43 protein-coding genes and 1 pseudogene are annotated in these 44,206 nt (G+C 68.7%); 13 read left to right on the top strand and 31 right to left on the bottom strand.

What is annotated here, in order from left to right:
• Positions 1–330 precede the first annotated feature (330 nt).
• The 9 genes from QM597_RS08995 to QM597_RS09035 all read right to left on the bottom strand — a co-directional run bounded on the left by QM597_RS08995 (position 331) and on the right by QM597_RS09035 (position 7,330).
• A complete protein-coding gene (locus tag QM597_RS08995) occupies positions 331–795 on the bottom strand; it encodes a type II toxin-antitoxin system VapC family toxin (RefSeq protein WP_415004542.1) in 465 nt (154 codons plus the stop codon).
• A 132-nt stretch (positions 796–927) separates the two neighbouring features.
• The gene (locus QM597_RS09000; protein ID WP_415004543.1) at positions 928–1,287 is read right to left on the bottom strand and encodes a metal-sulfur cluster assembly factor; all 360 of its coding nucleotides are present in this window, start codon (positions 1,285–1,287) and stop codon (positions 928–930) included.
• A complete protein-coding gene (gene sufU / locus QM597_RS09005; RefSeq protein WP_415004544.1) occupies positions 1,284–1,730 on the bottom strand; it encodes a Fe-S cluster assembly sulfur transfer protein SufU in 447 nt (148 codons plus the stop codon). The genes QM597_RS09000 and sufU overlap by 4 nt, the downstream gene beginning before the upstream one ends.
• Positions 1,731–1,733: 3 nt before the next feature.
• A complete protein-coding gene (locus QM597_RS09010) occupies positions 1,734–2,969 on the bottom strand; it encodes a cysteine desulfurase (protein ID WP_415004545.1) in 1,236 nt (411 codons plus the stop codon).
• A complete protein-coding gene (gene sufC, locus QM597_RS09015; RefSeq protein WP_415004546.1) occupies positions 2,969–3,736 on the bottom strand; it encodes a Fe-S cluster assembly ATPase SufC in 768 nt (255 codons plus the stop codon). The genes QM597_RS09010 and sufC overlap by 1 nt, the downstream gene beginning before the upstream one ends.
• A 1-nt stretch (position 3,737) precedes the next feature.
• Positions 3,738–4,058 (bottom strand): non-heme iron oxygenase ferredoxin subunit, encoded by a 321-nt coding sequence (locus QM597_RS09020; protein ID WP_415004547.1) that lies wholly within the window; start codon positions 4,056–4,058, stop codon positions 3,738–3,740.
• The gene (gene sufD / locus QM597_RS09025; RefSeq protein ID WP_415004548.1) at positions 4,051–4,845 is read right to left on the bottom strand and encodes a Fe-S cluster assembly protein SufD; all 795 of its coding nucleotides are present in this window, start codon (positions 4,843–4,845) and stop codon (positions 4,051–4,053) included. The genes QM597_RS09020 and sufD overlap by 8 nt, the downstream gene beginning before the upstream one ends.
• 332 nt (positions 4,846–5,177) lie before the next feature.
• Positions 5,178–6,629 (bottom strand): Fe-S cluster assembly protein SufB, encoded by a 1,452-nt coding sequence (gene sufB / locus QM597_RS09030; protein WP_415004549.1) that lies wholly within the window; start codon positions 6,627–6,629, stop codon positions 5,178–5,180.
• Positions 6,626–7,330, bottom strand: a complete 705-nt coding sequence (locus tag QM597_RS09035; protein ID WP_415004582.1) for a helix-turn-helix transcriptional regulator — start codon at positions 7,328–7,330, stop codon at positions 6,626–6,628. The genes sufB and QM597_RS09035 overlap by 4 nt, the downstream gene beginning before the upstream one ends.
• Positions 7,331–7,458: 128 nt before the next feature.
• On the opposite strand from QM597_RS09035, the gene QM597_RS09040 reads away from it, so the two are divergent.
• Genes QM597_RS09040 through QM597_RS09050 form a run of 3 tightly spaced genes read left to right on the top strand, consistent with a single transcriptional unit; the run spans position 7,459 to position 10,530 of the window.
• The gene (locus QM597_RS09040; RefSeq protein ID WP_415004550.1) at positions 7,459–8,499 is read left to right on the top strand and encodes a DNA polymerase domain-containing protein; all 1,041 of its coding nucleotides are present in this window, start codon (positions 7,459–7,461) and stop codon (positions 8,497–8,499) included.
• A 39-nt stretch (positions 8,500–8,538) separates the two neighbouring features.
• A complete protein-coding gene (locus QM597_RS09045) occupies positions 8,539–9,711 on the top strand; it encodes a serine hydrolase domain-containing protein (protein ID WP_415004551.1) in 1,173 nt (390 codons plus the stop codon).
• A gap of 24 nt (positions 9,712–9,735) precedes the next feature.
• On the top strand, positions 9,736–10,530 hold the full coding sequence (locus QM597_RS09050; RefSeq protein ID WP_415004552.1) for a GTP pyrophosphokinase: 795 nt from the start codon (positions 9,736–9,738) through the stop codon (positions 10,528–10,530).
• A 162-nt stretch (positions 10,531–10,692) separates the two neighbouring features.
• Here the strand turns inward: QM597_RS09050 and QM597_RS09055 are convergent, their stop codons facing one another.
• Entirely contained in the window at positions 10,693–11,478 is a 786-nt protein-coding gene (locus QM597_RS09055; protein WP_415004553.1) for a phosphotransferase, read from the bottom strand.
• 9 nt (positions 11,479–11,487) lie between these two features.
• On the opposite strand from QM597_RS09055, the gene QM597_RS09060 reads away from it, so the two are divergent.
• Together QM597_RS09060 and QM597_RS09065 are read left to right on the top strand one after the other, a co-directional pair.
• Positions 11,488–12,723: a YibE/F family protein gene (locus QM597_RS09060; protein WP_415004554.1), complete on the top strand. Its 1,236-nt coding sequence runs from the start codon at positions 11,488–11,490 to the stop codon at positions 12,721–12,723.
• A gap of 9 nt (positions 12,724–12,732) precedes the next feature.
• On the top strand, positions 12,733–13,044 hold the full coding sequence (locus QM597_RS09065) for a hypothetical protein (protein ID WP_415004555.1): 312 nt from the start codon (positions 12,733–12,735) through the stop codon (positions 13,042–13,044).
• Positions 13,045–13,234: 190 nt separating this feature from the next.
• Here QM597_RS09065 and QM597_RS09070 read toward each other — a convergent pair whose 3' ends face one another.
• Both QM597_RS09070 and QM597_RS09075 read right to left on the bottom strand, forming a co-directional pair.
• A complete protein-coding gene (locus tag QM597_RS09070) occupies positions 13,235–13,771 on the bottom strand; it encodes a hypothetical protein (RefSeq protein WP_415004556.1) in 537 nt (178 codons plus the stop codon).
• 25 nt (positions 13,772–13,796) lie between these two features.
• Positions 13,797–14,144, bottom strand: coding sequence for a zinc ribbon domain-containing protein YjdM (locus QM597_RS09075; RefSeq protein ID WP_415004557.1), 348 nt, complete (start codon positions 14,142–14,144; stop codon positions 13,797–13,799).
• 38 nt (positions 14,145–14,182) lie between these two features.
• Between QM597_RS09075 and QM597_RS09080 the strand changes: the two genes are divergently transcribed.
• Positions 14,183–15,358, top strand: a complete 1,176-nt coding sequence (locus QM597_RS09080) for a hypothetical protein (protein ID WP_415004558.1) — start codon at positions 14,183–14,185, stop codon at positions 15,356–15,358.
• Between the two features lie 316 nt (positions 15,359–15,674).
• On the opposite strand, the gene rlmN is transcribed toward QM597_RS09080, so the two are convergent.
• From rlmN to rpsB, 11 genes are all read right to left on the bottom strand, one after another.
• The gene (gene rlmN, locus QM597_RS09085; protein WP_415004559.1) at positions 15,675–16,799 is read right to left on the bottom strand and encodes a 23S rRNA (adenine(2503)-C(2))-methyltransferase RlmN; all 1,125 of its coding nucleotides are present in this window, start codon (positions 16,797–16,799) and stop codon (positions 15,675–15,677) included.
• A 60-nt stretch (positions 16,800–16,859) separates the two neighbouring features.
• A complete protein-coding gene (locus tag QM597_RS09090; RefSeq protein WP_415004560.1) occupies positions 16,860–17,840 on the bottom strand; it encodes a putative zinc-binding metallopeptidase in 981 nt (326 codons plus the stop codon).
• 25 nt (positions 17,841–17,865) lie between these two features.
• Positions 17,866–18,420, bottom strand: coding sequence for a nuclear transport factor 2 family protein (locus QM597_RS09095; protein ID WP_415004561.1), 555 nt, complete (start codon positions 18,418–18,420; stop codon positions 17,866–17,868).
• Positions 18,421–18,448: 28 nt separating this feature from the next.
• A complete protein-coding gene (locus tag QM597_RS09100) occupies positions 18,449–19,330 on the bottom strand; it encodes a transglutaminase family protein (RefSeq protein ID WP_415004562.1) in 882 nt (293 codons plus the stop codon).
• The gene (locus QM597_RS09105) at positions 19,327–21,756 is read right to left on the bottom strand and encodes a circularly permuted type 2 ATP-grasp protein (RefSeq protein ID WP_415004563.1); all 2,430 of its coding nucleotides are present in this window, start codon (positions 21,754–21,756) and stop codon (positions 19,327–19,329) included. The genes QM597_RS09100 and QM597_RS09105 overlap by 4 nt, the downstream gene beginning before the upstream one ends.
• A gap of 26 nt (positions 21,757–21,782) precedes the next feature.
• Positions 21,783–25,133 (bottom strand): DUF2126 domain-containing protein, encoded by a 3,351-nt coding sequence (locus QM597_RS09110; RefSeq protein ID WP_415004564.1) that lies wholly within the window; start codon positions 25,131–25,133, stop codon positions 21,783–21,785.
• Between the two features lie 189 nt (positions 25,134–25,322).
• Positions 25,323–26,177, bottom strand: coding sequence for a phosphatidate cytidylyltransferase (locus QM597_RS09115; RefSeq protein WP_415004565.1), 855 nt, complete (start codon positions 26,175–26,177; stop codon positions 25,323–25,325).
• 7 nt (positions 26,178–26,184) lie between these two features.
• On the bottom strand, positions 26,185–26,706 hold the full coding sequence (gene frr, locus QM597_RS09120; RefSeq protein WP_415004583.1) for a ribosome recycling factor: 522 nt from the start codon (positions 26,704–26,706) through the stop codon (positions 26,185–26,187).
• Positions 26,707–26,738: 32 nt separating this feature from the next.
• Complete coding sequence (gene pyrH, locus QM597_RS09125; RefSeq protein WP_415004566.1) at positions 26,739–27,476, bottom strand: UMP kinase; 738 nt, start codon at positions 27,474–27,476, stop codon at positions 26,739–26,741.
• Between the two features lie 107 nt (positions 27,477–27,583).
• Positions 27,584–28,399 carry a translation elongation factor Ts gene (gene tsf, locus QM597_RS09130; RefSeq protein ID WP_415004567.1) on the bottom strand — a complete coding sequence of 272 codons (816 nt, stop codon included), beginning with the start codon at positions 28,397–28,399 and terminating at the stop codon, positions 27,584–27,586.
• Between the two features lie 58 nt (positions 28,400–28,457).
• Positions 28,458–29,321, bottom strand: coding sequence for a 30S ribosomal protein S2 (gene rpsB / locus QM597_RS09135; protein WP_415004568.1), 864 nt, complete (start codon positions 29,319–29,321; stop codon positions 28,458–28,460).
• 321 nt (positions 29,322–29,642) lie between these two features.
• Here rpsB and QM597_RS09140 point away from each other — a divergent pair, with 321 nt between their 5' ends.
• Positions 29,643–30,545, top strand: a complete 903-nt coding sequence (locus QM597_RS09140; RefSeq protein WP_415004569.1) for a peptidoglycan DD-metalloendopeptidase family protein — start codon at positions 29,643–29,645, stop codon at positions 30,543–30,545.
• A gap of 181 nt (positions 30,546–30,726) precedes the next feature.
• Here QM597_RS09140 and arc read toward each other — a convergent pair whose 3' ends face one another.
• From arc to QM597_RS09160, 4 genes are all read right to left on the bottom strand, one after another.
• Positions 30,727–32,475 carry a proteasome ATPase gene (gene arc, locus QM597_RS09145; protein WP_415004570.1) on the bottom strand — a complete coding sequence of 583 codons (1,749 nt, stop codon included), beginning with the start codon at positions 32,473–32,475 and terminating at the stop codon, positions 30,727–30,729.
• Between the two features lie 201 nt (positions 32,476–32,676).
• Entirely contained in the window at positions 32,677–32,940 is a 264-nt protein-coding gene (locus QM597_RS09150; RefSeq protein ID WP_415004571.1) for a type II toxin-antitoxin system RelE family toxin, read from the bottom strand.
• Positions 32,941–33,165, bottom strand: a complete 225-nt coding sequence (gene relB, locus QM597_RS09155; RefSeq protein ID WP_415004572.1) for a type II toxin-antitoxin system RelB family antitoxin — start codon at positions 33,163–33,165, stop codon at positions 32,941–32,943. It abuts the gene before it with no gap.
• A gap of 68 nt (positions 33,166–33,233) precedes the next feature.
• Positions 33,234–34,253, bottom strand: a complete 1,020-nt coding sequence (locus QM597_RS09160) for an LLM class flavin-dependent oxidoreductase (protein WP_415004573.1) — start codon at positions 34,251–34,253, stop codon at positions 33,234–33,236.
• 168 nt (positions 34,254–34,421) lie between these two features.
• Between QM597_RS09160 and QM597_RS09165 the strand changes: the two genes are divergently transcribed.
• The 5 genes from QM597_RS09165 to QM597_RS09185 all read left to right on the top strand — a co-directional run bounded on the left by QM597_RS09165 (position 34,422) and on the right by QM597_RS09185 (position 39,416).
• Positions 34,422–35,372, top strand: a complete 951-nt coding sequence (locus tag QM597_RS09165) for a DMT family transporter (protein WP_415004574.1) — start codon at positions 34,422–34,424, stop codon at positions 35,370–35,372.
• Between the two features lie 29 nt (positions 35,373–35,401).
• Positions 35,402–36,895, top strand: a complete 1,494-nt coding sequence (locus QM597_RS09170; RefSeq protein ID WP_415004584.1) for a helix-turn-helix domain-containing protein — start codon at positions 35,402–35,404, stop codon at positions 36,893–36,895.
• 26 nt (positions 36,896–36,921) lie between these two features.
• Positions 36,922–37,659 (top strand): glycerophosphodiester phosphodiesterase family protein, encoded by a 738-nt coding sequence (locus tag QM597_RS09175; protein WP_415004575.1) that lies wholly within the window; start codon positions 36,922–36,924, stop codon positions 37,657–37,659.
• Positions 37,656–38,936: an MFS transporter gene (locus QM597_RS09180; RefSeq protein ID WP_415004576.1), complete on the top strand. Its 1,281-nt coding sequence runs from the start codon at positions 37,656–37,658 to the stop codon at positions 38,934–38,936. Before QM597_RS09175 ends, QM597_RS09180 begins: the two co-directional genes overlap by 4 nt.
• A 90-nt stretch (positions 38,937–39,026) precedes the next feature.
• On the top strand, positions 39,027–39,416 hold the full coding sequence (locus tag QM597_RS09185; protein ID WP_415004577.1) for an RNA polymerase-binding protein RbpA: 390 nt from the start codon (positions 39,027–39,029) through the stop codon (positions 39,414–39,416).
• On the opposite strand, the gene QM597_RS09190 is transcribed toward QM597_RS09185, so the two are convergent.
• From QM597_RS09190 to QM597_RS09200, 3 genes are read right to left on the bottom strand one after another with little or no spacing between them, the layout of a single operon-like run.
• Entirely contained in the window at positions 39,405–40,160 is a 756-nt protein-coding gene (locus tag QM597_RS09190) for a polyprenol monophosphomannose synthase (protein WP_415004578.1), read from the bottom strand. The two genes, QM597_RS09185 and QM597_RS09190, sit on opposite strands and share 12 nt — an antisense overlap.
• Positions 40,129–41,655, bottom strand: a complete 1,527-nt coding sequence (gene lnt / locus QM597_RS09195) for an apolipoprotein N-acyltransferase (RefSeq protein ID WP_415004579.1) — start codon at positions 41,653–41,655, stop codon at positions 40,129–40,131. The genes QM597_RS09190 and lnt overlap by 32 nt, the downstream gene beginning before the upstream one ends.
• Positions 41,656–41,660: 5 nt before the next feature.
• Positions 41,661–42,743, bottom strand: coding sequence for a M24 family metallopeptidase (locus tag QM597_RS09200; protein ID WP_415004580.1), 1,083 nt, complete (start codon positions 42,741–42,743; stop codon positions 41,661–41,663).
• Between the two features lie 40 nt (positions 42,744–42,783).
• Between QM597_RS09200 and QM597_RS09205 the strand changes: the two genes are divergently transcribed.
• The gene (locus QM597_RS09205; protein ID WP_415004581.1) at positions 42,784–43,680 is read left to right on the top strand and encodes a 5'-3' exonuclease; all 897 of its coding nucleotides are present in this window, start codon (positions 42,784–42,786) and stop codon (positions 43,678–43,680) included.
• Between the two features lie 91 nt (positions 43,681–43,771).
• Here QM597_RS09205 and QM597_RS09210 read toward each other — a convergent pair.
• Positions 43,772–44,206, bottom strand: a pseudogene (locus QM597_RS09210) (hypothetical protein); the annotation flags it as partial.

Below are 44,206 nucleotides of genomic sequence, written 5' to 3' on the forward strand. Positions count from 1 at the left end.
ACCCGTACGACTTCCTCACCACACCGCCACCCGATTCCCCACCACAAGAGACCGAAAACCCCGAAATACCAGCGATTCCGCCACCACCCCAGCCCCCACCACGTGACACAACTCACGCCCCCAAACCACACCGGGCTTCGAGGCTCCGGCCGCAAGCCGCCTACGCACCTCAGCCAGCGGGCCGATCCGGTCCCTGAGGCGCGAGCGCAGCACACCTCGAAGGGACCCAACCCACAACGGGCTTCGCCCTTCGAGGCTCGGCCGCAAGCGGCCTCGCACCTCAGGGACCGAGTCCCCCCACTGGCCCAACCTCTCAAGACACGCGCGAACTCACACCCACGGGCAGATCGTGGGCACGCCGGATCGCTGGAAATCCGCGACGTTTCTGGTCACGACCGTCATGCCCTGCGCGAGAGCGGTACCGGCGATCAGGGCATCATGCTGAGAAGCACGGTCGGGAACATGGAGCACCGCCACCTGCCGGGCGGCCACCAGATCGACCGGCAGGATGCGTCCAGCGAAGCCGGTCAGCACGGCCCTCTCGAACCACCATCGCAGCACCGCCGCCCGATCCCGGTCGCGGCGCTCCACCCGCAGGATGCCGGTCTCGATTTCGATGATCGTCACGATGCTGATCGCCAGGTCATGCACCGACTGGCCGGACGTCCACTCGGCAACACCCCGGTTGCATGAGGGCTTGCGGAGTTCGCCGATGACGTTGGTGTCAAGCAGGTAAGCCGTCACCTGAGGTCGGCTGGGTCGCCGATTGAACTCGGCTGCCGTCACGGTCGTCACGACGACCGCCTCCAAAGTAGTATGCACAACTACTTTGCTGGAAGGGTTCCTCGTTGGCGGCCATCGCCGTTAGCGTCGCCCTTCTCGGTCATCGGGAAAGTCGCGCCGTAGGCCATCGCGCAAGTTCGGCGTTCAGCCGATGTTGAAGCCGAGGGCGCGCAGCATCTCGCGGCCGTCGTCGGTGATCTTGTCCGGACCCCACGGCGGCATCCACACCCAGTCGATGCGGAACTCGTTGACGATGCCGTCGAGCGCCGAGCGGGTCTGGTCCTCGATGACGTCGGTCAGCGGGCAGGCCGCCGACGTCAGCGTCATCTGAAGCACGAGATTGCTGTGCTCGTCGACGTGAGCACCGTAGACCAGGCCGAGGTCGACGACGTTGATGCCGAGTTCGGGATCGACGACATCCTTCATCGCCTCGATCACATCCTCGGTGGTGGCCGCAGCACTCGGCGTCACCGGCACCTCGGGCAGATCGGAGTGGTCGGTCATTGCGCGTCCTTTCCCGCAGCCTGGGCCACGGCATCCTTGAAAGCCATCCACGACAGCAGAGCGCACTTCACGCGCGCCGGGAACTGCGCCACTCCGGCGAAGGCGATGCCGTCCTCCAGCACCTCCTCGTCGGGTTCGACCTGACCCTTGCCCTGCATCAGTTCCTGAAAGGCCTCCAGGGTGCTCATCGCGTCGGCGACGCTGTGCCCCACGACGAGGTCGTTGAGCACCGAGGCCGACGCCTGGCTGATCGAACAGCCCTCGGCGGCATAGGAAACATCGCGGACCGTCGTGCCGTCCAGGTGGACCCGCAGCGTGATCTCGTCGCCGCAGGTCGGGTTGACGTGGTGCACCTCGGCATCGCCGCCGTCGCGCAGGCCCGCGCCGTGCGGGTTCTTGTAGTGGTCGAGGATGATCTCCTGATACAGCGCATCAACGTCCACGAGTCAGGCTCCGAAGTACTTCTTGGTGTGCCAGATCGCCTCGACGAGCGCATCGATCTCGGCGGTGGTCGTGTACAGGTAGAACGACGCCCGCGTGGTCGACTGCACGCCGAAATGGGCGTGCGCCGGCTTGGCGCAGTGGTGCCCGGCCCGCACGGCGACGCCCCTGCTGTCGAGCAGTTGGGCGACATCGTGGGGGTGGATGCCGTCGAGGGTGAAGCTGATCGCCCCGCCGCGATCCACGGCCTCGGCCGGGCCGACGACCCGCAGGCCGTCGATCTCGGCGAGCCGTTCCAGGGCGTAGCCGGTGATCGCCTGCTCATGCGCGGCCACGTTCTCCATGCCGAGCGAGGTCAGATAGTCGACCGCCGCACCCAGCCCGACAGACTGGGCGATCGGCGGCGTGCCGGCCTCGAAACGGGCGGGCGGCGGCGCGAACGTGGACCCCTCCATCGCCACGGTCTCGATCATCTCGCCGCCGCCGAGGAAAGGCGGGAGCGAGGCGAGCAGGTCGTAGCGGCCCCACAGCACACCGATACCGGTCGGCCCGACCATCTTGTGTCCGGTGAAGGCGACGAAGTCCGCCCCCAGCGCGGCCAGGTCGACGGGAATCTGCGGCACCGCCTGTGAGCCGTCGATCAGCGTCAGCGCGCCGACCGCCTTCGCCCGCGCGATGACCTCGGCGACCGGGTTGATCGTGCCGAGCATGTTGGAGACCCAGGTGACCGCGACGACCTTCGTGCGCTCGGTGATCGGGTCGTTGTCCAGGTCGAGGCGTCCCTCGGGCGTGATGCCGTACCAGCGCATTGTCGCGCCGGTGCGCTCGGCGAGCAACTGCCACGGCACGATGTTGGAGTGGTGCTCCATCTGGCTGATGACGATCTCATCGCCAGGGCCGATCCGTCCCGCATCGCCCAGCACGCGCGCCACCAGGTTGATCGCCTCGGAGGCGTTCTTGGTGAAGACGACCTCCTCGCGCTGCGGTGCGCCGATGAAGGCCGCGACCTTCGTCCGTCCCAGCTCGAAAGCCTCACTGGCCTCCGCGCCGAGCTGATGCATCGCGCGGGCGACGTTGGCGTTGTGCGCCAGGTAGTGCGCGTCGATGGCGTCGACGACCTGCCGGGGCTTGTGCGACGTGTTAGCGCTGTCGAGATAGACCAGCGGCAGGTCCCCGGCGAGGTGCCGCTGCAGGATCGGGAAGTCCTCCCGAACCCGCGCGACGTCGTAGGAGCCGGACATCAGGCGCTCGCAGCCGCAGCCTTGACGTACTTGTCGTACCCATCGACCTCGAGCTGTTCGGCCAGTTCCTTGCCACCGGTCTCGGCCAGGCGGCCCGCGACGAACACGTGGACGTAGTCCGGCTCGATGTACTTCAGGATGCGCGTGTAGTGCGTGATGAGCAGGACGCCGCGGTCGCCCTGGGCACTGTAGCGGTTGACCCCCTCGGAGACCACGCGCAGCGCGTCGATGTCCAGACCGGAGTCGGTCTCGTCGAGCACCGCGAACTTCGGGTTCAGCAACTCGAGCTGGGCGATCTCGTGGCGCTTCTTCTCGCCGCCGGAGAAGCCCTCGTTGACGCTGCGCTGCGCGAAGGACGGATCGAGCGTGACCCGCTCCAGCGCGGCGTTGACGTCCTTGACCCAGGTGCGCAGTTTCGGTGCCTCGCCGTCGATGGCGGTCTTGGCGGTCCGCAGGAAGTTCGCGACCGACACGCCGGGCACCTCGACCGGGTACTGCATCGCCAGGAACAGCCCGGCGCGAGCGCGCTCGTCGACGCTCAACTCCAGCACGTTCTGCCCGTCGAGCAGCACCTCGCCGTCGGTGACGGTGTACTTCGGATGCCCGGCAATGGAGTACGCGAGCGTGGACTTGCCCGAGCCGTTGGGACCCATGATCGCGTGGATCTCCCCGGACTTGATCGTCAGGTCGACGCCGCGCAGGATCTCCTTCTCGCCGTCTTCGGTGTCGACCGAGACGTGCAGGTTCGTGATCTCCAGGGTGGTCATGTCAGTTCTCCTTGGCGAGGGCGACGTAGACGCGGTCGTCCTCGATGGTGGTGGGGTAGGTGGGGACCGGCTCGGTGGCCGGGAAGTTCAGCGGTTCGCCCGTGGTGACGTCGAAGCGCGAGCCGTGCAGCCAGCACTCGATGGTGCGGCCCTCCACGTCGCCCTCCGACAGCGGGATGGCCGCATGAGAGCACTCGTCGCGCAGCGCGAACACCTCGTCGCCGTCGCGCACGAGCACGATCTCGTGACCGTCCACCGTCACAGCGAGCGATCCGGCGTCGGGAACGAGGTCCAGCGGGGCGGCGAAGTGCTTGTCAGACATCGGCCAATTCCTCCTCGACTGCGGCCTCCAGCCGCTCCACGAGATCGGGCACGCCGACGCGGCGGATAATGTCGTTGAAGAAGCCGTGTACGACGAGGCGGCGGGCCTCATCCTCGGGGATGCCTCGGCTCTGCAGGTAGAACAGGTGCAGGTCGTCGAAGCGGCCCGTGGTGCTCGCGTGGCCGGCCCCGGCGATCTCGCCGGTCTCGATCTCCAGGTTCGGCACCGAGTCGGCCTTCGCACCGTCGGTCAGAACGAGGTTGTCGTTCTGCTCGAAGGTCTCAATGCCCTCGGCGACCTTGCGGATCAGGACGTTGCCGATCCAGACCGTGTGCGCGTCCTGGCCCTGCAGCGCGCCCTTGTACTCGACGTTGCTACGGGTTTTCGGCGCGGTGTGGTCGACGAACTGGCGGTGTTCGAGGTGCTGGCCCGCGTCGGCGAAGTAGACGCCGAGCAGGTCTGCGCTGCCACCGGGGCCGGCGTAGTCGACGTTGGTCGACGACCGCACGAGGTCGCCGCCGAGGGTGAACTCGAAGAAGCGCACCGTGGCGTCGCGCCCGACGGTGATGCTGTTCTGCGTGGCGTGGACCGCGTCGTCGTCCCAGTCGGCGAGGCTGACGACCTCGACCTGGGCACCGTCGCCGATCAGGTAGGTGACGGCGGCGGCGTACGTGGCCGAGCCGCCGTGGTCGAACAGGACCGTCGCCTTCGAGAAGGGCGCGACCTTGACGACGACGTGGCCCCAGACCGTGCGGTCCGCGCCCTCGCCGGTCAGCGTGATGCGCACCGGTTCGGCCAACTCGCCGTCGATGCTCAGTAGCGTCGCTCCCCCGGAGTTCTCGACGGCGAGGGCCGCCAGGCGGTCCAACGGCGCGATGCCGCCGAGCGCCGTGGCGTCGTCGGTCGTGATCGTGGTGAGCGTGGCACCGGCGGGCAGTTCGTCCTTCCACGTCAGGTGCGCGTCGGACGGGGCACCGTCGAGCAGGCCACGCAGCCGCTTGAGCGGCGTGAAGCGCCAGATCTCCTCCAGGCCGGTCGGCACCGGGTGGTCCGCGACGTCATAGGACGGCTCGGGATGCAGGTGGCTCTCGACGTGTTCGAGCGCGTTCTCGATGACGGTCATCCGACAGCACCCTCCATTTGCAACTCGATGAGGCGGTTCAGTTCGAGGGCGTACTCCATCGGCAGCTCGCGCGCAATCGGCTCCACGAAGCCGCGCACGATCATCGCCATCGCCTCGTCCTCCTCCATGCCGCGGCTCATGAAGTAGAACAACTGGTCGTCGCTGACCTTGGAGACCGTGGCCTCGTGGCCGAGGGTCACGTCGTCCTCGCGCACGTCGACGTACGGGTACGTGTCGGAGCGGCTGATCTGGTCGACGAGCAGCGCGTCACACTTGACCGTGCTGGCCGAACCCTCGGCACCCTCGTTGACCTGCAGCAGGCCGCGGTAGGACGTACGCCCGCCGCCACGGGCAACCGACTTGGACAGGATCGAACTCGACGTGCGCGGGGCCGCGTGGACCATCTTCGCGCCGGCGTCCTGATGCTGGCCCTCGCCGGCGAAGGCAATCGACAGCGTCTCGCCGCGCGCGCCCTCGCCCATGAGGTAGACGGCCGGGTACTTCATCGTGACCTTCGATCCGATGTTGCCGTCGACCCACTCCATCGTCGCCCCGGCCTCGCAGACCGCCCGCTTGGTGACGAGGTTGTAGACATTGTTCGACCAGTTCTGGATCGTCGTGTACCGGACGCGGGCACCCTTCTTGACGATGATCTCCACGACCGCCGAGTGCAGCGAATCGCTGCTGTAGATCGGCGCGGTGCAGCCCTCGACGTAGTGGACGTAGGAGTCCTCGTCGGCGATGATGAGCGTCCGCTCGAACTGGCCCATGTTCTCGGTGTTGATGCGGAAATAGGCCTGCAGCGGGATGTCGACGTGGACGCCCTTGGGCACGTAGATGAACGAGCCGCCCGACCACACTGCGGTGTTGAGCGCGGCGAACTTGTTGTCGCCGACCGGGATGACCGTGCCGAAGTACTGCTGGAAAATCTCCGGGTGCTCCTTGAGTGCGGTGTCGGTGTCCAAGAAGAGGACGCCCTGCGCCTCCAGGTCCTCGCGGATCGAGTGGTAGACGACCTCGGACTCGTACTGCGCGGCGACGCCGGCGACGAGGCGCTGCTTCTCCGCCTCGGGGATGCCGAGCTTGTCGTAGGTGTTCTTGATGTCCTCGGGCAGGTCGTCCCAGCTCGCGGCCTGCTTCTCCGAGGAGCGCACGAAGTACTTGATGTTGTCGAAGTCGATGCCGTCCAGCGACGCACCCCAGGTGGGCATGGGCTTGCGGCCGAAGAGCTTGAGGCCCTTCAGGCGCAGGTCGAGCATCCACTGCGGCTCGCTCTTCTTGGCCGAGATGTCGCGGACGACGGCCTCGGTCAGGCCGCGCTGGGCGCTCGCGCCGGCGATATCGGGGTCGGCCCAGCCGAACTCGTACCGACCGACGTCCTTGAGGCCGGGGTTGAGGTCCTCGATGGAGGCCCCGGTACCGGTCTCCTCCGGAGACGTGGTGGTCATGGCGTCACCTTCTCTGCTGCGTGGGGCCGTGTGGCCTGGGGATGGGGCAGGTGGGTCGTGCAGACACCGTCGCCGTGGGCGATGGTGGCGAGGCGCTGCACGTGGGTACCGAGGAGTTCGGCGAACATCGCCGCCTCGGCTTCGCACAACTGGGGGAACTGCTCGGCGACGTGGGCCACCGGGCAGTGGTGCTGGCACATCTGGGTGCCGGTGCCGGTCCGGCTGGTCGAGGCCGCGAAGCCCTCGGCGCTGAGCGCTTCGGCGAGTGCTGCGGGACGTTCCAGCGGGCCGACCTCGGACAGGCGCTGCGCCACGCGCTCGCGCAGGTCGGCAAGACGGTGGTCGGCGAAATCGCGCACAGCGTCGTCGCCGACCGTCTCGCGCAGGAAGGCGAGGGCGTCCACGGCGATCCGGTCGTAGGCGTGGGCGAACTGGCCTCGGCCGGCGTCGGTGAGGGCGAAGACCTTCGCCGGGCGGCCCCGCCCTCGGCGTTCCTGAACCCGCTGCTCGCGGGCCTCCAGCGTGCCCTCGGCGACCAGATGGTCCAGGTGGCGGCGGATGGCGGCGGGTGTGAGGTCCAACTCCGCAGCAAGCTGCACGGCGGTGGACGGCCCGGCGCGCAGGATCGCCTCGGCGACGCGCGCCCGCGTCGGGGAGTCGTCGACGGACGCCCCTCCTGGGGTGTTCTCGCTGGTCGCCATGTTTTTCACAACGCCAGTGTGCCGTTATTCATTTCCTCGCTTCAACGAAGGCCCGCCTCAGTGAGGCACACCTCACCTCTGGGACGAGAAGCGCACTGGTCAGGGCCGGCATGCCGTAGCGTCGGGTCATGGCGACGAGAGCGGTCGAGGTCGACGCGGGCGGCATCGCGGTGCGGGTGTCGAGTCCGGACAGGATCGTCTTCGAGGCGACCGAGCACACGCCCGCCTTCACCAAACTCGAGGTCGTCGAATACGTCATCGCCGTCGAGGACGGACTCATGCGCGCCCTGCGCGACCGCCCGACCGCCCTGGAACGCTGGCCGAAGGGCGTGCGCGAGGGCATGCGACTCACCACCGCCAAGGAGTACGGCGAAGCGTTCTACTCCAAGCGCGTACCCAAGGGCGCACCCGCGCACGTGCCGTCCGTCCGCATCCGCTTCCCCTCCGGCCGGCGGGCCGACGAGATCTGCCCGGCGCACATCGCCGACGTCGCCTGGGCCGCCCACATGGGCACCATCACCTTTCATCCGTGGGCCATGCGGCGCGGCGATGTGGACCGTCCCGACGAGTTGCGCATCGATCTCGACCCGCAGGAGGGCACGGATTTCCGCGATGCGGTCGAGGCGGCGCTCGCGGTGCGCGATCTGCTCGCCGAGCTCGGCATCCGGGCCTTCGCCAAGACCAGCGGCAGCCGGGGCGTCCACGTGTTCGCCCGGATCGCACCACGGTGGACGGTGACCGACGTCCGCCATGCCGCCATCGCCGTCGGCCGCGCGGTGGAACAGCGCCACCGCAGGGTCACGACGGCCTGGTGGAAGGAGGAACGCGGTGCCAGGGTCTTCGTCGATTTCAACCAGAATGCGCGGGATCGCACCATCGCCAGCGCGTACTCGCCGCGTCCGAGGCCGGGCGCTCCGGTGTCCTTCCCGCTGGCCTGGGACGATCTGGCCGACCTCGACAGCCCCCGGCACTTCCACCTCGGATCGGTTCCCGCGCTGCTGCGCGATCAGGGCGACGCCTGGGCCGAGATCGACGACGTCGCCCATGACCTCACGCCCCTGTTGGAGCTGTGGGAAGAGAACCCGGTCGAGATGCCCTATCCCCCGGACTACCCGAAGATGCCCGGCGAACCCAAACGTGTACAGCCGAGCAAAGCAAAGAAGGGATAGGACTCCCACGACGTCATCGGCGATGACATGCTGGCCGACATGGCTCGTCAGACCCTGACCCGACCGCTGATCGCCGTCGCCGCCGCCCTGGCCGTGCTCGTCGGCCTGGCCTATGGCGCTGCGGCGGTCATGCACATCCCGGCACCGCACGACCTCGTGCGCCTCCAGCTCACCGGCCCGTCGGCCCAGGGAACCCGATTCGCCGCCCGACCGGTCACCAACTCCGGGCCGGTGATCGAGCTGCCGCACCGGGGCGATGTCGAACTTCCGGCCACCGTCCCGTGGAAGGGCGAGGACATCGGCGTGCAGGACATGCTGGACACCACTCACACGCGGGCCTTCGTCGTGCTCCACGACGGGCAGGTCGTCCACGAGTGGTATTCCGGCGGCGTCGATGCCGACACCCGGCTCTCCTCGTGGTCGGTCGCCAAATCCATCGTCTCGCTGCTCGTCGGCCAGGCCATCGACCGCGGCGCACTATCCGAAGACGACCGCCTCGTCGACCTATTGCCCGACCTGAAGACCGGCGGCACCGCCTACGACGACATCACTGTCGGACAGTTGCTCGACATGACCTCCGGCATCGACGTGTCGGAGAACTACAAGGCCTACTGGCCCTTCACCGGCACCGCACGCCTCTTCCTCAGCACCGACCTGCCCGGCTACATCGCCGACCACCGGAAGGTGGCCTTCACGCCCGGCAGCAAGGGCGAGTACCGGAGCATCGACACGCAGATGCTGAGCATGATCCTGACCGAGATCGAGGACAAGCCACTGGCCGAACTCGCCTCCGAACGCCTGTGGACGCCGCTCGGCGCCGGAGCCGATGCGACCTGGAACCTCGACCACGACGGCGGGATCGAGAAGGGCTACTGCTGCTTCAACGCCACCGCACTGGACTTCGCCCGCATCGGGCAGCTCGTCCTCGACCGCGGCCGGGTCGACGGCACCCGGCTCGTCTCCGAGGCATGGATCGACCGCATCTCCACGCCCGCCGAACACAAGGTCTCCGACTGGGGCTACTCCGCGCAGTGGTGGCATGCGCCCTCCAGCGACGGCGATTTCAGCGCCATCGGCGTCTACGGGCAGTACATCTACGTCGACCCCGACGCCCGCACGGTCATCGTCAAACTCAGCGACCACGGCACCGAGCAGGACGAAATCGACACCATCGACGCGATGCGCGCCATCGCCGAGGCCCTGGGCGGCTGACACACCACCGCCTACCCTGGTGCCGTGCAGACACCCAAGCCGACCGTCACTCGCACCAGCGACGAGGAGGTCGTGCGCATCGACGATATGCGCGGCCTGCGGCAGGACTTCATGCGGTTCATGTTGCCGCACCGGTTCGCCATGGAGGAGATCGTCACCAAACTGACGATCCTGCGCGACGAGTTCGCGCTCATGCATGACAACAACCCCATCGAGAACATCGCCTCGCGGCTCAAGAGTCCCGACAGCATCGCCGAGAAGATGCAGCGCAAGGGTTCCGAACCAACCTTCGCGTCGATCCGCGCGACCATCACCGACATCGCCGGCGTCCGGGTGACCTGCAGCTTCGTCTCCGACGTGTACCGGGTCTTCGACCTGCTGACCTCGCAGAGCGACATCACGGTGGTCGAGGTGCGCGACTACATCGCCTCGCCCAAGCCGCACGGGTATCGCAGCCTGCACGCCCTCGTGTCGGTGCCGGTACACCTGAGCGACGGGCCGCTCCCGGTGACGGTGGAGGTGCAACTGCGCACCATCGCGATGGACTTCTGGGCCAGCCTGGAGCACAAGATCCACTACAAGTACCGGGGCGCGGTGCCGTCGGATCTCGCCGACCGGCTACGCGACGCGGCCGAAGCGGCCCATGCGCTCGACACGCTGATGGAGGACCTGCACGAGGAGGTCAAGTCGCTCGACGCCGACGGGGTGGCGACCCTTCCAGAGGAGATCCGCCGCAGCCTCAGCGCCGATGACATCGAGCCGTCCGACGCCCTCCTCGCCCAACTGCGCCACCTCGCCGAAGGCGACCCGACGCCCTAACACACACCCCGCACGTTCTACTTCCGGTCCCTGAGGCGCGAGCTTGCGAGCCTCGAAGGGCGAGGCCCGCCTTGGTAGGTCCCTTCGAGGCTTCGGCCGCAGGCGGCCTACGCACCTCAGGGACCAGTAGGCGACGCACAACCCGAATAAATCAGCACTCCCTCAGGCGAGGGCGGCTTCGATGGCGGGCCGACGGGTGCGGAAGTCGGCGAGCCGGTCGCGGGTGCGCTGCGGCTCGCCGCGTGAGGCCAGATGGATCATGCCCGGATCGCCTCGTTCGATACCGGCGGCGATCCGCTCGGTCGCGGTCGTCATGCGCCGCTCGACGGCGTCGAGCAGGGTGATCGGCCCGCATTCGGCATAGGTGTCGACCACCAGGTCGAGGCGTCGCGCGGCCTCGGCGGCACCGATGTCGCGGTACAGCGGGATCGCCGTCCAGCACAAGAAGGCGAGGTCGTCCAGCGGCTCGCCCGGCCCGGCCAGATCCCAGTCGATCATCGCCACGAAGTGACCGCTCTGGATGATCCAGTTGTAGGCACCCGGGTCGTTGTGGCAGATGATCTGGCCCGGCTCCAGCGCGACCGGCCCGCCGCTCTGACGCCACAGGCGCGGTCCGTCCGGCCGGTAGGACTCCGCCAGGTCGTGATATTCGCGCAGCCAGGCGACCGCCTCGACCAGCACCGAGTCGAGCACCACCTCGTCGTCGACGGGCACGCCACGGCCCTCGATATAGGACACGATCTCGCGCCCTTTGGCGTCGATGCCGCTGACATGCGGGATGCCGCCCAGGCCCTGCTCCGCGAGCCAGCCGAGCAGTTCATGCACCGCCGGAGTCCACGGACCCACGGGGCGTCGGACGGTCCGCCCGACCCGCCACACTCCCCCGGAGCCGCCAGGCAGGTGCTCGGGCGGGAGCAGCGGGTCTGCGGATTCGTCGTCACGTGGCACCCTGTGATGGTGTCACACAACCACGGGCATGGATCCGACCTGAACGCCCCGCCCCGCCCCGAACTCGCGCGCATCCTCATCGGCGTCGTCGCCGCCCTGGCGGTCGCCACCTGCCTGGCGATGATCGCACTGTGGCCGTCCGGTTCGGACGTGCCGCACGACACCGATCCCTACAGCGGCGAGGGGGTCAGCACGGTCAAGGCCACCGTCACCTCTGTCGAGGCCTTTGACTGCGGCAGCACCGGCGACATCGGCATTGACAGCATGCCGACCGTCGACGGCGACTGCGCCAACGTCACCGCCACGGTCGATGACGGCGAGATAGCCGAGTTCGTCCTCGACCCGACCCGCCATGTCGCCGCGGCGATGGACGAGGGCGACGAGGTCACGCTCGTCAAGTTGCAGCCGCAGGGACAGGACGCGACGTACGAGTTCCGCGACTACCAGCGCGGCTTCCCGCTGCTCGCCCTGGCGCTCGCGTTCGCGGTGCTCGTTGCGCTCGTCGGTCGGCTCCGCGGCGCGCTAGCCCTCGTCGGCATCGTGGTGACCCTGCTGGCGCTGATGAAGTTCGTCCTGCCCGGCATGCTGACCGGCGAGTCTCCCGTGCTCGTCGCTGTGGTCGGCTCCACGGCGATAATGATCGCGGTCCTCTATCTGGCGCACGGCATCTCGATCCGCACCACGTCGGCCCTGTTCGGCACGTTGTTCGGCATCGCTTTCACCGCCGTCGTCGGCCTGATCGGCACCGACTGGTCGCACCTGACCGGCCTGAGTTCGGAGGACGACTCGCTGCTGGTGGCCACCGCGCCCCAGCTGTACATGCCTGGGATCGTCGCGGCGAGCATGGTGATCGCGGGCCTGGGCGTGCTCAACGACGTGACGGTCACGCAGGCGAGCGCCGTCTGGGAGATGCGGGCACTGCAGCCGTTGGCGAGCAAGTGGGACGTGTTCCGTTCGGCCATGCGCATCGGCCGCGATCACATCGCTTCCAGCGTCTACACCCTGGTGTTCGCCTATGCCGGGTCGGCGATGACCGTCATGCTCCTCATCACCGCCTATCAGCGAGGGCTGGTCGACGTACTGACCAGCGAGGAGATCGCGCAGGAGGTCGTCCGCACGCTGGTCGGGGCCATCGGCTTGGTGCTGGCGGTTCCGGTGACGACGCTCTTCGCCGTGTGGCTCGCACCGCCGCCGAGCGAGGACCCGAACCTTGGCCGTCGCGTCCGCCGGGACGCGACGGCGTAGGCTCGGCCTATGTCGTGGTTGGAACCGGTTCTCGTCATCGGGGGCATCGCCCTCGTCGGATTCGGGGCCACCTGGCTGTTTCAGCGCTCCCTCGACAAGCCCGGCGGGCGTGCGGGGCTGGGCACCGGCGGCAACGGCCTGGGCATGATCGAGAACGTCTTCAGCCCCGGTCGGGGTGATGCGCGCGAAGAACTAGAACGGCAGAAGAAGGTCGGCGCGGTACTGCCGTCGGCCGATGACGACCCGCCGCGCAAGAACGCCGAGTTCGACGCCGACGGAACCCTGCGCAGCGTCACCCTCCACGACCCCGGCGACGACTGAGAACGTCCGCCAGTAGGTGAACCTCGGTCCCTGAGGTGCAAGCGCAGCACATTCGAAGGGACCCGCCACTACAGGCTTCGCCCTTCGAGGCCCCTCCTCCGTCGGGGCACCTCAGGACCCGGCTCCGGCCGCAAGCGGCCTACACACCTCAGCAAGCGCCCATTCGCGGACGTTCTGAAAACGTCGCGGATCAGGTCGGCTCTCGCCAGGTGAGGCCGCGTTCGGCCAGCGCCTCGCCGAGGAGCCGGATCGCCTTCGGACCGACGCCGTGCAGTGCCGCGATCTCGCTCGCCCGGTGACCACTGACGTCCGCGAGCGTGGCGATGCCTGCCGCCCGCAGAGCCGAGGCCGCCGGACGGCCGCGGCCGGGCGGAAGGTCCGTGTCGCCGCCGGACGACGCCGTGGCGGCCTTCGTCAGGCGCTTCGGAGCGCGGTGCGCCCATGAGCGGCCGATCACGGCGTTGGCCTGCATTCCGTTCATCGCCTCCAGGCCGATCGAGACCCCGAGCACGGCGTCGCCCCGCGTCACGAGCGTCGATCCGGGGATGTCGCGGAGCACCTGCTCGGTGTCCTCGGCCGGCAGGCGCAGCCGGATCGCGTCGCGCTCCTTGGTGACGGTCAGGAATCCGTGACCGGCCACCGACCACGACTCCATGCCGACGTGTGTGCCCTGCTCAACCTCGGGCAGGCGCTTCAAGGCCGTCCGAACATGCGCCAGCGTGGTCATGGTGCCGAGGCTATCCGCACCCGGCTCAGGCCTTCTTGACGATGCTGGACTTGAGTTTCATCTTGCCGAAGCCGGGCACCTTGGCGTCGATGTCGTGACCGTCGCCCGCACCGGGCGACAGGCGGATGCCGGTGACCTTCGTGCCGACCTTGATCGATCCGCCTCCGCCGCCGGAGACCTTGACCGTTTTGACCACCGTCACCGTGTCGCCGTCGGCGAGCACGTTGCCGACCGCATCGCGGATCACGTCACCCTCGGCGACCTCCTCAGTTGCGGCCGGCGACCATTCCAGGCCGCACATCGGGCACAGGAGCAGCGCACCCTGCTCATATGCGTACTCACTGGCGCAGTCGGGACACGGGGGCAGGCTCATGGCCGACATTGAACCACTGCAGCATCGACAATGGACACATGGAGCGATGGCGAACACGGACCCGGCTACCGATGATCCTCGAAGCACTCGGGCAGACCGAGGAGCATCCGGCCACGCGACGACTGGTCGAGGCCCTGGGCAGCACACCTGCGGCTGTCACCGAACGCCTCGTCGGGGTGCCGGCCTATCGGTCCGCCCGGTTGTCGTTCGCCTCTGGGGCCGACCTCATCTTGCGTGACGGCCGGGTCATCGCCGTGTGCCTTCGTCTGGCCAGACCGGGCGCTCCGGGCATCGACCTGGCCGCATGGATCCCCGGCGTCGGCAACGAGGCGATGCTCGAGGACCTCAAAGCCGCCCTCGAAGCACCGCGCAGTTTTGCCGGCTTCGGGACCCCCTATTTCACGCTCGACGCCGGCTACGTGCGGTGCGACTTCGCCGATCGTCGCGGCTGGAACGAGACCGGTAATCTCGTCGGCATCACGATCACGGCCGATGACCCTGGGCTGTTCCCCCGTCCGGAGAACGACGAATGCCCCGTTTGCGCCGACCTGCTCGTGCGAACCGTCTCGGGCGGCCTCGACATCGACGCCACCGTCCAAGCCCTCGCCAGGGCGCTGGAGGACGGGCTGCTCACCGAGAACGCCCACTGGGTCCGGCTCGCCGACCTGCAGCCGCTCCACGCATCGGGCCTCATGAAGCGCGCCGAGAGCCAGCTGACCTGCACCGCCTGCCGGAGGGTCCTGTGCCTCATCCTGAGGCGCAGCGCGCCGGCGAAGCTCACCTATGCCTCGCCGAATGATGCCCGGCGGCACCGGATGGAAGCCATCCCTCCGGTCGAGTGGTGGGGTGACGCCGAGCGGATCGCGCAGGCGGCTGCTGCCATGCGGTATGTGGACCATGAACCCGGAGCCTGGTTCCTCGTGGAGCGGGCCGGAGCGTTCTTCCTCGAGGCCCGTTATGTCGTCAGTTCGATGCTCGATGATTCGGCGCTGATCGAACTCGACGAGACCGAGGTGGAGGCCTATCGCACAGAAGGCCACGAGTACGTGGATCGGCTCGCCCGCCGCGTCCACGACGGCAGCCCCCACCTCACGGACTCCCCCTGGTACGCGCGGAACCTGCTGCGCGGCCCGGACGCCAAACAACTTCGCGACGAGGTCACGGCTGCCATCGTCAACCACACCTGGCTAGCCCAGCAACGCCGGCCGACGTGAGGCGGCTGAACCTATGAAACCCGCCAAGAGGGCGAGGTTGGATCGTCGATCAGGAGAAACGAACGACAACTCATCTGAGAGAGCAGTATCGCCTGATTCCGCTAAGAACCCAGGAACAAGCCCAACACAGTGAACATCAATGCTGCTGCCGCCAGCACTTCTCAAGGAGAGAACATGGCCCGGATTCTACAGGGGCGAAACCTCGTCGGGCCACCCCAGAGGCTTCGGCGTGACCTACCGGACTCTGCGAGACTGCCACGGGCGGAGGAGGCAACAAAGGTGAAGTCACAGCCTCAATACTGCTCCCCGGAAGAACTCACTCTGCGGCGGCTAGTTGGCCGCAGGCGGCATCGATGTCGCTGCCGCGGGTGTCGCGGATGGTGGTACTGATGCCCTTGGCCTGCAGACGTCGCACGAACTCGTCGGTGTCGCCGTCGCGCGAACGGGTGAACTGCGAACCGGGAACCTCGTTGAGCGGGATCAGGTTGACGTGGACCCAGCCCCAGTCGCCATACGCATTGAGCACGTCGGCGAGCAGATCGGCGCGCCACGCCTGGTCGTTGATGTCGCGCATCATCGCGTACTCGATCGACACCCGCCGCTTGGTCGCCTTCGCGTACTCCCACGCTGCCTCGACCGTCTCGGCGACGCTGAAGCGCGTGTTGATCGGGACGAGTTCGTTGCGCAGCTCGTCGTCAGGCGCGTGCAGGCTCAGCGCCAGCGTCACGGGGATGCCCTCGGTCGCCAACTGACGCATCCGGGGTACGAGACCGACCGTGCTGACGGTGATGTTGCGCGCCGACAGCCCGAGACCGTCCGGGGCCGGTGCCACCATGCGGCGCACCGCCCCGATGACGGCCTTGTAGTTGGCCATCGGCTCGCCCATGCCCATGAAGACCACGTTCGACAGCCGACCCGGCCCGCCGGGTACCAAGCCGCGCGCCATCGCAGCGGCCCCGTCGACGACCTGATCGACGATCTCTGCGGTGCTCATATTGCGCTGCAGTCCGCCCTGGCCGGTCGCGCAGAACGGACACGCCATGCCGCAGCCGGCCTGGCTCGACACGCAGATCGTCGCCCGGTCGGGGTACCGCATGAGCACCGATTCCACGAGCGCTCCGTCGAACAACCGCCACAGCGTCTTGCGCGTGGTGCCGCGGTCGGCCTCCAAAACCCGCACCGGCGTCAGTAACTGCGGCAGCAGCGCCCCGGCGATGGCGTCGCGGTTCTTCGCGGGAAGGTCGGTCATCGCAGCCGGATCGCGCTCCAAACGCGCGAAATAGTGGCGCGCGACCTGCTTGACGCGAAACGCCGGCTCCCCCAACTCGGCGGCGGCCGCCGTGCGTTCCTCGGCGCTCAAGTCGGCCAGGTGCCGCGGAGGCTTGGCCCGCCCGCGCGGTGCCGACAGCACCAGCGGCAGGGTCTTGGGTTCGTCACTCACCGCACCAGTGTCCCATCGCTACGGGCGCTGCGCCGAATCCATGCCACCGGCAGGCCGGGTTCACCGGCGGCGCAGCGAGTCCACGAAGTCCAGCTTGGCCAGCACCGGCGGCGGAATAACGAACGGATACAGGTCGTCGGACCCCATGCTGCGGTTGATCTGATTCAGCGCCGTCGACAACGGCATCCACACCCCGGTCACCAGGTCGCCGAACAGGCTGAAAGCCTCCGGATCGACGGTGAGCAGCCCGTTCCAGCGGGCCGTGTCGACCGTGTCGTGGATGTGCAGCACATGGGCGAACGTCTCGGCAAAATCCTCGAAAGGATGCATGGTCGCGTACGTGCTGATGTGCCGCTCGGCCCAGTCCTCCGGCGGCCCCTCGGCGTAGTGCCGGTCGATGGCATCGGCATACGACACGGTCTCGTCGCCGAACAACTCCCGCGCCCGCTCCAGCGTCTCGCCGGTGACGTGCAGCGACTGCATGTAATGACCCACCTCGTGACGCAGGTGGCCGAGCATCGTCCGATACGGCTCGGCCATCTCGGACTGCACCTTGGCCCGGTGCGCGTCATCGCCCTCGGCAAGATCGATGGTGATGACGCCGTCGGCGTGGCCGATCACGACGTTCTCCCCGACGCTGGAAAGCATGTCGAAACATAATCCGCCCACCGGGTCGGCGGCGCGCGGCACATAGGACAGGCCCAGCCGGTCCAACTCGACCAGCAGGTGACGCTTGGCCGACTCGGCCACCGGAAGTTGCGCCAGACCGACCGGATCGTCGTCGGCCGGGCGCACCCTCGTCAGCGCGCATGCCTCGCACGCGCTCCCCTCGATCCGCGTCAGCCAGGTGCAGCCCGACAGGTTGAGGTTGACGCACACATGCCAGATGAAACCTTCCGGATCGACGAAACGGCCCGCGTCGTCCACGACCACGATCTCGCCGCGCTCACGCCAATAGCCGAGCGCCGACCCGCACGTCACGCAGACGCTGTTCTCGAAGAACAGCCGGTTGTCGCAGGTCCCACACGAGAAAACGCGCATGGTCGATCCTTCCTCGTCGAGCGGGTCAGGTGGTGATCTCGGCACCGGTGTCGAGGAAACTCGCGTCGTCGATCCGCCACGTCCCCGCCACGAGCACCAGGTCGTAAGTGTAGGAGTCCGAAGCGCTCCGGACCCGCGGGCCGTCGAGGTACTCCCACGTCTCCTCGGTCTCGACCCGCGCGGTGTCGCCGTCGACCCGGACCTCCACGACGTCGAGTTCGTAGGTGCGCCAGAAGTCGTCGGGCTTGCCGTCCTCGATCTCCTCCAGGCCCTCCTCGAAGCCGTCACAGGTGGAGTAGTCGGCCTCGGCCTGGCCGTAGTCGGCGCGGAAGTCCGCCGTGGTGGTCTGCTGGAACAACTCGCAGTCGCCCGCGCGGAACGCCTGGTCCCACAGCACGACGGCCTGGCCCGGATCGGGCACCCCCGGAGGCGTCGCACGGTCGATGCCCTCACGCGCGGCCAGCCCGGCGACCAGGCCGAACAGGACTCCGGCGGCGACGGCACCGACGAAGCCGAGAAGCACCACGGCCGGCCACGGAACGCGCGCGCGGCCCGCCGCCGGGGAAACGACGCCGTTCATGCCCATCATCGTGACAGACCGGTGGTGGTCACAGTGCGCCGAGCGGTGCCACATCGACCTCGACGGCGAGCTTGGAGCTGGTCGCCTCACTGAAGATCACGCCCTTGACCGGGGGGACGTCGCTGTAATCGCGCCCCCACGCGGTGGTGACGTAGCGCTCCCCCGCACGCTGGTCGTTGGTCGGGTCGATGGCCAGCCAAGTACCGCCCGGCACCCACACCGCGACCCAGGCGTGCGAGGCGTCAGCACCGACGATGCGCTCGCGCCCCGGCGGCGGATCAGTGGCGAGGTAGCCGCTGACGTATCGGGCCGCGAGGCCGTGCGAACGCAGACAAGCCAAGGTCAGGTGGGCGAAGTCCTGACAGACCCCCGCCTGCGCCTCGAACAGGTCGTCGATGGTGCTGCTGACGGTGGTGGCACCCTGTTCGTACTCGAAATCCTCGTGGATGCGATGCATGAGGTCGAGCGCGGCCTCGGCGACCGGCCGCCCCGGTGTGAGCGATGCCGCCCCATACGCGAAAGCACGCTCGTTGCGCGGCACGAGATCGGACTCCAGCGCGAACTCCACCGCCGACCACGCATCGGCGACATCGCTGCGTTCACGTGGACGGCAGGACTCCCACGGCTGGGCGTCGGCCCACTCGTGGCGCTCCTCAGTCAACACCACGACATCGGAGTTCGCCTCAATGCGCAATACCCGATGCACCTCGTCGACCTGGAAATACGTCGCAGTGTTGCCGTAGTGATCGCTCCAGGCGTGCTGATCGGTCGCGCCGGGCATCACACTGACCTCGTGGCCGCTGACCTGCTGCCACGGCAGCTCCCGAGGCGTCACGTGGGCCACGCCATAGCTGTCGGTGACATCGTCGTCGTAGGTGTAGACCGTCGTGTGACGCACGTGGTACCTCACAGTCTCCCCTCCCCCGTCGGCACGCCGAGATCGAAGGAGCGCGGGGTCGGCACCGAAGCCACATGCACCTCGCCGACGGCATCGGCGAACCGGGTCAGCAAGCCGCGCAGCGTGCGCAGCGCCTGATCCAGATGCGGCCGGCGCTCGCCCTCGATGGCGACCAGGCCCGCCGGGTCGAGACTGTCGATCTCGGTCCGCAGGTCACCGAGCAGCCGCTCGGGCCGCGTCGATCCGGTCGAGGCCGGCAGCAGCGACAGCACCTCGGCCATCCGGTCGATATTGAAGGCGACCGAGCGGGGGTTGTCACGGTCGAATAGCAGCAGCTCGACCACACCCGCCGGACGGACGTACCCCCGGTACCGGCGCCGGTGGGTGACCGCGCTCTCGGCCACCCCAAGCGTCGTGGTGAGTATGTCGCGGTCCACGTCAAGGCCCCGGCGCACCGTGACCGTTCCCTCCAGGAGGCAGACGACCTGCTGACAGCGCTCGACCGCCCGGCCGATGACGATCATGCGCCATCCGTCGTCGCGCATCATCGAGTCGCTGACACCGTGCAGGGCCGAGATCGCCGTCAGCATGCGCCCGGCCGAATCGTTGATCTGGTGGCTGAGCGGCGAGTCGGCCAGGGCTGCGGCCGCCCGGTCGAGGGCACCGAAGACTCGCCAGACGTCCGGAGAGAGCTGGTCACGGACCGCCTGGGCGGCATTGCGCAACGAACTGATCGACTGGGCGACCGAGCCGGGCCGGGATGCGTCCAGCAGCAGCGAACGGAAGTCGTCGTCGAAGTCGTCTGGTCCGACCGGGCTGAGGCTGAGATCGTGGAGCTTGTCGGCGAGTACCCGCAGCGTCCGCCCGCCGGTCGACCACGGCCGGAGGCTGAAGTCCTGCGCGAGGCCGTGCGCCGCGATGAGTAACCGGAGGGTGTCCTCGGCACGCTCGGCATAGCGACCGAACCAGAACATGTCGTCCAGCACGCGGGGCACCATCGCCGAAGGCGCTCGCACATTGGTCATCGGCAGCACCTCGACCAGACGCTGATCGGGTTCGTCAGGACTGGCCTTGAGCACCCAGACGTCCTTGCTACGTGGTGCCGGACCCGGCTCCACTACCGAACCGAGACCGCCCAGCAGAGGTCGGTAGGCCGAGCCGTGGCGCACGGTGAAAGCCCGGATCAGCACCGGTTCGGGGCGCACGCCGTCGGCGGTCAGCGCCGGGGCCTGAGGGTAGTGCGGTCGTTCCTGGGCCACGAAGCGGTGCGGTGCGGTATCGATACGTGACAGCATCTCCTCGGCCGCTAGGCCGTCGAGCGCCACGCTGCGATCGATGCTGCGGACGGCCAGATCTTCGATGCGGGGCCGGACCCGCTCATACTCGTCACGGTCGCCCAGCCAGTAGGACCGTACTGACGGCAGCCGCAATGGCTCGTCGAGCAGCACCTCGCAGGCGCGCGCTAGGAAGGGAGCCAGGCCGAGATTCTCGACGACCCCGGCACCGAGGCCGTTGACCACACGGACCGTGCCGCGTCGCACCGCCTCGGCCAGTCCGGTGACGCCGAGTTGGGAGTCGCCGCGCAACTCCAGGGGATCACTCCAGGCAGCGTCGACCCGCCGCACAATGACGTCGACCCGTTCGAGTTCCCCGAAAACTCGCATCCACACCAAGCCGTCTTTGACGACGAGGTCACCGCCTTGAACAAGCGGGAAACCCAGGCTGGAGGCGATGAAGGCCTGATCGTAGGCCGTCTCCGATTGAGGCCCCGGCGAGAGCAGCACCACGCGGGGATTGGCGGAATCCATCGGTGCTGCCGCAATCAGTGCCGACCTCAGCGCACGGAAGAACGGCGCGACGCGGTGCAGCCCGGCCTCGCGGTACAGCCCCGGCATGACCCGGCTGATGACCCGCCGGTTCTCCATCGCGTAGCCGATGCCCGAGGGCGCGCCGGTTCGGTCGGCGAGCACCTGCCAGTCGCCCGACGCCGTCCGGGTGATGTCGGTGGCCGAGGTGACGAGAGGATGCCGGTCGGTATTCGTGCCGCGCAGCGCCCGCAGGAATCCGCTGTGGGCGTACACCACCTCGGGCGGAATCACCCGCGTCGCCAGCAGCCGCTGCGGGCCGTACAGGTCCACCAGGACGGCGTTGAGCACCTCGGCCCGCTGGGCCAGACCAACCTCCAGCACCGACCATTCGCGTGCAGAGACCACGAGCGGGATCGGATCGAGCCGCCACCCCGCCGGGGCCTGTCCGGGGCGCGAGTAGAGCACGCCGTCGTCGCTGAGGAAACGCGCGATGTCGCCGCTGATCCGCTGCAACTCCGCACGGTCCAGGCCCATGGCCGAACTCGCCAGCGCCTTCCAGGCGGGACGCAACGCGCCGTCGGGCGCGACGACCTCGTCGTATCGGGCCGAGCCGGGCGGTGCCTGCTCCACCGATGCGGTGTACTCCTGCAGCACCGTCAGCCGCGCTCCGGTTCGGGGGCAACGCGGCGCAGGTCGAGCGTGCGCGGGTAGTCCGGCGTCATCGCACGGGCCGCGCGCTCGCGGGCCGCCGCCACGTCCACTCGCCCCGGCGTGTGCCCGAAAGCCTCGAACCGTGTTGCCCGGCGGGCCTCGGCCTCGGCGGCGTTGACCGGCAGGTGCTCATAAGACCGCCCGCCCGGATGCACCACGTGATAGGTGCAGCCGCCGAGCGACATCTGCGCGTGGGCGTCGACGACGTCGAAATGCAGCGGCGCGTGCGGCTCGATGGTCGGGTGCAACGCCGACCAGGGCTGCCAGGCGCGGTAGCGAACTCCGGCGTAATACTCACCGGGAACGCCGGTCGACGTGAGAGGCACGGGAACACCTTGGCATGTCACCAGGTGACGCCCGTGCTCGACTCCCCGCACCAGGACCTGCAGACGCTCGACCGAGGAGTCGACGTAGCGTGCCGTCCCGCTGCCGGTGGCCTCTTCGCCGAGGACGTTCCACGGCTCGATGGCGGCGCGCAACTCCAGTTCGATGCGCGACCCGCGGGCCTCGACGTCGGCCCGCCCCAACCGTGGGAAGCGGAACTCGACGAAGGGGTCCAGCCAACTCTGCTCGAACTGTAGGCCCGCCGCGTTGAGGTCGGCAACGACACGGGCGATGTCGGCAGCGGCCCCCTGCGGCAGGAGGAAGTCCTCGTGCAGGGCCGTGCCCCAGCGGATCAGGCCGGAGGTGTCCGGCTCGCGCCACAGCATCGAGACGAGGGATCGAACGAGCAGCGCCTGGACGAGCGCCATCTGCGGGTGCGGCGGCATCTCGAAGCCGCGCAACTCCAGCAGGCCGAGACGCCCGCGCGAGGAGTCGGGACTGTAGAGCTTGTCGATGCAGAACTCGGCCCGGTGGGTGTTGCCGGTCAGGTCGGTCAGCAGGTGGCGCAGCACCCGGTCCACGAGCCACGGCCGGGCCGGAAGGTCGCCGTCGGGGTCGGCGGCGAGCCGGCCCAGTTCGCGCAGGGCGATCTCCATCTCGTGGACCGCCTCGGGTCGCCCCTCGTCGAAGCGCGGTGCCTGGCTGGTCGGCCCGATGAACCGCCCGGAGAACAGGTACGACAGGGCCGGATGTCGCTGCCAGTAGGCGACCAGGCTGCCGAGCAGGTCGGGGCGGCGCAGCAGCGGCGAGTCGGCCGGCGTCGGCCCGCCGAGGGTCAGGTGGTTGCCGCCCCCGGTACCGGTGTGCGATCCGTCGAGGTCAAACTTCTCGGTACCCAGGCGGGTCCGCCGGGCCGCGTCGTACAACGTTTCGGTGAGGTCACGCAGCTCTGCCCAGGTCCGTGTGGGCTGGACGTTGACCTCGATGACCCCCGGGTCGGGAGTCACGACGAGCTGCGTGAGCCGGGCGTCCGGCGGCGGCGCGTAACCTTCGATGACCACGGGGCAGTCGCTGTCGGCGGCGGCACTCTCGACGGCGGCGAGCAGGGCGACGTACTCCTCCAGCCGCTGCGTCGGCGGCAGGAACACGTATACGAAGCCGCGACCATCCTCCTCGACGTCACGAGCCTGTACCGTCAACGCCGTCGTCGGGGCACCTGCCGGCTCGATGGTCAGCACACTTGGAAGCGCCACCGTGATCGGGTCGTCGGCCCTCAGGTAGGAGGGATCGGCCGGCACGTCAGCGGGTTCGGCGGTGATCGTGCCGAGCGGCAGCCGCAGGCCGATGGGCGAGTCGCCCGGCACCAACACCAGTCGGCCCCGCCCGAATCTCCATCGCGGGCTCGTCCAGGACTCTTCGCCGGGCACGAGGGGCAGCACCCATCCCGTCGGCGCGTCGACACCGGCGTCCAGTTCGGCGATCCAGGCGGCGTCCAAGGCGGCGGGCGGCTGCTCTGCCCCGGCCGCGTCGAGCGGGCGACGCAAGGCTGCCGCGAAGGGCACCAGCGGGTCTTCCCACGCCGCCAGCACCTGATGGTCGGTAACGCCGACCGTGCGCGCGAAGGCCCGGACGAATGCTTCGGCCCGCCCACGCGCCGCCTCCACGGCCTGATCGGGCTGCCAGGGATCGGCCAGCAGGCCCGGATCGGACCACAGTGCCTTGCCGTCGGTGCGCCACTGCAGGGCGATCTGCCACCGCGGCAGCGGCTCACCGGGATACCACTTGCCCTGACCGCGATGCACCACGCCGCCGGCGGCGTAGACCTGTCGCAATCGCTCCGCCAGGTCGGCGGCGAGGCGGCGCTTGTCGGGTCCGTCGGCGGCCGTGCTCCACTCCTCGGCGTCCATGTCGTCGATGGAGACGAAGGTCGGCTCGCCGCCCATCGTCAGTCGTACGTCGTCGGCGGCCAGGCGTTCGTCGACCTGCTCGCCGAGGGCGTCGATGCGCGCCCAGGCTTCGTCGGTGTACGGGAGGGTCACTCGCGGGTCCTCGTGGACGCGGGTGACGACGTTGCTGAAACTGAAGTCGACCTCGGCCGGTTCCATCATGCCGGTGATCGGCGCGGCCGAGGCCGGGTCGGGAGTGGCCGACAGCGGAATGTGCCCCTCGCCGGCGAACAGTGCCGAGGTCGGGTCCAGGCCCACCCAGCCGGCACCGGGCACATACACCTCGGCCCAGGCATGCAGGTCGGTGAAGTCCTCGGCGGCACCGGTCGGGCCGTCGAGAGCCTGCGCGGCCAGGAGCGGATCGGTGGCGAGCTGCACGAGGTAGCCCGACACGAATCGCGCGGCCAGGCCGTATTCGCGCAGCAGAGCGACCAGCAGCCAAGCGCTGTCCCGGCAGGAGCCGACCGCCCGCCGCAGCGTCGTGTCGGGACTCTGCACGCCCGGCTCCATGCGTACCGAGTATTCGACGTCGCGGTGGACTGCCGCGTTGAGGTCGGCCAGGAACTGCACGACGGGCATGCCGTCGCCGGGCAGCGGCGGGCGGGCCTCCCGCCATGTGCGCAGGAGCGGGCCGGGGCCGGCACCCGCCTCGGCCTCGTCCACGGGCACGAGATACGGAGCCAGGTCCGCCCGCAGTGACGGCTCGTACTCGAAGGGGAACCGCTCGGCGTATTCCTCGACGAAGAAGTCGAGGGGATTGACGACGGTCATGTCAGCGATCAGGCCCACGGTGACGTCCAGGTGGTCGACCGGTTCGGGGAAGACCAGACGAGCCAGCCAGTTGCCGAAGGGGTCCTGCTGCCAGTTGACGAAGTGCCCCGCCGGCTCGACGCGCATCGAGTAGGCCTCGATGGGTGTGCGCGTGTGCGGCGCGGGCCTCAGACGCACGACATGCGGGCTGAGCCGTACCGGCCGGTCGAACCGATAGGTCGTGCGGTGCTCGAGACCGACCTTGGTGATCGCCATGCGTCCACCCTGCCCGATGCACGTTTCGGGCATGTATCCGGGCACCTCCTGCGGAACGTGGAGATTGCGCTAGCAGTTCCTGCCGGCTGAGGTGCGCCCTTCGAGGCCGCTCGTTCCTCGCGGCACCTCAGGACTCGGCTCGCAAGCTCGTACCTCAATGACCGGGTTCTTGCCTACCCGCGCATCCCTTTACGCGACGTCGACGAGGTAGTGCAGGATCACCCAGGCCACCGGGGCGACGGCGATGAGCGAATCGAGCCGGTCCATCAGGCCGCCGTGGCCGGGAAGCAGGTCGCCCATGTCCTTGATGCCGAGGTCGCGCTTGATGAGCGATTCGGACAGGTCCCCGAGGGTCGCCATGACCACCCCGGCGACGCCGAGGACGATTCCCACCCACCAGTCGCCTTCCAGCGCACAGACGATGGTGGCGATGCCCGCGCCGACGCCGAACAGCAGAGAGCCGGTGAAACCCTCCCAGGACTTCTTCGGGCTGATCGTCGGGGCCATCGGGTGCTTGCCGAAGAGCACTCCGGCCGCGTACCCGCCGATGTCGGAGGCAATGGTGGCGACGATGAACGCGACCACGCGCCACTGCCCGTCGTCCTCGACGAGCATGAGCAGCACGAACACGCCCATGAGCGGCAGGTAGGCCAGGCAGAAGACGCCCGCGCTGACATCGCGGACGAAGCCCTCGGCACCCTCGGCCAGACGCCAGACGAGCGTGGCGATGACGGTCAGAGCCATCGCGAAGGCTGCCGCCTCCATGTCGGCGTAGTAGGCCGACAGCAGCATCGCCGTGCCGCCGACGGCCACCGGCAGCACCGGTATGCGGATGCCCGCAGACGCAAAGGCGCGCTTAAGTTCCCACAGTCCGACGAGTAGCGCGACCGCCACGACGCCGACGAACAGGTCTTTGACCCAGAACAGCGACGCCACGATCAGCAGGCAGAGGCCGGCACCCACGCCGATGGCGGCGGGAAGATTGCGGCCTGCACGGCCGTGGTCCTTCTTCGCCGGAGCGGCCGGCGTGACGGAATCGGTCATCGGGATCTCACACCTCGAGCAGCTCGGCCTCTTTGCCCTTGAGTAGTTCGTCGATGGTCTCGACGTACTTCTTCGTCAGGGCATCGAGACGCTTCTCGGCTCCGGTGTTGTCGTCCTGGCTGATCGCCGAATCCTTCTCGGCCTTGTCGAAGGCCTGCTTGGCGTTGCGGCGCACGCCGCGGACCGCGACGCGCCCCTCCTCGGCCTTGGACTTGGCGAGCTTGATGTATTCCTTGCGCCGGTCCTCGGTCAGCTCCGGCAGCGTGACCCGCAAGACCTTGCCGTCGTCGCTCGGGTTCACCCCGAGGTCAGACTCCCGGATCGCTTTCTCGATGGCCGCCTTGGCGCTGACATCGAAAGGGCTGATGATGACCGTGCGAGGCTCGGGCACCTGGAAACTGGCGAGTTGCTGCAGCGGCGTGGGCGTGCCGTAGTACTCGGCCGTGATCTGGCTGAACATCGCCGGGTGGGCGCGACCGGTGCGGATCGCCGCGAACTCCTCGCGGGTGTGCTCGACCGCCTTGGCCATCTTGGTCTCGGCCTCGCGCAATGTCTCGTCGATCACGGTGCTTCGTCTCCTGTCGTCGGCACGGTCCCGGCATGGACCAGCGTCCCGATCTTCTCACCTCGCAGGGCGCGGGCGATGTTGCCCTCACCGGTCATCCCGAACACGATCATCGGGAGCTTGTTCTCCATGCACAGCGCGAAGGCGGCGGCGTCGACCACCTTGAGGCCGCGCTGCAGCGACTCGGCGAAGGTCACGTCGTCGTACTTCGTGGCACCGGGGGTGGTGCGGGGGTCGGCGTCGTAGACCCCGTCAACGCCGTTCTTGCTCATCAAGACGATGTCGGCCTTGATCTCCAGGGCCCGCTGCGCCGAGACGGTATCGGTCGAGAAGTACGGCATACCGGCACCGGCACCGAAGATGACGACGCGCCCTTTCTCCAAGTGCCGCACGGCCCGGCGCGGGATGTACGGCTCGGCGACCTGCGACATCGCGATGGCCGACTGCACGCGCGTCTCGATGCCCTGTTTCTCAATGAAGTCCTGCAGCGCGAGGGCGTTCATCACCGTGCCGAGCATGCCGATGTAGTCGGCGCGGCCGCGCTCCATGCCCCGCTGGCTGAGTTCGGCACCGCGGAAGAAGTTGCCGCCGCCGACGACGATGGCGACCTGCACCCCGTCGCGCGCGGCCTCGGCGATCTGCGAGGAGATCCGGTTCACCACATCGGGATCGATCCCCAGCGCACCTCCTCCGAAAACCTCACCGGACAACTTGAGGAGAACGCGGCGAGCCATGGGACAACAGCCTATCGGACGCCAGAACGCCCCCGCCAAAGGGCGGGGGCGTTCTGGCCGATGAAAGACGTCGATCCCTGAGGTGCGAGTTTGCGAGCCTCGAAGGGTCAGGCGCCGATCTCGATATGCGCGAAGCCGGTCAGGGTCACGCCGGCTGCGTCGAGGACCGCCTTGACGGTCTTCTTGTTGTCGGTCACCGACGGCTGCTCCAGGAGGACGGCCTCCTTGAAGAAGCCATTGAGGCGGCCCTCGGTGATCTTGGCGATCGCCTGCTCGGGCTTGCCCTCCTCGCGGGCCGTGGCCTCGGCGATCTCGCGCTCCTTGGCCACGACGTCGGCGGGGACGTCCTCGCGGGTCAGGTAGCGCGGGCGCATCGCGGCGACTTGCATGGCGGCACCGCGGGCGGCGTCGGCATCGTCGCCGGTGTACTCCACGAGCACGCCGACGGCCGGGGGCAGGTCGCTCGCGCGACGGTGCAGGTAGGTGGCCACCTGGCCCTCGAAGGTCGCGACCCGGCCGAGTTCCAACTTCTCGCCGATCACTGCGGCGAGCGCGCTGATGGTCTCGGCGACGGTTTTGCCATCCTCGAGGGCCAGCGCGGCGAAGGCCTCCGCATCAGCCGGACGCGCGGCGTCGGCGGCGGCGGCGAGCTTGTTCGCCAGGTCGATGAACTGCTCGTTCTTGGCCACGAAGTCGGTCTCGGAGTTGAGTTCGACGATCGCATTGCCCGACGCGGCCACAAGACCGGCCGAGGCCTCACGCTCGGCACCTCGCTTGGCGGCCTTGGCCGCGCCCGTGATGCGCAGGATCTCGACGGCCTTGTCGAAGTCGCCCTCGGCCTCGGTCAGTGCCTTCTTGGCGTCCATCATGCCCGCGCCCGTGGCGTCGCGGAGCTTCTTGACATCGGCGGCGGTAATCGCCATCGGTCTTACCTCTGTTTCTGGGGAAGGATTGCAGTATCGATCAGGACGAAGGAGCGGCTCAGGCCTCGGCGGCCGGTGCCTCGGCGGCAGCGGTCTCCGCAGCGGGGGCCTCGGGGGCCTCCGTGGTCTCGGGCGCGGCCTCGGCACCGGTAAGGACCTCGGTCTCCCACTCGGCCAGCGGCTCGCCGGCTCCCAGCTCCTCGCCTGCGGCCTCCTCGCCGGTCTTGGCACCGCCGCGGGCGATCAGGCCCTCGGCGACGGCGTCAGCGACGACACGGGTCAGCAGCGCAACGGAACGGATCGCGTCGTCATTGCCCGGAATCGGGTAGTCGACCTCATCGGGATCACAGTTGGTATCGAGGATCGCGATGATCGGGATACCGAGCTTCTTGGCCTCGTCGACCGCGAGGTGCTCCTTCTTGGTGTCGACGATCCAAAGCGCCGACGGGGTGCGCGACATGTCGCGGATGCCGCCGAGGGTACGCGCGAGCTTGTCGTACTCGCGGCGCATCTGCAGCAGTTCCTTCTTCGTGCGGCCGGATCCGGCGACGTTGTCGAAGTCGATGACCTCGAGCTCCTTCATGCGCTGCAGGCGCTGGTGCATCGTGGAGAAGTTGGTGAGCATGCCGCCCAGCCAGCGCTGGTTGACGTACGGCATCCCGACGCGGCCGGCCTGCTCGGCGATGGACTCCTGCGCCTGGCGCTTGGTGCCGACGAACAGGATCGTGCCGCCGCGGGCGACGGTGTTCTTGACGAACTCGTAGCCGGCGTCGATGTAGGCGAGCGACTGCTGCAGATCGATGATGTAGATACCGTTGCGCTCGGTGAAGATGAAGCGCTTCATCTTGGGGTTCCAGCGGCGGGTCTGGTGCCCGAAGTGGACACCGCTCTCGAGCAGCTGGCGCATGGTCACGACGGCCATGATTCTTCTCGTTTCTGGGCGCGACGGCCCTCATTCGGGTTGACGCACGGGTCGGATCGCCCGTGCCCTGGCACCGCCGGCATTCCCACTGACCACAGTCAGACCGCTGGGAAGGCACCCGGTCCGGGTCACCCGGAGGTGTCCGGCGCGGAAAACGGCGCGCGAATTTCGCCTCGTGCGAGGCGATAGGCCCATCGTAGGCCACCGGAGGCGGTGTTGCGAAATCGGCGACATTCCGTTGTCCACAGCCTGTGGCCGGGGCTTTCCACAGGCACCGAGCTGCACCTGGATTCGGGCGCACCGATGCGATGCCGTGGAGGCATGCGTATCCGACTCTGCCTCCTCGTCCTGTTCAGCTGCCTGGCCGCCGCGCTGGTATCCGGCGGAGCCGCGTCGTCCTTGCCGGCCAACGGCGGCTGGACCTGGCCACTGTCGGGCCACCGCGTCGAGCGGGACTTCGCGGCGCCGACCACCGAGTACGGTGCCGGTCACCGGGGCGTGGACCTGCCGGGGACACCCGGAGAGGCCGTCCGAGCAGTGGCGGCGGGCACCGTCGCCTTCGTCGGCGAGGTCGGCGGCACACCGGTCGTCACCGTCAGCCACGGGGCCGAGCGCTCCACCTACCAGCCGGTGGCGCCCACGGTCGCCGTCGGCCAGGCCGTCGACGCCGGCGAACAGATCGGCACGCTGCTGGCCGGTCACGGCGGCTGCGGCAGCGCGGCCTGCCTGCACCTGGGCCGGCTGCGCGGCCAGACCTATCTCGACCCCACCGAACTGCTGGGAGGCCGGTACCGGCTGATCGATCCCGACGGACCGGTCCCCGAACCGCCCGGCCTCGGCGACGGGACGCTGAGCCAACCGGTGCAGGGCCGGGTCACCTCGGCGTTCGGGATGCGCATCCATCCGATCACTGGGCAGGCCAAGATGCACGACGGCATCGACTTCGGCGCGCCCTGCGGCACCCCGGTCGCCGCAGCGGCCGCCGGCACCGTGCGCCGCGTCGCCACCGCAGGCGGATACGGGCTGCGGGTGGAGGTCGATCACGGCGGCGGGTTCGTGACCTCCTACAGCCACCTGAGCAGCGCCCAGACCAGCCTCGGCTCGCACGTGAGCACCGGCCAGACCATCGCCCGCGTCGGCTCGACCGGCACCTCTACCGGCTGCCATCTGCACTTCTCGGTCCACGAGAACGGCAGCGTCATCGACCCCGCTCCCCTGCTGTAGGAGGTTGCGCGGATAGGCGAAGCCGGTCATTGAGGTGCGAGCTTGCGAGCCTCGAAATGACCCACCACCGCAGGCTTCGCCCTTCGAGGCTCCGCGTTCCTCGCGGTCCCTGAGGTGCGAGGCCGCCTGCGGCCGAGCCTCGAAGGGGGGCACCTCAGCCAGCGCCTATGCGCGCATCCTCCTACAGGTACTGGCCGGTGTTGGCGACGGTGTCGATGGACCGGCCCGGCTCGCCGCCGGACTTGCCGGAGACGAGCGTGCGGATGAACACGATGCGCTCGCCCTTCTTGCCCGAGATGCGCGCCCAGTCGTCGGGGTTGGTCGTGTTGGGCAGGTCCTCGTTCTCCTTGAACTCGTCCACGCACGCCTGCAGAAGGTGCTGCACCCGGATGCCGTGCTGACCAGCCTCCAGGTACTGCTTGATTGCCATCTTCTTGGCCCGGTCGACGATGTTCTGGATCATGGCACCGGAGTTGAAGTCCTTGAAGTACAGGACCTCCTTGTCGCCGTTGGCGTAGGTGACCTCGAGGAACTGGTTCTCCTCGGTCTCGCTGTACATGCGCTCGACGGTGCGCTGGATCATCGCGTGGACGCACGCCTCCCGGTCCCCTCCCCACTCGGCCAGGTCGTCGGCGTGCAACGGCAGCCGGCTGGTCAGGTACTTGTTGAAGATGTCGCGCGCGGCCTCGGCGTCGGGGCGCTCGATCTTGATCTTCACGTCGAGCCGGCCGGGGCGCAGGATCGCCGGATCGATCATGTCCTCGCGGTTCGACGCACCGATGACCAGCACGTTCTCGAGACCCTCGACCCCGTCGATCTCGCTGAGCAACTGCGGGACGATGGTGTTCTCGACGTCACTGGACACCCCCGAACCGCGTGTGCGGAACAGCGAGTCCATCTCGTCGAAGAAGACGATGACCGGCGTGCCCTCGCTGGCCTTCTCCCGCGCACGCTGGAACACCAGCCGGATATGCCGCTCGGTCTCGCCGACGTACTTGTTGAGCAACTCGGGACCCTTGATGTTGAGGAAGTAACTGCGGCCCTCCTCCCCCGTGCGCTCGGAGACCTTGCGCGCCAGGGACGCGGCGACCGCCTTGGCGATCATCGTCTTGCCGCAGCCGGGCGGGCCGTACAGCAAGATGCCCTTGGGCGGGCGCAACTCGTGCTCGATGAACACCTCGGGGTGCAGGTACGGCAGCTCGACGGCGTCCTTGATGATCTCGACCTGGTTGCCGAGGCCGCCGATGCTCGTGTAGTCGATGTCGGGGACCTCCTCCAGCACCAGCTCCTCGACCTCGCTCTTGGGCACTCGTTCGTAGACGTGACCGGATTTCGCGTCGAGCAGCAGGGAGTCGCCCGCGCGCAGTCTCGTGTCGGCGAGGCTGTGCGCGATGCGCACGACCCGTTCCTCGTCGGCATTGCCGATCACGAGGGCGCGCTCGCCGTCGGCCAGGATCTCCTTGAGCATCACGACGTCGCCGACCTGCTCGAAGTCCAGCGCGGCGACGACGTTCATGGCCTCGTTGAGGATGACCTCCTGACCGCGGCGCAGGGCCTGGCGGTCGACCGAGGGGCTGACGTGGACGCGCATCTTGCGCCCGCCGGTGAATACGTCGACCGATTCGTCGTCGTTGAGTTGCAGGAAGGTGCCGAATCCGGTGGGCGGCTGCGCGAGCCGGTCGACCTCCTCCTTGAGCGTCACGATCTGGTCACGGGCATCGCGCAAGGTGGCGACGAGACGCTCGTTCTGGGCGCTCGTGGACGACAGGCGAGCCTGGATCTCGCGCAGCCGGGTATCGGCACCGGTCTCGCCGGAAAGCCGGCGGCGCAGGTGGTCGACCTCGGCGCGCAGGTAGGCCAACTCGGCCTCGGCGGCCGCCGGGGCAGCACCGTTGGAGTGGGGGTTCTGCGCGGGGAAACCGTCGGACATATGCCACCTCCTACTCGTGTGCATGACCCTACCCCGGCGATTGTTGCCACGACGTGTCGTCTCGTATCACCGCCGTGACGTGTCCCGGCCCGCCCGATCCAGCGCGAACGGCTCGCCGCGCTCCGATCCGACAGACAGGCCGAAATCCTCAACTGAGACGCGGAGTCATTCCCGGCCGAGGCCGGGCGGACAACCGGCCTTTCAGCGGTAGATGTCGCGGCGGTGGCCCACCTCAATCGTCAGCACGACAAGTTCCGCGTCGCAGATCTCGCAGAGCACGCGATAGTCACCGATGCGGTAGCGCCATTTGCCGGTGAACCCGGCCGTCAAGCCCTTGCCCGTCGAGCGCGGATCGACGCATCCGTCGATGTTCTTGGTGAGCCACGCCACGATGACGCGACGTACGCCAGGATCGAGCTTGCTGAGCTGCTTGTCGGCGCGCTGGGAATAGAGCAACCGCCACATCTACAGGTACTTTGCCGCGATTTCGTCGGCAGTCAGCGTCCTCGGGTCGGCGTCGAACTCGCGCTTCGCATCGTCCCAGGCGACGAGATCCAGTTCATCTTCGATTCGCGAGAGGGCCGTGGTACGGACGAATTCGGAAACGCTCATGCCGAACGTCTTCGCGTAGTCCGCGATCACTTGCTTCTCGGACTCCGCGAGCCGCAGTGTCACTGTCGTCGTCCCCATAGAACCTCCTGTGTTACAGAGTAACACCGAGGAAGTCGAACGACGCCGAGATCATCAACTGCGCGCGGTCAGCGCCAGCCGAGGGCGGGCGCGACATGGGTGAGGATCGACTCGATCACGTGAGCGTTGTAGTCGACGCCGAGCTGATTCGGGACGGTGAGCAGGAGGGTGTCGGCTGCGGCGACGGCCTCGTCGGCCTTCAGCTCCTCGATCAGCCGGTCCGGCTCACCGGCATAGGTCTTGCCGAACCGGGCCACCGAGCCGTCGATATGCCCGACCTGGTCGCTGCTGTGCGTCTCGCGCCCGAAGTAGGCCCGGTCGCGGTCGTCGACCAGCGCGAAGATGCTGCGGCTCACCGACACGCGCGGCTCGCGGTCATGCCCCGCAGCCGCCCACGCATCGCGGAAGCGCTGGACCTGCTCGGCCTGCAACCGGTGGAAGGGCACCCCGGTGTCCTCGGTCAGCAGCGTGGAACTCATCAGATTGAGACCCTGCCGCGCCGTCCACTCCGCCGTGGCGCGCGTGCCGGCACCCCACCAGATGCGCTCGCGCAGGCCCGGCGACTGCGGCTCTATCGGCAGCAATCCCGGCGGGTTCGGGAACATCGGTCGCGGGTTCGGTTCGGCGAACCCCTCTCCCCCGATGACCTGCACGAAGACCTCGGCATGCTGGCGCGCCATGTCGGCGTCGCTCATGCCCTCGGGCGGGACGTGGCCGAAGTAGCGGTAGCCCTCGATGACCTGCTCCGGTGATCCACGGCTCATGCCCAACTGCAACCGGCCACCGGAGATGAGGTCGGTGGCACCGGCGTCCTCGGCCATGTGGAGCGGGTTCTCGTAGCGCATGTCGATGACACCTGTGCCGATCTCGATGCGCGAGGTCCGCGCGCCGATGGCGGCCAGCAGCGGGAACGGCGAGGCGAGCTGCCGGGCGAAGTGGTGTACCCGGAAGTAGGCCCCGTCGGCACCCAGTTCCTCGGCCGCCACGGCCAGTTCAATGGACTGCGTCAGGGTGTCGGCGGCGCTGCGGGTCTTCGAATGCGGCGAGTCCGACCAGTGGCCGAAAGACAGGAATCCGATGCTCTTCACGGGATGGTCAACATTTCAATCATCAAGATGATTCCGCCACCCCATTGGCGACCAAGGCTTGATGCAGCAGACCGGCCTACGCTGACCGCCTGAGGACGCCTGCGCAGGCACGGGCCATCATGTCCTGGTGAAGATCACCCGATACGGCCACGCGGCGTGACGCCGTCGATGCCTCGCGCGGCCCTCGTTCCACTCATGGTGCTGGGCGGGGCCTTGGTGGCGCTGCAGTCCAGAGTCAACGGCGCCCTGGCCGACGAGATCGGAACGGGACTGCGGGCCGCCGCACTGGCGGCGGTCGTGAGTTTCGGCTGCGGATTGGCGATCATCACCGCCTTCGTCGTGTCCACCCCGGCCGGACGCCGCTCGCTGCGCCGCCTCACCCACGCACGGCACATCGGCCGCCTGCGCTGGTACGAGACGCTCGGCGGCTTGGGTGGGGCGTTCTTCGTCGCCAGTCAGGGCTTGGCAGTCGGGACCGTCGGCCTCGCCCTGTTCATCGTCGCCTTCACTGCGGGTCAGTCGCTCAGTTCCCTTGTCGTCGACCACACCGGCCTCGGCCCCGGCAACGCCCAGCCCGCCTCCGCCGGACGGATCGTGGCCGCCTCCTGCGCCATCGCCGCAGTCCTGCTGAAGTCCGTCGACCGGCTCGACGCGGGTGCCACCTGGACCACCGTCGGCCTCGCGCTGGTTGCTTTCGGCGCGGGAACGGCCCAGGCGGTCCAGCAGGCCCTCAACGGGCGCGTCTCGCGCGCGGCCGGTGCCCCCGCGACCACGTGGAACAACTTCATCGTCGGCACCACTGCGCTGTTGGCCCTGCTGGCGGTCTCCTTCTTGGCCGACGGACACGTGAAGCGACTCCCGGATGCTGGCTGGCACTACCTCGGCGGGCTGCTCGGCATCGGCTTCATCGTCATCGCCGCCATCGCTGTGCGCACCTACGGCGTGCTGGTCCTCGGCCTGTGCATGATCGCCGGCCAAGTGGTCACCGCAGAGATCATCGACATCGCCGACCCCGCCGTGCGGACCGGTCCGCTCGGCCTGCTCGGCGGTGCCGTCGCCCTCGCCGGTGCCCTCACCGCGCTTGCGCTATCTCACATACGAGATACGCTGGATCGGTGACGGACGACTACCTCCTGCGCATCGGTGCGATGATCCGCGACGCGCGTGTGCGGACCAACAAGACCCAGGCCCAGCTCGCCGAATCCCTCGGCACCAGCCAGAGCGCGGTGAACCGCATCGAGAAGGGCCAGCAGAACCTGACGCTGGAGATGCTCGCCCGCATCGGCGGCGCGCTGGACTCCGGCCTGGTCAACGTCGGCTCGTCCGGCCCCAGCCACCTGCGCGTCCACGGCGGCACCGAGTTGCGCGGCTCCATCGACGTCAAATCGAGTAAGAACGCCGCCGTCGCCCTGCTGTGCGCCTGTCTGCTGAACGAGGGCACCACCGTCTTGCGCAAGGTCGCCCGCATCGAGGAGGTCAACCGGCTGCTGGAGGTGCTGTCATCCATCGGCGTCCACACCCGCTGGCTGAACGACGACAACGACCTCGAACTCGTGGTGCCCGCCGAACTGCGGCTCGAAGAGATGGACGAGACCGCCGCCCGGCGCACCCGCAGCATCATCATGTTCCTCGGCCCGCTGATCCACCGCGAGCCGTCCTTCGAGTTGCCCTACGCCGGCGGCTGCGACCTGGGCACCCGCACCGTCGAGCCGCACATGACCGCGTTGAAACACTTCGGCCTCAAGGTCGTGGCGACCGAGGGCAGCTACCACGCCGAAGCCTCCCCGCATGTGCCTCAGCGCGCCATCGTGCTGACCGAGCGCGGCGACACCGTCACCGAGAACGCGCTCCTGGCTGCGGCCCGCATGGACGGGGTCACGGTCATCCGCAACGCCAGCCCGAACTACATGGTCCAGGACCTGTGCTTCTTCCTCACCGAACTCGGCGTGCAGATCGAGGGCATCGGCACCACCACCTTGCGCGTCACCGGTCAGCCGCAGATCAAGCGCGACGTCGAATACGCGCCGAGCGAGGACCCCATCGAAGCGATGAGCCTCATCGCGGCGGCCATCGTCACCCAGTCGAACATCACGGTCCGCCGCGTGCCCATCGAGTTCATGGAGATCGAACTAGCCGTCCTGGAGGACATGGGACTGCGCTACGACCAAAGCGCTGAATACCTCGCCGAGAACGGCCGCACCCGCCTCGTCGACATCACCACGCACCCGTCGACCCTCAAAGCCCCCATCGACAAGATCCACCCCCTGCCCTTCCCTGGACTCAACATCGACAACCTGCCGTTCTTCGCCGTCATCGCCGCCACCGCGACCGGTCAGACGCTGCTGCACGACTGGGTGTACGAGAACCGGGCGATCTACCTGACCGAGTTGAACAAGCTCGGCGCGAAGGTCACCTTGATGGATCCGCACCGGGTACTGATCGAGGGGCCGACGCACTGGAGCGGTGCCGAGATCGTGTGCCCGCCCGCACTGCGTCCCGCAGTGGTCATCTTGCTGGCGATGCTGGCAGCGAAGGGCACCTCGGTCCTGCGCAACATCTACGTCATCAACCGCGGCTACGAGGAACTGGCCGAACGGCTCAACGCACTCGGCGCGCGGATCGAGACCTTCCGCGACATCTGATCCTGCGCAGGCCCTAGCGTGGAGGCGTGACGCTGGCCATCGCCCACCGGGGCGGCAGTCTGACCGCAGACAACCCCGGCATCGAGAACTCGCTCGAAGCCTTCGCGCACGCGGCCTCCCTCGGCTACCGCCACCTGGAGACCGATGTCGTGTGCTCGCGTGACGGCATTGCCTTCGCCTGCCACGACCCGCACCTGCTGCGACTCACCGGCCGCGACGTGCGCCTGGCCGACCTGAGGGCCGCCGAGGTCGAGGAGTTGCTACTGGACGGCCGGGCACGCCTGCCTCGGCTGGATCGGCTGCTGGAGGCGCACCCCGATGCCTGGTTCAGCATCGACGTCAAGACCGACAACGCGGTGGAGGAGACCTGCCGCGTGATCGAACGCACCGGGGCCGTCGACCGGGTCTGCCTGGGCAGCTTCAGTCACGCGCGCACGCGCGCCATCCGCCGGCGGCTGCCGCGCGTCGAAACCGCCGCGTCGCAGGTGGAAGTGGCCCGCGCCCTGCTCACCCCTGCGGTGCTGCGTCGCCGGCCGTCCTACCGGTGGTTCAGCGTGCCCGTGGCCCATCGCGGCATCCCGGTCGTCACCCGGCGATTCGTCGAGGCCGCGCATCGCGCCGGCGTGGGCGTGCTGGTGTGGACCGTCGACGACCCGGCCGAGATGGCCCGTCTCGACAGCCTCGGCGTCGACGGCATCTTCACCGACCGCACCGATCTGCTGCGCGAGGTGCTCATCGCGCGCGGGAGCTGGGAGGAAGCATGAGCAAGCGCAGACAGGTCATCGCCTGGAGCCTGTGGGACTGGGGATCGGCGGCCTTCAACGCCGTCATCATCACCTTCGTCTTCTCGGTCTACCTGGTCGACGGCGTCGGCGAGGACCTCGACGGACCCTTCTCGGCAAGCACCTGGCTCGCCTGGGCGACAGCGGCCGGGGCCTTCGTCATCGCCGTTCTCGCCCCGGTTACCGGGCGTCAGGCCGACGCCGGCGGCCGCCGCAAGCGCGCCCTCGCCCTCCTGACTGCGGGCGTGGTCACGATGACGGCGCTCATGTTTTTCGTCCGCGAGGAACCGTCCTACCTGTGGCTCGGCCTGGTGCTGCTGATCGTCGGCGAGATCCTGTTCGAGCTGTCCCAGGTGCCCTATTTCGCCATGCTGCGCCAGGTCTCGACGCCCGAGAACGTCGGGCGCGTCTCGGCGATCGGCTGGGCCTTCGGCTACCTCGGCGGGATCGTCTTGCTGCTGATCTGCTTCTTCGGTCTGATCTCCGGCGACGGCGGCCTGCTCGGGATCAGCACCGACGACGGATTGAACATCCGGCTGGTCGCATTGCTGTCGGCGCTCTGGTTCGGGGTGTTCGCCCTGCCAGTGCTGCTGACGGTCCCGGAACTGCCCGCCGAGGCCAGCCCCGCACCGAAGACCGGCTTCATCGCGGCCTACTGCGGCGTGATCGCCGACCTGCGCCGCATGTGGTCCGATGACCGCACGGTCGTCAAGTACCTCATCGCCAGCGCGGTCTTCCGCGACGGCCTGGCCGGTGTCTTCGCCTTCGGCGCGATCCTGGCGGTCTCGGCCTACGGCTTCGACGAGGAGACGGTCATCGTCTTCGGCATCGTCGCCAACGTGGTCTCCGCGCTCGGCGCGGTGGTGGCCGGGCGCATCGACGACCGGCACGGGCCGCGCGTCGTCATCGCCGTCTCGTTGGCCTCGATGCTGGCCGTCGGGCTGATCCTGCTGTTCCTCGACGGCCCGGCGATGTTCTGGATCTTCGGCCTGGCCCTGTGCCTGTTCGTCGGTCCGGCCCAGTCTGCGGCGCGCACCTACATGGTCCGCCTGACCCGCCCCGGCATGGAGGGCCAGAACTTCGGCTTCTACGCGATGACCGGCCGGGCGGCGTCCTTCCTGTCCCCGGCCCTGTTCGGGCTGTTCGTCTACCTCGGCGGCGCGGATCGCTGGGGCATCGCGGGCCTGATGATCGTGCTCGGATCGGGCTTGGCGCTGCTGCTCTGGGTGCCCTCCGACGTCCACGACCGGGCCGCCTGATCCGCCGCGAAAGCCTCGGGCAGCGCTCAGGGGAATCTCACAGTCGTCCCGTACGTTGACGAGGAGACGACACGAGAGGGGAGTCCGATCATGGCCGAACGAGCCTTGCGCGGCGCGCGACTGGGCGGTCAGAGTTTCGAGGACGAGCGCGGTGTCGAGATGGCACCTCGCCAAGAGGTCGAATACGTCCTGCCCGACGGCCGCACGTTCACCGTGACGATGGCCGAGGAGGCCGAAGTCCCGCTGGAGTGGGAGGACCCCAAAACCGGCGTCATGGGTCGTCTCGTCAACGGTGCCGAGCCGCAGGCCAAGGCCGACAAGCCCGTCCGTACCCATTGGGACATGCTCCTGGAGCGTCGTTCGGTCGACGAACTCGAGGAGATCTTGACCGAACGCCTGGAGATGCTGCGAGCCGGAGAGATCGGCCCGCCGCACCTGCACCGGCGCACGAAGAAGCGCGCGGCCGCCTCACGCAGTTGACCGCGAGTGTGAACGCCGTATCCCCCGCAGCCGGGCGATGCGGCGTTCGCATCCCCAGACCGTGACCCTCCAGAACGCCTCGCGGACGATCCCGCCGCTCATCTTCGAGCGGCCCCAGGCGCGTTCGACGAAGGTGATCGGCACCTCGATGACCGACATGCCCGCGTCGAGCACGCGGCGCACCATGTCGACCTGGAAGCAGTAGCCCTGGGAGGCGACCTCGGCCAGCGGAAGCCGCTCCAGCGTCGAACGCCGGAAGGCCCGGAAACCGCCGGTCGCATCGTGGATCGGGATGGCCAGCGCCCGCTGGGCATACCAGGTGCCGCCGCGGGAGATCAGCCGGCGATACCAGGGCCAGTTGACGACACCGCCGCCCTCGACCCAGCGCGAACCGAGGACGAGATCGGCATCGCCGCCCCTCAGAGTTCGCAGCAGTTCGGGCAGATCCTGCGGGCGGTGTGATCCGTCGGCGTCCATCTCGACCACGACGTCGTAGTCGCGCGCCAACGCCCAGGCGAAGCCCGCTCGGTAGGCGACGCCGAGGCCCTGCTTGCCGGGACGGTGCAACACGTGTACGCGCGCGTCGCAGGCCGCGAGCGCGTCGGCGATCCGTCCGGTGCCGTCCGGGGAGTTGTCATCGACGACCAGCACGTCGACCTCGGGTGCGTGAACCGCCAGACCGTCGATCAGGCGCGGTAACGATTCGGCCTCGTCATAGGTCGGCACGATGACCAAGGTCGTCACTGAGCCAGTCCCTCCTCTCCCCTCGCCCCGTGGCCAGGGCGAACACCCATCCCATCACACCGAGGGTCACCAGCAGCCAGGCCAGCGGACGGGCGAGGTGCGCCGCAGGGGTCGTCCCGGAGGCCAGGGGGACGTCGCCCTCGACGGTGGCCGGCTGGCGCTCGGGGGCGCGCTGCACGACCTGCCCGCTCGCATCGACGATGCCGGACGTCCCGTTGGTCGACGGGACCAGCACCCAGCGCCCGGTCTCGATGGCCCGCAGACGGGATATCGCCCACTGCTGGGCGGGCTGGGCGGTGCCGGTGAAGGCCGCGTTGCTGGTCTGCACCACGAGCACCTGGGCGTCGTCGGCGATGGCCTGGCGCACCACGGAGTCGAAGGCGATGTCGTAGCAGATCGTGTCGCCGACACGGATCCCGCCGAGCATGAGCGCACCCGGTTCGTGACCGGCGACCATGTCGCGCGGGATGTCGCGGTCGAAGCGCGGGACGAGGCCGCCGAGCTCGTCGCGGAACGGCACGTACTCGCCGTAGGGCACCGGCTTGCGCTTGACGTACTTCTCCCCCGGCCCGTCCTCGTTCCATACCAGCCCGGCGTTCTCCGCAGTGCCCATGCGCGGACCGTCGAGGAGGCCGCCGACGAGGATCGGGGCGCCGAGGTCGGCCACCAGACGGTTCAGCGTCTCACTCTCCTCATAACTGTGCCGAGGATCGGTGTCGGAGGAGTTCTCCGGCCAGATGACGGCATCCGGGCGGGGCGTCTGTCCAGCATCGATGCGCTCGACGAGCCGCCGCGTCTCTTCGGCGTGCAGCGCGAAGATCGCCCCGCGCGGCCACCGCAGGAACTCCCCCGGGACATCGCCTTGAACGAGAGCGATCCGCGCCTGGCCGTCGGCACCGGCGACCCCGGTCGGCAGTACCGCTCCGAGGGCGAAAAGGGCCAGGAAGACGGCCAGCGCGCTGCGGCGGGCCGTCGCCGCCGCGTCCGCGATCAGCAGCAGTGCCGTAGCGAGGCACGCCATGAGGAATCCCGTCGCCGGCATCCCGACGAGGCGCACCCAGGACTCCAGCGGCGTGTCGATGGCCGTGTACGCCAGGCGTCCCCACGGGAATCCGGTGAAGGGGAAAGATCCGCGCACCTGCTCGCCGAGCAGCCAGACGGCGGGCATGAGCCAGGGCCAGGCGGGCAGGACCGCGACCGCGCGTAGCCCGACGGCGATGACGCCGAAGATGACGGCCTGGGCGATCACGAGCGCGATATAGGCCCCGTCGCTGACCGCCCGCATCCACCAAATGAGCGGGCCGTAGAAGCCCAGCGCCCAGACCAGGCCGAGTCCGTAGACGCGCGTCCAGCGCCAGTCCTGCACTCGGCGCAGCACCGCGAACAGCAACGCCAGCGCGAGCACCAGGGCGTACGGGATCGCCAGCGGCTCGAAGGCGAGCGAGCCGAGCACCCCCGAGCAGGCGGCGATCAGCGCCGCGACCCCCAGCCGCATGCCGTTCAGCCCAGGACCACGAGCCGGCGCTCGGTGCGGTTGAGCACCTCCAGGCCGTCGTCGGTGCAGACGGCGATGTCCTCGATGCGCGCGCCGAAGCGTCCGGGGTGGTAGATGCCCGGTTCGATGGAGAAGGCCATGCCGGGTTCCAGCACGAGGTCGTTGCCCTCGACGATGTACGGCTCCTCGTGGGTCTGGGTGCCGATGCCGTGCCCGGTCCGGTGGATGAACAGGTCGCCGAAGCCGGCGGCGGCGATGATCTCGCGGCCCACCCGGTCGACGGACTCCGCGCTGACGCCGGGCCGGGCGTAGGCCCGCTGGGCGGCCTGGGCTTCGTGCAGGACGTCGTAAGCCTCGGCGTAGCGCGGGTCGGGCGGGCCGCCGACGAGGTAGTTGCGGGTGCTGTCCGAGCAGTAGCCGGCCGGCGTTGTGCCGCCGATGTCGACCACCACCGGGTCGCCGGTTTCGATGACCCGATCCGAGACCTCGTGGTGCGGCGAAGCCCCGTTCGGTCCGCTGCCGACGATGACGAAATCGACGTGCTCGTGGCCCTCGTCAATGATCGCCCGTGCGATGTCGTGTCCGACTTCGCGTTCGGTGCGTCCCGCTCGCAGCCATTCGCCCATGCGGGCGTGGACACGGTCGATGGCCGCCGCAGCCTCGCGCAGCGCCTCGATCTCGGCGGCGTCCTTGCGCATGCGCAACTGCGTCAGCACCGGGCCGGCGAGCACCTGTTCGGCCTCCGGGAGGCGGTCGCGCAACGCCAGCACGCGCGAAGCCCACATCTCGTCATCGAGGGCGATGCGGCGGGCGGGGCCGAGCCTGCCGGCCAGGAGCGCGAACGGGTCGTCGGTCTCGTTCCAGGCGACGATCTCGACCGCTACACCCGCAGCCTCGGCGGCGCTGACCTCCAGCGTCGGCGCGACGAGGAACGGCTGGCCGTCCGCGGGAACGACCAGGCAGGTCAGGCGCTCCAGCGGCTTGGCCGCATAGCCGGTGAGGTAGCGCAGGTCGGCTCCCGGAGTCACCAGCAGGGCGTCAATCCCGGCCTCGCCGGCCAGACGGCGCGCCCGCTCCAGTCGTTCCATGCCGCCGAGCCTATCCGGGCGGCCCTCTAGGATCGCGGGTATGGCCGGACGTCTGATGCTGCTGGATACCGCGAGCCTGTACTACCGGGCGTTCTTCGGCCTGCCCGACTCGCTCAAGGCGCCCGACGGCACCGTGGTCAACGCGCTGCGCGGCATGATCGACTTCGCTGCCACGTTGACCGCCCGTGAGCGGCCGGACGCGGTCGTCGCCTGCTGGGACGACGACTGGCGGCCGCAGTGGCGGGTCGACCTGATCGCGTCGTACAAGGCTCAGCGGCTCGCCGAGGCCGGCAGCGAGGCCGAGGAGACTCCCAATGCCTTGGCACCTCAAGTGCCACTGATCGCCGAAGCCCTCGCGCTGGCGGGTATTCCCGTGATCGGTGCGCCCGAGGCGGAGGCCGACGATGTGATCGGCACGCTGGCGGCGTCCTGGAATGGCCCGGTCGATGTGGTCACCGGTGACCGGGATCTGTTCCAGTTGGTCGACGATGCCCGTGGCGTTCGGGTGCTCTACACCGCCCGCGGAGTGGCCAAACTCGACACAGTAGATGCGGCCTGGATTCGCGGCAAATACGGCATCGAACCGCAGGCGTACGTCGACTTCGCCGTCATGCGCGGAGATGCGAGCGACGGGCTTCCCGGAGTGGCCGGCATCGGTGAGAAGACCGCCGCCGCGCTCGTCAACGAGTTCGGCGACCTCGACGCCATCGTGGCTGCGGCGCAGGACTCTGCTTCCTCCGTCAAGCCGCGCCCGCGCGCCTCGCTGCTGAACTCGCGCGACTATATCGCTGCGGCCCGTGAGGTGGTCGCGGTGCGGCGCGACCTGGCCGTGTCGGTTCCTTCCCCGCTCCCGTCCCCCGACCCCGAAGCGCTGCGGGCCTTCGGGGAGCGCTGGGGCGTCGCTGGACCCGTCACCCGCCTCCTCACCCCCGCCTGACCGCCAGCGACCCTCACACCTCTGCGCGCCTCTTGAGAACGTGGGCCGATAGGGCAGAGCCGGTCATTGAAGTGCGAGCCTGCCTGCGTCCTTAGTGGGTGAGGGTGGGGGTGGCTTGGGTGGTGGTGAGGGTGGTGGGTGGTCCGGGTGTGGTGATGGGGGTGGTGAGGTGTTGGGTTGGTCCGTCGTCGGTGGTGTAGGTGATGTGGTAGGTGGTGTCGACGCGGGGGTGGAGGTTGGTGGCGGGGTGGGTGTAGGTGTGGGTGACGGTGGGGTGGGGCCAGGGTTGTCCGGGGGTGTTGGTGGTGTGGTGGGTGCCGTCGCCGTGGTGCCAGGTGTAGGTGGTGGGGGTGGCGGTGATGGTGATGGTGTGGCCGAGGAGGACGGTGGTGTGGGTGAAGACGGTGGCGTGGGTGTAGTAGATGGTGGGGATGTTGATGAGGGTGGTGCCGGTGTCGGGTTGGAGGTAGAGGGTGGTTGCGGGTAGGCCGATGGTTTCGATGGCGTGGAGGATTTCGTCGGGGAG

Origin of the sequence: Aeromicrobium sp., from assembly GCF_047607065.1 — a bacterium.
In the GTDB taxonomy this organism is placed as follows: domain Bacteria; phylum Actinomycetota; class Actinomycetes; order Propionibacteriales; family Nocardioidaceae; genus Aeromicrobium.

What these genes read in the sequence shown, in the direction of transcription:
- QM597_RS09000 (WP_415004543.1), bottom strand. Translation starts at nt 1,287, where the DNA reads ATGACCGACCACTCCGATCTGCCCGAGGTGCCGGTGACGCCGAGTGCT.
- QM597_RS09010 (WP_415004545.1), bottom strand. Translation starts at nt 2,969, where the DNA reads ATGTCCGGCTCCTACGACGTCGCGCGGGTTCGGGAGGACTTCCCGATC.
- sufC (WP_415004546.1), bottom strand. Translation starts at nt 3,736, where the DNA reads ATGACCACCCTGGAGATCACGAACCTGCACGTCTCGGTCGACACCGAA.
- QM597_RS09020 (WP_415004547.1), bottom strand. Translation starts at nt 4,058, where the DNA reads ATGTCTGACAAGCACTTCGCCGCCCCGCTGGACCTCGTTCCCGACGCC.
- sufB (WP_415004549.1), bottom strand. Translation starts at nt 6,629, where the DNA reads ATGACCACCACGTCTCCGGAGGAGACCGGTACCGGGGCCTCCATCGAG.
- QM597_RS09035 (WP_415004582.1), bottom strand. Translation starts at nt 7,330, where the DNA reads ATGGCGACCAGCGAGAACACCCCAGGAGGGGCGTCCGTCGACGACTCC.
- QM597_RS09040 (WP_415004550.1), top strand. Translation starts at nt 7,459, where the DNA reads ATGGCGACGAGAGCGGTCGAGGTCGACGCGGGCGGCATCGCGGTGCGG.
- QM597_RS09045 (WP_415004551.1), top strand. Translation starts at nt 8,539, where the DNA reads ATGGCTCGTCAGACCCTGACCCGACCGCTGATCGCCGTCGCCGCCGCC.
- QM597_RS09065 (WP_415004555.1), top strand. Translation starts at nt 12,733, where the DNA reads ATGTCGTGGTTGGAACCGGTTCTCGTCATCGGGGGCATCGCCCTCGTC.
- QM597_RS09070 (WP_415004556.1), bottom strand. Translation starts at nt 13,771, where the DNA reads ATGACCACGCTGGCGCATGTTCGGACGGCCTTGAAGCGCCTGCCCGAG.
- QM597_RS09075 (WP_415004557.1), bottom strand. Translation starts at nt 14,144, where the DNA reads ATGAGCCTGCCCCCGTGTCCCGACTGCGCCAGTGAGTACGCATATGAG.
- QM597_RS09080 (WP_415004558.1), top strand. Translation starts at nt 14,183, where the DNA reads ATGGAGCGATGGCGAACACGGACCCGGCTACCGATGATCCTCGAAGCA.
- QM597_RS09090 (WP_415004560.1), bottom strand. Translation starts at nt 17,840, where the DNA reads ATGCGCGTTTTCTCGTGTGGGACCTGCGACAACCGGCTGTTCTTCGAG.
- QM597_RS09095 (WP_415004561.1), bottom strand. Translation starts at nt 18,420, where the DNA reads ATGAACGGCGTCGTTTCCCCGGCGGCGGGCCGCGCGCGCGTTCCGTGG.
- QM597_RS09110 (WP_415004564.1), bottom strand. Translation starts at nt 25,133, where the DNA reads ATGGCGATCACCAAGGTCGGTCTCGAGCACCGCACGACCTATCGGTTC.
- QM597_RS09115 (WP_415004565.1), bottom strand. Translation starts at nt 26,177, where the DNA reads ATGACCGATTCCGTCACGCCGGCCGCTCCGGCGAAGAAGGACCACGGC.
- frr (WP_415004583.1), bottom strand. Translation starts at nt 26,706, where the DNA reads ATGGCCAAGGCGGTCGAGCACACCCGCGAGGAGTTCGCGGCGATCCGC.
- pyrH (WP_415004566.1), bottom strand. Translation starts at nt 27,476, where the DNA reads ATGGCTCGCCGCGTTCTCCTCAAGTTGTCCGGTGAGGTTTTCGGAGGA.
- tsf (WP_415004567.1), bottom strand. Translation starts at nt 28,399, where the DNA reads ATGGCGATTACCGCCGCCGATGTCAAGAAGCTCCGCGACGCCACGGGC.
- rpsB (WP_415004568.1), bottom strand. Translation starts at nt 29,321, where the DNA reads ATGGCCGTCGTGACCATGCGCCAGCTGCTCGAGAGCGGTGTCCACTTC.
- QM597_RS09140 (WP_415004569.1), top strand. Translation starts at nt 29,643, where the DNA reads ATGCGTATCCGACTCTGCCTCCTCGTCCTGTTCAGCTGCCTGGCCGCC.
- arc (WP_415004570.1), bottom strand. Translation starts at nt 32,475, where the DNA reads ATGTCCGACGGTTTCCCCGCGCAGAACCCCCACTCCAACGGTGCTGCC.
- QM597_RS09150 (WP_415004571.1), bottom strand. Translation starts at nt 32,940, where the DNA reads ATGTGGCGGTTGCTCTATTCCCAGCGCGCCGACAAGCAGCTCAGCAAG.
- relB (WP_415004572.1), bottom strand. Translation starts at nt 33,165, where the DNA reads ATGGGGACGACGACAGTGACACTGCGGCTCGCGGAGTCCGAGAAGCAA.
- QM597_RS09165 (WP_415004574.1), top strand. Translation starts at nt 34,422, where the DNA reads ATGCCTCGCGCGGCCCTCGTTCCACTCATGGTGCTGGGCGGGGCCTTG.
- QM597_RS09170 (WP_415004584.1), top strand. Translation starts at nt 35,402, where the DNA reads ATGATCCGCGACGCGCGTGTGCGGACCAACAAGACCCAGGCCCAGCTC.
- QM597_RS09180 (WP_415004576.1), top strand. Translation starts at nt 37,656, where the DNA reads ATGAGCAAGCGCAGACAGGTCATCGCCTGGAGCCTGTGGGACTGGGGA.
- QM597_RS09185 (WP_415004577.1), top strand. Translation starts at nt 39,027, where the DNA reads ATGGCCGAACGAGCCTTGCGCGGCGCGCGACTGGGCGGTCAGAGTTTC.
- lnt (WP_415004579.1), bottom strand. Translation starts at nt 41,655, where the DNA reads ATGCGGCTGGGGGTCGCGGCGCTGATCGCCGCCTGCTCGGGGGTGCTC.
- QM597_RS09200 (WP_415004580.1), bottom strand. Translation starts at nt 42,743, where the DNA reads ATGGAACGACTGGAGCGGGCGCGCCGTCTGGCCGGCGAGGCCGGGATT.
- QM597_RS09205 (WP_415004581.1), top strand. Translation starts at nt 42,784, where the DNA reads ATGGCCGGACGTCTGATGCTGCTGGATACCGCGAGCCTGTACTACCGG.